The sequence below is a fragment of the Rubellimicrobium sp. CFH 75288 genome, from assembly GCF_009904055.1.
In the GTDB taxonomy this organism is placed as follows: Bacteria; Pseudomonadota; Alphaproteobacteria; order Rhodobacterales; family Rhodobacteraceae; genus Rubellimicrobium.
The window spans coordinates 1-53,733 of record NZ_WYDP01000014.1; the positions used below are offsets into that span (position 1 = coordinate 1).

The window sequence follows — 53,733 nt, forward strand, 5'->3', positions numbered from 1 at the left end:
TCCGCATGAAATAGGATCCTCCCTGCTGCCTGCGGCACGATGCCGCGCAGCGGAGCGGCTGTCCACCGGCGGCGTGGCGCCGAGGGGCTGGACCGGACCCCGCGGGGTGCTAGATCGGCGCTGTCAGCCGATGGAGGCCCCCATGCGCCTGCTCCTGCTTGTTCCCGCCCTCGGCCTTCTGGCCGCCTGCGACGAGATGATGATGCCGCCCGCCACTCCGGTCGTGGCCGCCTGCGACGAGGCGGTCCTGTCGGCCCAGTGGCTGAACCAGCCCGGCGATGTCGTGCGGGCCGCGTCCTTTGCCCAGCCCGTGCGCGTGTTCAACCGCGGCGACGCGCTGACGATGGACTTCAACCCGAGCCGCATCAACTTCGAGCTCGATCCGGCGACCGGCCGGGTGGCCCGGGTCTTCTGCGGCTGAACGGGCCTTGATTCGGATCGGGTCCGCGCCCAGTCTGGACGCATGACGCTCCAGCCCGTCCCTGCCCCCGTCGCCCCCGCCACCGTCCATTTCGACCGCCGCGAACTGTCGCTGATCCTCGCGCTTTACGGGCGCATGGTCGCGGCGGGCGAGTGGCGCGACTATGCGATCGGATCGGGGCGCGAGGCGGCGTCGTTCGCGGTGTTCCGCCGCACGGCCGAGAGGCCGCTCTTCCGCATCGAGAAGCGCCCCGCCCTGCGGCTGCGGCAAGGGGCCTATGCCGTCCTGGGCGAAGGGGGGCAGGTGCTGCGGCGCGGCCATGACCTGGGGCAGGTGCTGCGCGTGCTCGCGCCGCGGCCCCGCCTCGTGGACTAGATCCGGCGGCGCGCGATCGGGTCGTGTCCCTCCTGCGCCCGGATGCGGGCGATCGCGGCCTCGAGCGGCTCGTAGGCGACGGCCATGCGGTGGGCATTGGCGTGCAGCAGCGTACCCTCGTCCACCATGAGGCCCACATGGCCGGGCCAGAAGACGAGGTCGCCGCGCCGGAGCGGCGCGCCGTCCGCCACCGGCTCGCCCAGGCCGCGCTGGAGGTCGCTGTCGGGCGGGCAAGGCAGGCCGGTCGCCAGAAGGGCGGCCTGCACGAGGCCCGAGCAGTCGATTCCCCGCACCGAGTTGCCGCCCCAGAGATAGGGGACGCCGAACAGCAGCTGCGCCACCGCCGCCGCGTCCGCGAAGGGCCGGTCGAGCGGGCGCAGGTGGGGCTTGGGGATGAATCCCTCCGGCGTTTCCCAGAAGCGGTGCCGCTCGGCCGTGACGGTGACGAGCGAGCCCAGCGACAGGTGGTGGAGGTCGGGGGACTTGATGTCCTCAGCCGCATAGAGATGGGTCGCGGGCACGGCGACGCGGTGCGTGGGGGGGCGCGGCTCGGCCAGCGCCTCGGCGCGCACCCAGCCCACATGCCCGTCACGATGCGATTGCACGAAGGCGTGGGCCTCGCGCCGCTCGTAGAGGGTCACGCCCTCGCCCCAGAGCAGCTGGCGCGCGCGGGGGCCGCCGGGGGCGGAGCGGAGGTCGAGCACGGGGGCGGCCACGCGCCGCGCCTCGCCATCCGCGAAGCGCTCGGCCGCGACGAGGCCGCGCAGATGCGTGGCGGCCACCCGGCCCGAGAAGGGGGTCAGCCGGGGGTCCACGGCATCCCCCAGCGCGCGGCGATCCCCGCAAGCAGCGCGCGCACCCCCTGCAGCGTGCCACCCTTGGGCCGGCCGGGCTCGGCCTTGGGGCACCAGGCATAGACGTCGAAATGCAGGAAGGGGCGCGGCGCGAAGCGGCGCAGGAACAGGGCGGCCGTCAGCGCCCCCGCCATGCCGCCCCCCGGCGCGTTGTCGAGATCGGCATGGCCCGGCTCGATCAGCGCCTCGTAGGGCTCGTGGAAGGGAAGCCGCCAGACGGGGTCGAACCATTCCGCGGCCGCCCCCAGCACCGCCCCGGCCCAGGCGTCGTCCGTGGCGAAGAGGGGGGCGAGGTCGGGGCCCAGCGCGACGCGCGCGGCGCCCGTCAGCGTGGCGAAGCAGGCGCAGAGGTCCGGCCCCTCCTCGGCCGCGAGGGCCAGCGCGTCGGCGAGGATCAGCCGCCCCTCGGCGTCGGTGTTGTTGACCTCGACCGTGAGCCCCCTGCGCGAGGCGAGGATGTCGCCGGGGCGCAGCGAGGCCGGGCCCACGGCGTTCTCGGCCACCGGGATCAGCACGCGCAGCCGAACGGGCCAGCGCGCCGCGAGGATCGCCTCGGCGGCCGCGAGCACATGCGCCGCCCCGCCCATGTCCTTCTTCATCAGCGCCATGGAGGCCGAGGGCTTGAGGTCGAGCCCGCCCGTGTCGAAGGTCACGCCCTTGCCCACGAGCGTCAGGCGCGGCCCCTCCGCCGCGCCCTCCCAGCAGAGATCGAGCAGGCGCGGCGCACGGTCGGGGGCGGCCGCGCGGCCCACCGCGGCGATCAGGGGAAAGCCGTCCTCGAGCGCCCGGCCGGCGGTGACCGAGAGCGTGGCGCCGTGCCGCCTGGCCAGCGCGCGGGCCGCGGCCTCGAGCCCCTCTGGACTCAGCTCCGAGGCGGGCGCGTCGATCAGCGACCGGCCCAGAGCCTCGGCCGCGGCGAGCGATTCCAGAAGCGGCGCCTCGGCCCCCGGGGCGGCGAGGCGCGCGCGGGGCGGCGCCTCGGGCGGGGCGGCGCGCCGGTCGAAGCGGATCCCGTCCAGGAGCCAGCCCAGGCCCGCCTCGCGCGTCTCCGCCCCGGAGGCGCCCTCGAGCCGCCAGATGCCGGCGGGCAGGCGCCCGGCGGCGGCGGCGAGGGCGAAGCGCTGCCGACCCGGCCCCTCGCCGCGTCCGAGAAGCGCGCCCGCGGGCTCCCCGTCCGGGCCCGGCAGCAGCGCCACCTCGCCGCGCCCGGCGCGAAAGCCCGTCGCGCGCGCCCACGCCGCCTGCGCCGGCGGCAGGCCCGCGAGCGCCGCCTCCAGCGCGTCGGGCGCGACGAGGCGCAGGGGCAGCGCCGCCTCCTCGAGCCGGGCGAAGCGGGGCGGGGCGGGGTCGCTCACGGGGTCACTCACGGGGGACCCCAGGGCGGGCGGGGCTGCGGCATGGGTTCATGGCGGGCGCTCCCTCGTGGCGACGGGGCGGACCCTAGCCGCGCGCGCGGCGCCCGCAAGGGGAGCGGCTCGCCCCGGCCGAGGCGGTTGCACCGCGCGCGCCTTCGGGGCAGACAGCGCGGGACCGCGACACGAGGGACCATGGCCGCGCGACCCCTGCCCGAATACCTCGTCCGCCGCTATCAGGGCTGGCGCGCCACGACCTATGCCGAGAATGCGGCCTGGTACCGGCACCTGGCCGAGCAGGGCCAGCACCCCCGGGCGATGATCGTGTCGTGCTGCGACAGCCGGGTGCACGTCACCTCCATCTTCGGGGCGGATTCGGGCGAGTTCTTCATCCACCGCAACATCGCCAACCTGATCCCGCCCTTCACCCCGGACGGGGACCATCACGGCACCTCGGCCGCGATCGAATACGCGGTTCGTGCGTTGCGCGTGGCGCATCTGATCGTGCTGGGCCATTCGGGCTGCGGCGGGGTGCGCGGCTGCTACGACATGTACGAGGGGCGCGCCCCCGAACTGCTGGAACGCACGAGCTTCATCGGCCGCTGGATGGCGATCCTGCGCCCCGGCTGGGAGGCGCTGCCGCAGGGGGGCGAGGCCGAGCGGCTCCGCGCGCTCGAGAAGATGGCCGTCACCGTCTCGGTCGGCAACCTGCTGACCTTTCCCTTCGTGCGCGAGGCGGTGGAGGCGGGGCGGCTCACGCTGCATGCCTTGTGGAACGACATCGGCGAGGGCTCGCTGCAATCCTGGGACGAGGGGCGCGGCTGGCAGGCGGTCTGAGAAAGGGAGAGGACGCATGGACGCGACGGCACTGGTCAGGGCCTATTTCGACGCCTTCAACCGCGGCGACCGGGAGGGGATGGCGGCGCTCGTGACGGAGGACGTGGAGCACCACGTCAACCAGGGCGGCGTGCGCCACGGGCGCGAGGCGTTTCGCGCCTTCTGCGAGCGGATGGCCGGCCTCTACGAGGAGCGGGCGGAGGATCTGGTCGTGCTGACCAGTCCCGAAGGCGACCGCGCGGCGGCCGAATACACCATCCACGGCCGCTACCTGTCCACCGACGAGGGCCTGCCCGAGGCGCGGGGGCAGTCCTATGTCCTGCCGGTGGGCAGCTTCTTCGCCATCCGGGACGGACGCATCGCCCGCGTCTCGACCCATTACAACGTCCCCGACTGGGTGCGGCAGGTCTCGTGAGCGGGCTGCGCATTGCCGCCATGGACCCCGGCGAGGCGCGGGCATCGCTCGACGCGCTGGCGGAGCTGCGCATCCGGGTCTTTGCCGAGTGGCCCTATCTCTACGACGGGGACCGGGATTACGAGGCGCGCTATCTCGCGCGGCTGGCCGGGAGCCCGGGCGCCGTGGTCGTCGGGGCCTGGGACGGCGAGCGGCTCGTGGGGGCGGCCACGGGGGCGCCGATGGAGGACCACGCGGCCGAGTTCGCGGCCCCCCTCATGGCGCGGGGCCTGCCCCTCGACGAGGTGTTCTATCTCGCCGAGTCCGTGCTGCTGCCCGCCTACAGGGGCCAGGGCGCAGGCCATCGCTTCTTCGACCTGCGCGAGGATCACGCGCGGCGCCTGGGCCGCCGCTGGTCGGCCTTCGCCGCGATCGTCCGGCCCCCCGACCATCCGGCCCGTCCCGCCGGCGCCCGTTCGCTCGAGCCCTTCTGGCGCAAGCGGGGCTATGCGCCGCTCGAGGGGGCGGTGGCGCGCTTTTCCTGGCGCGAGCACGGCGAGGCGGAGGAGAGCGCCAAGCCGCTCCAGCTCTGGCTGCGCCAGCTCTAGAGGGATTGCGCACGCGGCCGCCGCCGGGCTTGATGCGGGCCGGGCAACCGGTGGGGAGAGCCATGGGCGTGCAGGCCGTCGTCTGGGATGTGGGCCGCGTCCTGATCGAATGGAATCCCGAGCGCGTCTATGATCGCCTGCTGGGCGAGGCGGGACGACGGGCGCTGTTCGCGGCCGTGGACCTTCACGCCATGAACGAGCGGGTGGATCGCGGCGCGCCCTGGCGCGAGGAGGTGGAGGCGCTGGCGCGGGCGCATCCCGACCACGCGGAGGCCATCGGCTGGTGGCATGGGCGATGGGCCGAGATGGCGAGCCCTGCCATCCCGGATTCGGTCGCGCTGCTGCGCGCGCTTCGCGAACGGGGCGTGCCCTGCTTCGCCCTGACCAATTTCGGGCGCGAGACTTGGGAGGTCGCGCTCGACCTGCACCCGTTCCTGCGCGATTTCGACGGGGCAGTGGTGTCCGGCCGGACCGGACTGATGAAGCCCGAGCCCGCCATCTACGAGGCGCTCGAACGTCTTTCCGGGCTGTCGGGAGAGGCGCTCCTGTTCGCCGACGACCGGCCGGAGAACGTGCAAGCCGCGGCGGCACGGGGCTGGCGGACACATCTGTTCGAGGGTCCTGCGGGCTGGGCCGCGCGTCTGGCGGCCGAAGGGCTTCTGGAGGAGGCGGCTGCATGAACGTGCCGCATCTCGGCTGGGAGGCGGAGGCCGCGCTCGACTGGCCGGGCGTGGCGCGGGGGATCGAGGCGGGGCATCGGCTCGGGCGGCCGGTCATGGAGGATGTGCTGCTGCGGCAGGGAGGCAACACGCTGCTCAACCGCTCGGCCTGGATCGCGGGCCTGGGGATCGCGGTCAAAGTATGCACGATCTTTCCCGACAACCGGGACCGGCCGACCATCCAGGGCGCGGTCAGCCTTCTGTCGGACCGCGACGGGACGCTGGAAGCCACGCTGGACTTCCGCCTGGTGACCAAGTGGAAGACGGCCGGAGACTCGCTCCTGGGCGCGCTGCGTCTGGCTCGGCCCGAGTCGCGCCGGCTGCTGGTCGTGGGGGCCGGAACGGTGGCACGCTCGCTGATCGAGGCCTACCGCGCCGGCTTTCCGGGCATCGCGATCACCCTCTGGAACCGGACATGGGACCGGGCGGCCGATCTGGCGCAAGAGATGGGAACGCAGGTCGCGGAAGATCTGGAGGAGGCGGTCGGGCAGGCCGATATCGTCGCCTGCGCGACCATGGCGACGGAGCCTGTCCTGCGTGGTCGATGGCTGCGGCCGGGCCAGCACGTGGACCTGATCGGAGCCTACCGGCCCGACATGCGCGAAGCAGACGACGAGGTACTGCGCCGCGCCTCGATCTTCTGCGATTCCCGCGAGACCACCATGCGACATATCGGGGAATTCCTGGACCCCCTGCGCCGCGGGGTCATCGCCGAGGCCGACATCCTGGCCGACCTCTACGACGGGGAGGCGGTCCGCCGGCGCGATCCGGCCGAGATCACGCTGTGGAAGAACGGCGGGGGTGCGCATCTCGACCTGATGGTGGCGCGTCACATCCTCGAGCGGGCAGGGGGACGGGCTTGAGCCGCTGGTACGGGCCCGCGCGCGGGCCGGTGGCCTGCGTCCTCGGACCCGGTCCCTGGGAGGGGTTCGGCGCCGGGCTCGGGGCGCTCGGCTACCGCACGATCCGGCCCTCCACCGAGGCGGAGGCGGCCCTGAGCGAGGCGGGTGTCACCGAGGAGGCGACCCTGGTGGGGCACGGCCCCGGCGCAGTGGAGGCGGTGATCCTTGCGGCGCGGAGGCCCGAGATGGTCCGGCGGCTCGTCCTGATCGCGCCGGAGGGGTTCGGAGCGGCACCTCCGCCGTCGCCCTGGGCCCATCGGCTGGGCCGGTTGCCGCTGGTCGGGCCGCATCTGACGGCGCGTCTGTCCCCTCCCGCGGGACCTCTCTGCGACGAGGAGCACCGCCAGGTCGCAGCGGCCGGCGTGCCGGTCGTCGCGCTGTGGCTGGGCGAGGCCGCTTCGCTGCGCGGTCCCGGTCTGCTGGCGCAGTGGAACCGCACCGCCAAGCAGGAGGTGCTGCACGATCTCGGGCCTGACGCGCTCGCCGCCGAGCCGGGGCGCCTCGTCTCGGCCCTGCGGGACGTGCTGCGGGAGGACTGGCACTAGGCCGGTGCGGCCGGTCTGCGCCCCTCCGGCGCCTGCCGCGGGCACCACCCCTTGCCTTTGTGCGCCGGGGCCGAAAGGATCGCGCGCGCCAAGGGGGAGGGACGGGCATGGAGATGACGCGGTTTGCGGACCTGGAGGGTGCCTCGGTCCTGATCACGGGCGGCGGAAGCGGGATCGGGGCCGCGTTGACCGAAGGGTTTGCGTCCCAAGGGGCCCGCGTGGCCTTTGTCGGCCGGCGCGACGGGTCGGCCTTTGCCCGCGAGGTGGCCGATCGCACGGGGGCCTCCGTGCGCTACATCCGCTGCGACGTGACCGACGTCGCGGCGCTGCGCGCGGCTGCCGCCGAGGCGGCCGAGGCGCACGGCCCCGTCTCGGTTCTCGTGGCGAACGCGGCCGACGACGACCGCCACGCGACCGCGGACGTGACGCCCGAATACTGGGACCGTAACCAGGCGGTGAACCTGCGCCACTACTTCTTCGCCGCCCAGGCGGTGCTGCCCGGCATGGCCGAGGCGGGCGGGGGCGCGGTCGTGATGCTGTCCTCGATCAGCTACATGATGGGCCTGGGGGATTACCCCTCCTACATGGCGGCCAATGCGGGGATCGTGGGCCTCACGCGCGCGCTGGCGCGGGAATGGGGACCCAGGGGGGTGCGGGTGAACGCGCTCGCCCCCGGCTGGGTTCTGACGGAGAAGCAGCGCGAGATGTGGGTCACGCCCGAGGGGCTGGCCGCGCACCTCGCCCGCCAGTGCATCCCGCGCGAGCTCGAGCCCGCCGACATGGTGGGCCCCGCGCTGTTTCTGGCCTCGCGCGCCTCGCGCGCGGTCACGAGCCAGGTCCTCGTCGCCGATGGCGGCGTGGTGGTGACGGGCTGATCCGATGGGCCGGATCGCGCCGGACTGGATCGCGGCCGACTGGGGCACGTCGGCGCTGCGCGTCTGGGCGATGGGGCCGGACGGGGCGGTGCTGGCCGAGGCGCGGGCCGACACCGGTATGGGCGCGCTCGCCCCCGATGGCTTCGAGGGGGCTCTGCGGGCCCTGATCGCGCCCTGGACCGGGGGACGGGACGGGGAGCATCCCCTGCGCGTCCTCGTCTGCGGCATGGCCGGCGCGCGCGGCGGCTGGGCTGAGGCGGGCTATGCGGCCGTGCCCTGTCCCCCCGCCGGCGGGGCGGCCGTGCGCGCGCCCTCGGCCCCCGATCTCGACGTGCGTCTCCTGCCCGGCCTGTCGCAGGCCGAGCCCCCCGACGTGATCCGGGGCGAGGAGACGCAGGTGGCGGGCTTTCTCGAGGGCCGGCCTGGCTGGGACGGGGTGCTCTGCCTGCCCGGCACCCATGCCAAGTGGGTCCGCGTCAGCGCGGCCGAGGTGGTGGGCTTCCGCACCGCCATGACGGGCGAGATGTTCGCCGCCCTGTCGCGCCACACGGTGCTGCGCCACGCGCTGGCCGAGGAGGGCTGGGACGATGCGGCCTTTCTCGAGGCCGTGGCCGAGGGCATGGCACGCCCCGAGGCGCTGGGCTTGCGCCTATTCGCGATCCGGGCCGAGGGTCTGCTGCGCGGCCTGCCGGGGGGCGTGGCGCGGGCGCGGCTCTCGGGCCTGCTGATCGGGGCCGAGCTGCAGGCCCTGCGCCCGTGGTGGCTGGGCGAACGCGTGGCGCTGGTGGCCTCGGGGTCGCTGGGCGAGCGCTACGCCGCGGCGCTGGGGGCGCAGGGCGTGCGGCCCGAACGCGCGGATGCGGACGCGGCGGTGCTGGCCGGCCTGCGCGCCGCCAAGGGGAGGGTCTGGTCATGACACGACCGCTGATCGCCATCCTGCGCGGCCTCTGCCCCGAAGAGGCCGTCGCCGTGGGCGAGGCTCTGGTGGAGGCGGGGATCGCGACGATCGAGGTGCCGCTCAACTCGCCAGACCCGTTCGAGTCGATCGGCCGGCTGGTCCGCGCGCTGGGGGACCGCGCGACGATCGGCGCGGGCACCGTGCTGCGCCCGGAGGAGGTGGAGTGGCTCGCCGCCGTGGGCGGGCGGCTGGTCGTGGCGCCCAATTGCGACGCGCGCGTGATCCGCGCCGCCCGCGCGGCCGGGATGGAGGCCTGGCCCGGTGTGATGACCCCGACCGAGTGCTTTGCCGCGCTCGAGGCGGGGGCGACGGGGCTCAAGCTCTTTCCCGGATCGCTCGTGGGGCCCGAGGGGTTGCGCGCGATCCGCGCCGTGCTGCCCGCGGGCACGCGGGTCTATCCCGTGGGCGGCGCGGGGGCCGAGAACATGGCCGAATGGATCGCGGCCGGAGCGGACGGGTTCGGCATCGGCTCGGCCCTGTTCCGGCCGGGGATGGAGGCGGCCGAGGTGGGCCGGCGGGCGGCCGCGCTGGTCGCGGCCTGGGACGCGGCAAGGGGAGGGGGAAGATGAACGAGGCAAGGGTTCACGACCGGGCGATCTGCCATCTGGGCGAGGGGCCGCTCTGGCATCCCGAGCGCGGCGAGCTGTGGTGGTTCGACATCCTGGGCCGGACGCTGCACGGGCCGGGCCGGCGCTGGCCTCTGGCAGAGCTGTCCTCGGCCATGGGCTGGGTGGACGGGCGGCGCGTGCTGCTCGCGCGGCGCGGCGCGCTGGTCCTGTTCGACCTCGAGACCGGCGAGGAGGGAGAGACCGTCGCCCCCCTCTGCGCCGACGACCCCTCGGTCCGGCCCAATGACGGGCGGGCCGATCCCTGGGGCGGGTTCTGGATCGGAACCATGGGCATCCGGCTCGAGGAGGGGCGGGGGGCGATCTGGCGCTGGCACGGGGGCGAGCTGCGCCGCCTCGTGGCGGGGATCGCGATCCCCAACGCGATCTGCTTCGATGCGGCGCGCGGCTGCGCCTACTGGACCGACACGCCCACGGGCCTCGTGCAGCGCCAGCCGCTCGGCCCCGAGGGCTGGCCCGAGGGCGAGGCGGAGGTGTTCCTGGACCTGCGCGATGCGGGCTTCCATCCCGACGGGGCGGTGACGGACGAGGCGGGCAACGTCTGGATCGCCATGTGGGGCGCGGGGCGCGTCTGCGGATTCTCGCTCGAGGGGGAGGCCGTGGGCGAGTACCGCGTCCCCGCCCGCCAGAGTTCCTGCCCCGCCTGGGGGGGTGCGAACTTCTCGACCCTGTTCGTGACCTCGGCCGCGGCAGGCATCCCGCAGGAGGACATCGCCGAGGCGCCCGATCAGGGCCGGACCTTTGCCGTCGCCACCGACCGGCGCGGCGCGCCGGAACCGCGCGTCCGCCTGTGACGCCTTGGGGCGCGGGCCACGCGGCCGACCTCGCCGCGGGCGATCTGTCGGTGCGGGTGCTCACGCGCGGGGCGACGCTGCGCTCGGTCCGTCTCAGGGGCGTGGACCACGACCTGACCGTGGGCGCGGACGACCCCGCCCTCTACGCGCCCGACGGGCCGCTGCGGTTCCACGGCGCCATGGTCGGGCCGGTGGCGAACCGGTTGCGCGGGGCGCAGGCCGAGGTGGCAGGGCGCCTCTGCCGCTTCGAGGCCGACGAGGGGGCGCACCTGCTCCATTCGGGGCGGGCGGGAATGCAGTACCGCATCTGGGACGTGCTCGGGCGCGGGCCGGACACGCTCCTGCTCGGTCTCGGCCTGCCGGACGGCGAGGGGGGCTTTCCCGGCAACCGCCGCGTCACCGCGCGCTGGTCGGTCCGCGCGCCCGCCACCCTGCGGCTCGAGATCCGCGCCGCCACGGACGCGCCCACCCTGTGGAACCCCGCCAGCCACGCCTACTGGACGCTCGACGGCGGCCCCACCTGGGAGGGGCACGTCCTGCGCCTCGCCGCCGACCGCGTCCTGCCCACCGACGCCGAGAACCTGCCCACCGGAGAGGTCCGCCCCGTCGAGGGCACGCCCTTCGACCTGCGGCAGGGACGCGCGATCCGGCCGGGCGCGCCGCGGCTCGACCACAATTTCTGCCTCGGGGACGGCCCCGGCCCCCTGCGTGAGGTCGCCTGGCTGACGGGGCGAAGCGGGGTGTCCCTCGTGCTCGCCACCACGGCGCCGGGACTGCAGGTCTATGACGGCGGCCACGCCGCCCGCCCCGGCGCCGCGCTCTTCGAGGCCCTTGCACTCGAGCCGCAGATGTGGCCCGACGCGCCCGCCCATCCCCACTTCCCCGCGATCCTGCTCCGCCCCGGCGAGGGGTGGTCCCAGATCACCGAGTGGCGCTTCGCGCGCTGACCATGGCGGCCAGGGGGGCGAGGAAGGCGGCCACCGCCTCCCATTCCGCGGGCGCGACCTCGTGGCCGCCCTCGTGCCAGAGGGCCTCGACCGCCGCTCCGCGGTCGCGCAGCGCGGCCACGAGACGCTCGGTCAGGGGGGCGGGGCAGATCGGGTCGCGCCGCCCCGCGGTGACAAGGACCCGCGTCCCCGCCAGGTCCGCCGCGGGCGGCTCGAACGGGATCAGCGGGTGCAGCAGCACCGCGTCCCCCACCAGCCCCGGCCGCGCGAACAGCACCGAGGCCAGGATGTTGGCGCCGTTGGAATAGCCGAGCGCGGCGACGCGGGGGGCGCCCGTGCGCCGGGCCTCGGCCGCGATCAGGTCGGCCACCTCCGCGGTGCGGTGCCGCAGGTCCTCCATGTCGTAGACCCCCTCGGCCGTGCGGCGGAAGAACCGCAGCGCGCCGTTCTCGCTCACCGCGCCGCGGGGCGAGACGACATGGGCGCCGGGCAGCAGGCGGATGCCCGGGGCGTGGAACTGCCGCTCCGTCCCGCCGGTGCCGTGAAAGGTCAGCAGCAGCGGCGCCCCGGGGCCGCCCTCGTGGCGCAGGGCGATCATGCCGCCTCCTCCATCCGCACGCCGTCGAGCGGCTCCAGCGCGCGCGCCAGCATGGGACGCAGATGCGCGTGCTGGCGGGGCAGGCGCAGCGCGGTGCCCAGCGCATCGGGCGTCTCGTCGCGGGCGAAGCCGGGAGGATCGGTCGCCACCTCGAACAGCACGCCGCCGGGGCTGCGGAAGTAGATCGCCTCGAAATAGTCGCGGTCGATCGGGGGCGTCGGGCGGAACCCCGCCCCGGCGAGGGCCCGGCGCAGCGCGTCCTGCGCCGTCCGGTCGGGTACGGAAAAGGCCACGTGATGGACCGACCCCGCGCTCTGGCGCGCGGGCGGGCCCTCGGGATCCCCGATCAGGTCCACCACGTCCGCGCCGTTGCCCGCGATCCGCATCCGGGTGAGGGTCCCCTCGCGCCCCTCCTCGCGATAGCCCATCAGGCCCAGCAGATCGGCGGTGGGCCGGATGTCGCGCAGCCGCAGCGTGACGGAGTGGAAGCCCCGGATCGCCGCCCCGGGCGGCACGGGGCCGGCCACCGGCTCGCGCGGGTCGGCGGTCTCGACCAGGGCCAGGCTCTCGCCGTCGGGTCCCTCGAAGGCGAGGCGGCGCTCGCCCATCCGCTCCTCCTCGCGGCCGCCCAGCCGGTCCTTCCAGAAGGGGAGCGCGCCCGGCGGCACGGCAAAGGCGGTCTCGGACGCCTCGCCCACCCCACGGGCACCGCGGGCCGCGCGCGGAAAGGGGAACGCGGTCCAGACCGATCCCGGCTGCCCGTCGCCCGTGCCGTAATAGAGGTGATAGACGTCCGGGGCGTCGAAGTTCACCGTGACCTTGACACGGCGCAGCCCCAGCCGGTCGCGGAAGAACGCGTCATGCCCCCGCGCCCCGGAGGCGAGGGCCGTGACATGGTGCAGGCCGTTGACGGGGTGCATGGGCGGGTCCTCCGGCTGGGGTCCCGTCCGAGATGGGGTGGCCGCCCCCTCGCGCCCAGAGGTCGGGGCGCGCGCCTCCTGTGCGCCCGCGCACGCCTCACCAGCCGGAAATCGACTTCAGCTCCAGGAACTCCTCGATGCCCCAGATGCCTCCCTCGCGCGCGCGGCCCGAGGCCTTGGTGCCGCCGAAGGGGGCGCCCTCGCCACGGCTCTGGCCGTTCATCTCGATCATGCCGGCGCGCAGGCGGCGGGCCAGGCGGCGGCGGCGCTCCTCGTCGGCGGTCTGGACGTAGTTGGTCAGGCCGTAATCGGTGTCGTTGGCGATGCGCAGCGCCTCGTCCTCGGTGTCGAAGGGGATCATCGACAGGACGGGGCCGAAGATCTCGATCCGCTCGATGCTCTGGCCGGGTTCGACATCGGCAAAGACGGTGGGGCGCACGAAGAAGCCGCGGTTGAGATGCTCGGGTCGGCCCGGTCCGCCGGCCACCAGCCGCGCCCCCTCCTCGATGCCCTTCTGGATCAGGCCCTGCACGTGCTCCCACTGGCGGGCATTGACCACGGGGCCGATATGGTCGCCCGGCTCGCTGGCGGGGCCCACGCGCGTCTCCTCGGCCAGCGCGCGGGCCTGCTCGACGGCGCGCTCGTAGACGGGGCGCTCGACCAGCATCCGCGAGGGGGCGTTGCAGCTCTGGCCCGCATTCTCCATCATGTGGCGCACGCCGCGCTCGACCGCCTCCTCGTCGGCATCGGCGAAGACGAGGTTGGCCCCCTTGCCGCCCAGCTCCAGCGTGACGCGCTTGAACGTGTCGGCGGCGGCCACCGTGATGGCGCGCCCCGCGCGGGTCGATCCCGTGAAGCTCACCATCTGGATGTCGGGATGCGAGGACAGCCGCGCCCCCGCGCCCGCGCCGTCGCCCTGGATCATGTTGAACACGCCGGGGGGACAGCCGGCCGCGTCGATCATCTCGGCCACCACGCAGGCCGAGAGCGGGGCCTGCTCCGAGGGCTTGAGCACCATCGTGCAGCCCGCGAGCAGCGCCGGGATCACCTTGAGCGCGATCTGGTTGGCGGGCCAGTTCCAGGGCGTGATCAGCGCCACGACCCCGATCGGCTCCCAGGCGAGCATGGCGCCCTTCGTGCGGCCGCCGTCGGCCGGGCGCATCCATTCCAGCGTGTCGAAGGCGCGCAGGAACGCCTTGGTGTGGTAGGGAAAGGCCGCGGCCTGCTCGGCCAGGGCAAAGTCGATGGGTGCGCCCATCTCCCGGCTGATCGCCTCGGCCAGGTCGCGCTCGCGCCGCTTGTACTGATCGAGGATGCGCTCCACGAGGGCGCGGCGCTCGGCGGGGTCCGTGTCGGACCAGGCGGGCAGGGCTTCGCGCGCGGCGGCCACCGCCGCTTCCACGTCCTGCGGCCCGGCCAGGGTGATGCGCACCGCCTCCTCCTCGGTCGAGGGGTCGATCACGACATGCTCCTGCCCGTCGCGCGACTCGACCCAGGCCCCGCCGATGTAATGGCCCCGCTTGTCGATCATGGCATCGCCCTCCCGGTTCGGCGTGGCGCCCGCACGCCCCCGCCCCTATATGCGCCCGGTGCGCGTCCGGGCCAAGCCCGCGCCGCGACAGGACAGAAGGGAGCACCGACATGGGCCTGCGCATCAACGACACCGTCCCCGACCTCGAGATCCAGACCGACCAGGGCCCGATCCGCCTGCACGACTGGATCGGGGATCACTGGGCCATCCTGTTCAGCCATCCCAAGGACTTCACCCCCGTCTGCACCACCGAGTTCGGGGCCGTGGCCCGGCTTGCGGACGAGTGGGAGAAGCGCGGGGTGAAGGTTCTGGGGGTCTCGGTGGACGGGGTCGAGGATCACGTCCGCTGGAAGGCCGACATCGAGGCGGCCGGCGGCGCCAGGGCAGGCTTTCCCATCGCCGCCGACACGGACCTCGCCATCTCCAAGGCCTTCGACATGCTGCCGGCCGAGGCCTATCTGCCCGACAACGCCACGCCCAACGACACGGCCACGGTGCGGTCGGTCTTCATCATCGGGCCGGACAAGAAGCTGAAGCTCTCGATGACCTATCCGATGAACGTGGGCCGCAACTTCGCCGAGGTGCTGCGCGCGGTGGACGCGCTGCAGACGGCCGCCGCCAAGGGGGTTGCCACCCCGGCCGACTGGACGGTGGGCGAGGACGTCATCATCCCGCTCTCGGTCTCCGACGAGGAGGCGCGCCAGAAGTTCGGCTCCTTCGAGGCGGTGCTGCCCTATCTGCGCAAGACGCGCCTGCCGGCCTGAGCGCAGGGGTGCCCCTCGCCCCAGATGCGGGGGGCATCGCGCGCGAGCAGGCGCGCCTCGGCCCGGTCGAGACGGTCGAGCCAGGCCGTCTCGTCGCCCCCCTCGGCCTGCACGCGCGCCCAGAGCCGGGCGACCGAGCGGGGGCACCACGGGATGGCGGCCCCGGCGATCCAGGCGCGCAGGACCGGAGGCAGGCGGTCGAAGGAGGCCCAGGCATCGCCCGGCCGCCCGCGTCGCAGACGGGTACGGAGATTGCGGCGCATCGTCAATCTTATGTTATATCATAACTGCAACGGATAGACCGCCGGTGCGGCCGTTGCAACGGGGCGTCAGCGCACGAAGACGGGCGTGCCGACCGGCACGCGGTCGTAGAGGTCGATCGCGTGGTCGTTGTGCATGCGGATGCAACCCGAGGAGAAGCTCTGGCCGATCGTCCAGGGCTGGGGCGTGCCGTGGATGCGATACATGGTGTCGCGGCTGCCCTGATAGAGATAGAGCGCCCGTGCCCCCAGGGGATTGTAGGGATGGCCGCCGGGCAGACCGCCGCGGAAGGGACCGTACACCTCGGGCTCCATCCGGATCATGCTGGCCGTCGGTGTCCAGGAGGGCCATTCGGCCTTGCGCCCGACCCGGGCGGTGCCCTGGAAGTTGCGCCCCGCCGCGCCGACGGCGATCTTGTAGCGCCGGGCCACGCCGTCGGCGAGCGTCAGGTACAGCCAGGTTCCCGCGATATCGACATGGATCGCACCCGCCGGCAAGCCGGGCGCGATGGCGACATCGGTGGGCAGCCATTCGGCCGGAAAGCGAAACACCTCCTGGGCCAAGGCCGGCGCCGCGAGCGTCGTGGCGGCGGCAGCGAGGGCGAATCGGCGACGGGACAGCAGGGTCATGACACGACGAGCTCCGACAGGAAGGGTCCTCCTCCGGAGCCGGAGACTAGCACGACACCCGGCCGTCCGTCGCCTGCCCGGTGCCGGTCCGGCGAGCCGGGCGGTCCGACCGTGGCCCTCCGGTCAGTAGGCGTAGGCCGAGGCCCCCAGGGGGACACGCCGATAGAGGTCGATGACGTGGCTGTTGTACATGCGGAAGCAGCCGTTCGACGCCCGGTGCCCGATCGAGGCGGGTTCGGTGGTGCCGTGCACGCGGATCGCCGTGTCGCGCTCGCCCTGGAAGAAGTAGAGGGCGCGGGCTCCGAGCGGATTGTCCGGCCCCCCCGGCATCCCGTTGCGATAGCGCTCATAGCGGGCGGGGTTGCGGGCGATCATCTCGTCGGTGGGCCGCCAGGAAGGCCACTCGACCTTGCGTGCGATCGTCGCCTGCCCGCGCCAGCCCAGGCCTTCCTGACCGACGGCGACGCCGTAGCGGATCGCTGCGTCGCCGGGCAGGATGAAATAGAGGTGGAAGCTGTCGGCGACGATGTGGATGTCGTTGGGCCGCAATCCCGGTGCCACCTGCACCACGCGCGCGCGGAACCGCTCGGGGATCTGGAAGCTTCCGTCCGTGTCCGGCGGCAGCGTGAGCGAGGCGTCGATCGCCTCCGGCGAGATGTCGAGCCGCAGCGGACCGGGGTCCTCGATCATCCCCTGGGCGCGGGCGCGCGCGCCCATCAGCAGAAGCGCCGGCGCGGCCAGAAGGCCCGCGGCGACGCGGCGGCGTGTCGGCATGGTGGTCATCGCTCCCTTCCCCGGTGCGGACAGGGGGTCCGCACCGCCCTTGTCGTGGCGCCCCGCCCCTTCATGGCCGATCCGGTTCGCCCTCGTCCAGAGCCGCCCGCAGCCAGGGCGCGGGACCGATGCGCCGATACCATCGGCCCCCCCGGCCGGCGAGCACCTCGGGCAGCTTCGGTCGACCCGCGAACAGCACGATCCGCGCCCCGGGCGGCAGGACCGGATCGGTCCAGAACGAGCGGGGAAACCGCGGCACGCAATCGTTCTTGAAGCTCACGCACCAGCCGCGCGGCCAGAAGTCCAGCAGCCCCTGCCGGTCCAGCACGGCGCTGAGCAGCCCCTGCTCGATCCCGTGGATCCGTTCCGCCCCCGCAGGGTCGGCAAGGTAGGCCTCCAGCACATCGGGATGCGCGCCGATGCGGAAGCGGAACACCGAGGAATTGCCCATCCGTCGCAGCCGCGCGTCCCGCAGGGGCCGCAGGCGGCGCAGCGGCTTGGGCCGGAACAGGTCGTCGTCGCGCTGGATCAGCACGCCGGGCGCGGGATGGTCGAAGAACGCATCGAGCGATCCCGTCACCACGAGGTCGAGGTCCAGAAACAGCGCCGTGCCCTGCAGGCCGTGGAGATCGCGCGCAAACAGCGCGAGCTTGCGCCAGCGCGTGTCGCCGCTGCCCGCAGGCAGGTCCAGCGCGGGCAGCGGCAGCGCCTCCACCCCAGGCACCAGGTCCCGGGCATCGTCCGTCAGGCAGACGAACCGGTGGGGGCGCGAGAGGTGCCGGCGCACCGCCCGGGCCAGGCGGTTCACGTCCCCGGCCCCGTAGAGGGTGCCCCATTTCATGCAGAGCACGAGGACCGGCAGGGCGGAATCGGCAGAGGGGGGCACAGGGGTCTCCCGCGCAGGCGGACGGCCCCGGACATCCGTCCGGGGCCGTCGGGGCGATGACACGGCGTGAGGGCGGCGGTCCTATTCGGCCGCCGGCGCCTCCTCCTTGGTGATCTCCTGTCCGGTCGTCTGGTCCACGGCCTTCATGGACAGCCGCACCTTGCCCCGGTCGTCGAAGCCCAGGAGCTTGACCCAGACCTCCTGGCCCTCCTTGAGGACCTCGGAGGGGTGGTTGAGGCGCCGCCCCTCGATCTGGCTCACATGCACGAGGCCGTCGCGCTTGCCGAAGAAGTTCACGAAGGCCCCGAAATCCACCAGCTTGACCACCGTGCCGCGGTAGATCTTGCCCTCCTCGGGCTCCGCCACGATGGCGTGGATCATGTCGTGGGCCTTGCGGATCGCCTCGGCGCTCGCGGATGCGATCTTGATCGTGCCGTCGTCGTTGATGTCCACCTTGGCGCCCGAGGTCTCCACGATCTCGCGGATGACCTTGCCGCCCGATCCGATCACCTCGCGGATCTTGTCGGTCGGGATGGTCATGGTCTCGATGCGGGGCGCATGGACGGAGAAGGCGTTGGCCTGCGTCAGAGCCTTGGCCATCTCGCCCAGGATGTGCAGCCGGCCGCGGCGCGCCTGCTCGAGCGCCTTCTCCATGATGGCGGGGGTGATGCCGGCCACCTTGATGTCCATCTGCAGCGAGGTGATGCCCTTCTCGGTGCCGGCCACCTTGAAGTCCATGTCGCCCAGATGGTCCTCGTCACCCAGGATGTCGGTCAGCACCGCCCAGGAGCCGTCGCGCTCGAGGATCAGGCCCATGGCCACGCCTGCGACCGGCGCCTTCAGCGGCACGCCCGCATCCATCATCGCCAGCGACGAGCCGCAGACGGTGGCCATGGACGAGGACCCGTTCGACTCGGTGATCTCCGAGACCACGCGGATCGTGTAGGGAAACTCCGTCGGCGGGGGCAGGACCGCCTGCAGCGCCCGCCAGGCGAGCTTGCCGTGGCCGATCTCGCGCCGGCCCGGAGAGCCCACGCGCCCGACCTCGCCCACCGAATAGGGCGGAAAGTTGTAGTGGAGCAGGAAGTTGGCCTTGAAGTTGCCGTGCAGCGCATCGACGAACTGCTCGTCGTCGCCGGTCCCCAGCGTCGTCACGCAGAGCGCCTGCGTCTCGCCCCGGGTGAACAGCGCCGAGCCGTGGGTGCGCGGCAGAAGCCCCGTCTCGCAGGCGATGGGGCGCACCTCGTCGAGCGCGCGGCCGTCGATCCGCACCCCCCCGCGCACGATGTCGCCCCGCAGCACGTCCGATTCCAGCGCCTTGAAGGCGGGCCACAGGTTCGGATCGGCGAGTTCCTCCTCCGACAGCTCGGCCTTGACCGCCTCGATGGCGGCCTCGATGGCGGCGCGCCGGGCGGCCTTCTCGCGGATCGCGTAGGCCTCGCGCATCCGCGCCTCGCCCAGTTCGCGCACCCGCGCGGCGAGCGCCGAATAGTCGGGGGGCTCGAACTCGAAGGGCTCGCGCGCGGCCTCCTCGGCCAGCTCGATGATCAGGTCGATCACCGGCTGCATCTGCTCGTGCGCAAAGGTCACGGCGCCCAGCATCTCGGCCTCGGAGAGTTCGTAGGCCTCCGATTCCACCATCATCACCGCATCGCGCGTGCCCGCCACCACGAGGTCGAGCCGCTGCTCGGGCTTGAGGCGGATGTCCTGGATCGCGTCGAGCGGGGGGTTGAGGACATAGCGCCCGTCGGTGAAGCCCACGCGCGCCGCGCCGATCGGCCCGCGGAAGGGCACCCCCGACAGCGTCAGCGCGGCCGAGGCGGCGATCATCGCCACCACGTCGGGCTCGTTGACGAGGTCGTGGCTCAGGACGGTGCACATCACGAGCACCTCGTTCTTGAAGCCCGGCACGAAGAGCGGCCGGATCGGCCGGTCGATCAGCCGCGCGGTCAGCGTCTCCTTCTCCGAGGGGCGTCCCTCGCGCTTGAAGTAGCCGCCGGGGATCTTGCCGGCCGCATAAAACTTTTCCTGGTAGTGGACGGTGAGGGGAAAGAAGTCCTGGCCCGGCCGCGGCTCGCGGGCAAAGGTGACGTTGGCCATCACGGAGGTCTCGCCCAGGGTGGCGATCACGCTGCCGTCGGCCTGCCGCGCGACCTTGCCGGTCGAGAGGGTGAGGGTTTCCTCGCCCCAGCGGATGGATTTGGTGACTTCGTTGAACATCGGATGTCCTTCCGGCCCGCCTTCGGGCCTGTGGCCCCCGACTGGTCCATGCGCAGGGGGCGGGTTTGCGGAGGGTCGCGCGCGTCCCGCGCGGCCCTGGCCCTCGGACGTCCGGCGCGCGGGTCGGGCCCGGCCCGCGCACCGTCCTGGCGGGACGCCCCGCAGGGCGGCCCGCGGCGCCGTCAGCGGCGCAGGCCGAGACGCTCGATCAGCGCCTGGTAGCGCGATTCGTCCTTGGCCTTCAGATAGTCGAGCAGACGACGGCGCTGGGCCACGAGCTTGAGCAGCCCGCGGCGGCCGTGATTGTCCTTGGCATGCACCTTGAAGTGCTCCGTCAGCGTCGCGATGCGCGAGCTCAGGATCGCGACCTGCACCTCCGGCGAGCCGGTATCGCCCGGCTTGGTGGCAAAGTCCTTGAGGATGCGGGCCTTGTCCTCGACGGTGATCGACATCGGCATCTCCTTTCGGGTTCGGGGTGACGGCGCAAGCCGGGATGTCGTCCAGCAAGGCCCGGGGATCCCGCGCCGAGTCCCGGCAGGACGCGACGGACGGGGATGGATGCCCATAGGGGAAACGGACGCAAAAGGAAAGGGCCGCGAACGCCGCGCCCGCCCGCCGCTCAGGCCGCGCGCGTCCCCTTGGGCTGGAGCAGGCGCCACTCGGCGGCCAGACGGCCCAGAAGCGCCCGCCGCGGGTCGTCGGCCGGCAGGTCGGCGGCGGTGACCCCCGCCATCTGCGCCTGCAGCTCCTCGATGCGCCGCGCGAGCGCGAGCCGCCGCAGCCCGCCCGCCGCTTCCGAGGGGGGCGGCACCAGAAAGCCCGGACGGATGGACCCCGCCGCGGGGCCGTCCGCGGGCGGCTCGGCGGCCGCCTCGCCCGGCCCGCCCCAGAGATGGGAGAAGGCCGCGAGCGAGGGCAGCAGCAGGTGCACCGACAGGTTGCGCCCGGCATTCTCGAGCTCCACCACCGCGAGGTCCGTGTGCAGCAGGATCGTGTAGGCCCCCTTGCCTTCGCAGGCGGCAAAGGCGTCGCGCGGCAGCCTCGCCCCCGGCATTCCCGTCACGCGCGCCATGGCGCGCATGACCTCGGGAAAGCCCTTGGCGCCGACCGCGCTCAGAAAGCGCTCGGCCATCCTGGCGCTCGGCCCGTCCGCCTTGGCGGGTGTCTCTCCGGCCGGGCCGGCCTTGGGCACCCAGGCGATCAGGCCCGCAGGCAGCGGCAGCGCGGCCTCGGCCGGTCCCTCCGCCAGGCGCCGTTCGCCGCCGTCGGCCTGCCGCACCCAGACGGGCCGGACGATGCCGGGCCGCACCACCGGATCGGCCAGGATTGCGCGGCGGCGCGCGTCGTCCACCGGGCGCACGTCGAACGGGATGCGGTTGAGCGTGATCTGCATGAAGCCCTCCCTGTCGGGGGTCCCTCTAGCAGCAGGGGGGGACGCTGACCAGACGCGCCAGTCTCAGGGGGCCGCCCCGACCCCGGAGCGGATGCGGCGCGCGCGCTCGGTCGCGCTCCTGAGCTGGCCGCAGGCCGCCATGATGTCCTCGCCGCGGGGCGTGCGGATGGGGCTTGCATAGCCGGCCTTGTGCACGATGTCGGCGAACCGGCGGATGCGCGCCTCGGGGCTGCGCCGGTAGGGCGCGCCGGGCCATTCGTTGAAGGGGATCAGGTTGATCTTGGCCGGGATCCCCGCGATCAGCCGCACGAGCCGCCGCGCGTCCTCGTCCGAATCGTTCACCCCGTCCAGCATTACGTACTCGAACGTGATCCGCTCCGAGTTGGACAGCCGCGGATAGTCGCGCAGCGCCGCCAGAAGCGCTGCGATGTTCCACTTGCGGTTGATGGGCACCAGCACGTCGCGCACCGCATCCGTGGTCGCGTGGAACGACACCGCGAGCAGGCAGCCGATCTCCTCGGCGCAGCGCGCGATCTCGGGCACCACGCCCGAGGTGGACAGCGTGATGCGCCGGCGCGACAGCGCGATCCCCTCGCCGTCCATGACCACGCGCATCGCGTCGCGCACCGCCTCGAAATTGTAGAGCGGCTCGCCCATGCCCATCAGCACGATGTTGGACAGAAGGCGCGTCTCGTCCTTGGGCGCGCCGCGCACCGGCCATTCGCCCAGGTCGTCGCGCGCCAGCAGCACCTGCCCCACGATCTCCGCGGCGGTCAGGTTGCGCACCAGCCGCTGCGTTCCCGTATGGCAGAACGAGCAGGTCAGCGTGCAGCCCACCTGCGAGGAGACGCAGAGCGTGCCGCGCCCCTCCTCGGGGATATAGACGGTCTCCACCTCATGCCCGCCCTCCAGCCGCACCAGGTACTTGCGCGTCCCGTCGGCCGAGACCTCGCGGCGCGCGACCTCCGGCACCCGGATGGCGAAGCGCTCCGCGAGCAGGGCACGCACCGCCTTGGAGAGGTTGGTCATGGCGGCGAAGTCGCGCACGCCCCAATGGTAGATCCATTGCCAGACCTGCGCCGCGCGCATCCGCACCTGTCCCGCCGGCAGGCCGGCCTCGGCCAGCGCCGCCTCGAGCGCAGGGCGCGTCAGTCCGACGAGGTTCGTCCGCCCGTCGCCGGCCTCCGGCTTGCGGGGCAGGGCGATGACGTCCGGCTGGAGCGGCGAGGCGGGCAGGGCATCCATGGCGAGGGTCCGGCGGGGCAGGGAGGCACCTCACATAGCAAGGGCGCGGCCCCCTTCCAAGGGCCGCGCCCGCACGAGGGTCAACCCGGAGGCGGTCTCAGCTCGCGCAGCGCGAGCGCGCTTCCTCCACGGCGGCCGTGAATCCCAGAAGCGAGAAGGTGTCGCGCGTGGTCGTGCCGCGCCCCGAACGGCCCGTGACGATCGCCTGCGATCCCGCCTTCATGGCCTCGACGATGCGCGCATCCTCCTCGGGATTGGCAGGCCAGGCCCATTCGCCCTCGGTGAAGAGCTGGAAGGTGGACGATCCGACCTCGAGATTGACGGTCGAGCCCGAGGCGAACGGATAGCCACCCGTGAACGTCACCTGCCCGTTGACGCCTTCGGCCGGGCGGAAGAACACGAACAGCAGCGTCTCGCCCCGGCTCACCTGGACGGGCTGGCCGTCGCGGGTGTTGTTCTGCTCCTTGGGGGCAGAGGTCGCAAAGCATTCGGTGGGGTTCGTTTCCTGGAACACCGACCAGTCCGTATTGGCCGCCACCCGGTTGGTGGTGGTCGCCTGGGCGAGGGCGTCGCCTGCGACGAGCGCGCCCACCGACAGCGCCCCGGCCAGAACGCCCAGCCGCGACAGGGTCTTCGAGATCACGTGAACAGCCTCCTTGATGTGCCCCCTCCGGTCCCCGGCCCGCGCGGCGCGTCTGCCCGGCGCCTGTCGCGGCTGGAAAGGGCGCGTCCAACCCGATAGGGCGGACCCTACCATCGCGGCGCGGCAGGGGCAAACCCCCGGCCGGTCACGAGGATGAGCGGAGCAGGCCGGCCGGCGGAGGGATGCCATGACACAGGGGCCGATCGCGGTCGAGATCTGGCGGGGCGGCGTCCTCGAATCGCGTCACAGGGTGCGGGCGGTCGTCTGCGGCCCCGACGGAGAGCCGGTGGCCGCCTGGGGCGACGACCACGGCACCATCCTGCCGCGCTCGGCCTGCAAGATGGTCCAGGCGCTGCCGCTCCTCACCAGCGGGGCGGGCGAGGGTCTCGGGGACGAACGGCTCGCGCTCGCCTGCGCCTCCCACGGGGGGGCGGTCGCCCATGTGGAGCGGGTGGAGGCGTGGCTGGCCGATCTGGGCCTCGGCGATGACGACCTGCGCTGCGGAGCCCACCGGCCGATGGACCGCCAGGCCGCGGATGCCCTAATCCGCGAGGGTCGCGCGCCCCGGCAGGTGCACAACAACTGCTCGGGCAAGCATGCCGGCTTTCTGCATCTCGCGCGGCACCTGCGTGCGGGCGGCGACTATCTCGACCCCGAGGGACCCGTCCAGCGCGCCGTCCGCGACGCCTTCGAGGAGGCCATCGGCGCGCCGAGCCCCGGCTGGGCCATCGACGGCTGCTCGGCCCCGAACTTCGCCTGCACGCTGCAGGGCCTCGCGCGCGCGGCGGCCGGGTTCGCCGCGCCGGAAGGACAGGAGATCGCCCCCCGCGCGGCCGAGGCGCGCCGCCGCCTCGTCGCCGCGATGATGGCCCATCCCCATCTCGTGGCCGGCGAGGGCCGTGCCTGCACCGATCTGATGCGCGCCGCCCCCGGCCGCGTCGCCGCCAAGACGGGGGCCGAGGGGGTCTACCTCGCCATCCTGCCCGAACGGGGCCTCGGCCTCGCCCTCAAGGCCGAGGACGGCGCCACCCGCGCCGCCGAGGCCGCCGTCGCCGCCCTGCTCGAGCATCTGGGCGCGGTCGAGCGGGGCCACCCGGCCGTCGCGCGGCTCGCCCGCGGCGAGATCCGCAACTGGCGGGGGACCGTGACGGGGCACGTGGCCACCCTGCTCTAGCCCCCGCCCCGCCCGCCGCGGTTGCATCCGGCCGCGCGCGGCGCCATATCTCGCCTCCGCGCCCCAGCCGGAGCCCGCCATGAACTATCTCGACTTCGAAAAGCCCCTCGCCGAGATCGAGGGCAAGGCCGAGGAGCTGCGCGCGCTCGCCCGCTCCAATCCCGGCATGGACGTGGACAAGGAAGCGGCCGCGCTCGACCGCAAGGCCCAGGACATGCTGGCGCAGATCTACGGTGCGCTCTCGCCCTGGCAGAAGTGCCAGGTTGCGCGCCATCCCGACCGCCCCCATGCCCGGGACTATGTCGAGGCGCTGATCACCGACTGGATGCCGCTGGCGGGCGACCGCGCCTTTGCCGACGACCACGCGGTGCTCGGGGGCATCGGCCGGCTCGACGGCGAGCCCGTCGTGGTGATCGGCCACGAGAAGGGCCACGACACCAAGAGCCGCATCCGCCACAATTTCGGCATGGCGCGCCCCGAGGGCTACCGCAAGGCGATCCGGCTGATGACGCTCGCCGACCGCTTCGGCCTGCCGGTGGTGACGCTGGTGGACACGCCCGGCGCCTATCCCGGCAAGGGCGCCGAGGAGCGCGGCCAAGCCGAGGCCATCGCCCGCTGCACCGAGACGCAGCTCTCGCTCGGCGTGCCGATCGTCTCGCTCATCATCGGCGAGGGGGGGTCTGGCGGCGCCGTGGCGCTGGCCACCGCCAACCGGGTGCTGATGCTCGAGCACGCGATCTATTCCGTCATCTCGCCCGAGGGCTGCGCCTCCATCCTGTGGAAGGACAGCGAGCGCATGCGCGAGGCGGCCGAGGCGCTGCGCCTGACGGCCTCCGACCTGATCGGTCTCGGCGTCGTGGACCGCATCGTGCGCGAGCCCCTGGGCGGCGCCCACCGCGACCCGGCGGCCGCGATCGCCGCCGCCGGAGAGGCGCTGCGCGCCGCGCTCGCGGACCTGCGCGGCCGCGACCGGCGCGATCTGCGCGAGGCGCGCCGGCGCAAGTTCCTCGAGATGGGCAGCCGGGGTCTCGCCGCCTAGCGGGCGGCCTTGGGCGGCACCGGACCGGCCGGGCGAAAGCCCGCCTCCGCCATCAGCCGGTCGGAGGCGGGCTCGATCGCCCCCTCCAGGCGGCGCAGGAACTCCGCCGCCTCGAGGCCCGGCGGGATCGCCGGCAGGAACTCGACGACCGCGCGCCCCGGCCGGAGCGCAAGTCCCCGCCGCGGCCAGAACAGGCCCACATTGCACGCCACCGGCACGCAGGCGGTGCCCATCTCGGCATAAAGGGCCGCAGCGCCCGGCTTGTAGGGGACCGAGACACCCGGCGCCACCCGCGTGCCCTGCGGATAGATGATGAGCTGTCCCGGCTCCCGACGACCGGCAGCCACGTCCGCGACCATCTGGCGGATCGCCTGCGCCCGCCGGCCCCGGTGGACCGGCACGCAGCCCAGCCGCAGCGCGTATTGCCCGATCACCGGCGCCCAGAGCAGCTCGCGCTTCATGATGAAGCGGCCGCGCGGCAGGGCGCCGTAGATCAGGATGATGTCGAGAAAGCTCTGGTGCTTGGCCGCGATCAGCACCTCGCCCGCGGGGGGCGTGCCGCGCACCTCCGTGCGGATGCCGACAAGGGCCGGAGCCAGGCGGCGGACGAGCCGGCACCAGGCATGGGCGGCTGCAAAGGCGCCGTCGCGGGACAGGATCGCCCAGGGCAGGAAGACGAGCCCGTAGAGCCCCATCGCCCCGTAGATCAGCGCAAAGAACAGCGCTGCCCGGACGGGGCGCGGCGGGGGCAGGGAGGCGGCGCCGGGCGCCGGGTCGGGGGTCTGCGGATCGGCGGTCATCGGGGGTCCCTTCAGGGCAGGGCGCGCAGCGTGGCCAGTGCCGCCGCGCGCGTGGCCGCAAAGCCCACAAGCGCGGCGAGCGGCGGGATGGCGAGCGGAGCGAGCCAGCTCCAGCCGACGAAGCCGAGCCCGGTCAGGAACCCGCCGGCCGTGTCGGCGGCCGGCATCAGCGCCACCGCGATCATTCCCGCGGCCGTTCCGCCCAGCGCCCCCCAGGCGGCGCGCAGCGTGAACCGCCGCACGAAGGCGCGCGCGATGTAGATGTCCTGCGCCCCCACGAGCCGCAGCACCCGGATCACCTGCGCGTTGGCGGCCAGCGCGGCCTGCGCGGCCAGGGTGATCATCGCCGCGGTGGAGGCCGCAATGAGACCCAGCGCCAGAAGCCCCAGGCTGCGCAACCTGTCCGCCGCCGCCACGAGCGGCGCGCGCCAGCGCGTGTGGTCGTCGAGCACCGCACCCGGCACCTCCGCCCCCAGCCTGGCGCGCAGCCCGGCCGCGTCGAACCCGTCCTCGGCCAGGGTGATCTCCACCAGCCGCGGCACGGGCAGCGACTCGAGGGGCAGGTCGGGGCCGAACCACGGCTCGAGCAGGGCGCGACCCTCCTCGGGCGTCAGCGCGCGCGAGGAGGCCACGCCCGGCGTCTGCGACAGGATTCGCAGGGCGCGCTCGACGCTCTGGGCCATCTGCGCCTCGGGGGCCGAGAGCCGCAGCGTCGCGGTCCGCGCGAGCTCCGCCCCCCAGCGGTCGGCCAGCCGCCCCGTAGCCAGCGACAGCGCCAGGGCGAACACGGCCAGAAAGGCCATGGCGGCGGCGGTGAACACGGTCAGGCGGGCGGTGAAGCCGGTGGGGGGCACCGCGCGCTCCGCCTCGCGGTCGCCCGCCAGAAGCGCGAGCAGCCGGCCCGCCGCGGCGGCGGCGCTCCGCGCGGCCAGACCGCCGCCGCGGGCGATCTGCGCGATCCGTGCGGCCCGTCCTCCGGGCCGGGCGGGAGGCCGCGCGTTCACAGATCGGCCCCCGCAGCCTGGAGGCTGCCGTCGCGCAGGCGCAGCACGCGCGCCGACACCTGCGCCTTGGCGGCGCGGATCAGGTGGAGGTCGTGGGTGGCCACCAGCACCGCCTTGCCCATGCGGTTGAGCTCCACAAGCAGCGTCAGCAGCCGCTGGCTCATCTCCCAGTCGATGTTGCCCGTGGGCTCGTCGGCCACCACGACATCGGGCGCGGTGATGACCGCCCGGGCCAGGGCCGCGCGCTGCCGCTCGCCGCCCGACAGTTCCGGCGGCAGGCTGGCCGCGCGCGCCGACAGGCCGACCCAGGCCAGGAGGTCGGCCAGATGGGCCTCGCCCTCCGCGCGGCGGCCGGAGACGGTCAGCGGCAGCAGGACGTTCTCGGCCAGCGGCAGGTGGTCGAGGAACTGGCAATCCTGGTGGACCACGCCGATCCGCCGGCGCGCCAGGGCGACCTCGTCGCGCGACATGGCGCGCGCGTCGCGGCCCCACAGCAGGACCTCCCCCTCGGTGGCGCGCAGATCGGCGTAGCAGAGCTTGAGCAGCGTCGTCTTGCCCGCCCCGGACGGCCCGGTGAGGAAGTGGAACGCCCCCGGCGCCAGCGACAGGTCGATGCCGGCAAAGAGCCGCCGCCCCCCATAGGCCATGCCCGCGTTGCGAAGCTCGATCACGCGCCCCCGCGCCCCTTCGGGTTCCGACCGGCTCCCCGTCCGGCGCGGCCCCTTCTGCCGCAAGCCCGGCGGGGGCGCAACGGCCGCTCCCGCCGTCCCTTGCGGCGATCCGTGGCAAGCAGGACGCGCGCGCGCCCCCCGGCGGCGCCCGACCGGTCCGCATCCTTGGCGCGCCGGGGGCGGAGGGCTAAGGTCGCGCGGCGCCGGGCGGACGGCGCGGACCAGCCAGGGACCAGGCCGAGGAGATTCCCCCGATGCGGCTCATCTGCCCCCAATGCGGCGCGCAATACGAGGTGGCCGCGGAGGCAATCCCGCCGGAGGGGCGCGACGTGCAATGCTCCGCCTGCGGCCGGCTGTGGTTCGAGCGGCCCGAGCCCCTTGCCGAACCGTCGCCTCCCGAGCCGGAGCCCGGCCCCGGCCCGACGACCCCGCGGCCGCGCCGCAGCGTCAGCCCCGAAGTGGCCGAGATCCTGCGCGAGGAGGCCCGGCGCGAGGCCGAGGCGCGGCGGGCCGAAGCCGCGGGCCTTCCGTCCGCGGAGCCGCCCGCGGATGCGCCGCCCCCCGTCTCCGCCCCGGAGGGGCCGCCACCCCCGCCCGGAGAGCCGTCGGAAGCCTCGCCCTCGGGTCCCGTCCCGGCTCCCCCTCCCGGAGGGGCCGGCGGCGGAGCCGGGAGCCCGGGCGTGGAAGGGGCGGAGGAGCCCGCCAGGCCGGACCGGGACCCGCCGGAGGCGCCGGACGATCCGGCGCGGGTCGCGCTCGAGCGCCAGCGCCAGCGGGCCGAGGAGGCGCGCCGCCGCATGGCACGGCTCAAGGGCGAACCCGCTCCCCATCCGGGCGCGGCCATCCCCGCGTCCCCCGTCTCGCGTCGCGACCGTCTGCCCGACATCGAGACGATCAACGAATCCCTCGATCTGCCCGCCGCCGGCGCCCCCCGTCCCGCCCCGCCGCCGCGGGCGGGGTTCCGGCTCGGCTTCGGCAGCGCGCTGGCCGTCGCGGCGCTGCTCGCGCTCCTCTATGTCTGGGGACCGCGGATCGCGGCCTCGGTGCCGGGAACCGGCCTCGTCCTCGAACCCTACGTGACGGCCGTCGATCGGGGGCGGCTCTGGCTCGACCGGCGGATGCGCGACTGGCTGGGCGCCCTCGACCCGGAGGCGGGGGCGGCAGCCCGGTCCGCCGCCGGTCCCGCGGCGCCGGCCGAGCCGGCCCCCGACCCCGCCGGGCCGGAGCCCTCCGCTCCGGCCGGCGGGGGGTGAGCGACGGGCTCAGCGATAGGGATAGCCCGCCGCCTCCATGGTCGCGGCATAATCCTTGAACGCCTGGACCACGCGCCCCGCCCGCGGCGAGGAGCCGGCCACCTCGTCCCAGAAGCCTTCGGCGTCGCGGACCACCTGCGCCCATTCCTCCGGCGGGATGGAGGTCAGCTCCATCTTCTCGCCCTCGACTCGCAGCTTGGCCTCGCCGCCCCAGTACCAGACCGCGCGGTAGTAGTGCGACTGGTCGATGGTCGAAAGCCACAGCTGCTGCAGATGCGGCGGCACGCGGTTCCACGATTCGGTGTTGGCGAAATACGAGCCGAACCAGGCCCCGGTGACGGAGTTGGTCAGGGCATAGCGGCACACGTCCGCCCAGCCGACCTCGTAGGCTTCGGTGAAGCCGCACCAGGCCACGCCGTCGAGTTCGCCCGTCCGCATGGCCACCTCCACGTCGTCCCAGGGCACGGTCACGGGGATGAGGCCGTAGCGCGACAGGAAGCGCCCGGCGGTCGGCACGCCGAACACGCGCAGCCCGTTCATGTCCGCAAGCGACCGGATCGGGCGGTTGACGGTGAAGATGTGCAGGGGGTCCCACGCCCCGGTGGACAGCCAGGTGACGCCCTCGACCTCGTCGTAGGCCTCGCGCCAGATCTCGTCGAGCCCGTAATAGGTGAACAGGGCCGGCACATCGAGCGAGTAGCGGGTGGCGAAGGGGAAGTAGCCGCCGAACACGGAGATGTCGACGGGGCTCGCCATGGTCGCCTCGTCGGACTGGACGGCATCGAGCGTGCCGTTCTGCAACGCGCGGAACAGCTCGCCCGTGGGCACGAGCTGGTCGGCATAATAGAGTTCGATCTCCATCTCGCCGTTGGCGGCGATGTTGAAGGCATCGACCTGCGGCTTGATCACATGGGCGCCGAGCGGTGCGCCCGAATAGGTCTGGAGGCGCCAGCGGATGGGTGCCTGCGCGCGCACGATGGCGGGCGCGGCCAGCGCGGCCGGCGCGGCCAGACCCGCGGCGGCCAGGAAGCGCCGCCGCGAGGCCAGGATGCGGGCCGAAGGTGCGGGGTCGGTCATCGGTGGTCTCCCTTCCTGTTGGATCGTGTTGGGCCTCAGCGGCCGGTAAGGGTCTGCGGCAGCCACATGGCGATGGCGGGAAACAGCATCACCAGCGCGATGGTCAGCGCCATCATCACCACGAAGGGCCAGATCGAGCGGTAGATGTCCACGAGCGTGATCGACCGCGGCGCAAGTCCCCGCATCAGGAACAGGTTGTAGCCGAAGGGCGGCGTGATGTAGGCGATCTGGCAGGTCATGGTGTAGAGCACCCCGAACCAGATCATCTGCCCCTCGATCCCGAGGTCCAGCATCTTCACGAGCGGGATGTAGAGCGGCGCGACGATCACGAGCATCGCCGTGTCGTCGAGGAACATCCCCATGACGATGAAGCTCAGCTGCATCAGGATGACCGTCTGCCAGGGCGTGAGTTCCCAATTGGTGATGAACAGCCGCTCGACCGCGCGCACGGCGCCGATCCCGTCGAACACGGCCGAGAAGGCCAGCGCGGCAAGGATCAGCCACAGGAACATGCAGGAGATGGCCAGCGTGCGCCGCGCCGTGTCGCGGATCATCCGCCAGCTCAGCCGCCGCTTCAGCGCCGCCGCGAGCGTGGCGGCCGTGGCGCCGACCGCGGCGCTCTCGACCAGGCTCGTGTAGCCCATCAGGAACAGGCCGGTCATGGCGAAGAAGATCAGGAACGGGATGATCCCCGCCCGCAGCAGCGCGAGCTTCTCGCGCAGCGGCATGGCGAGTTCCTCCTCCGTCAGCGCCGGGGCGAGCGAGGGGTTCAGGCGCACCCGCGCCCACACATAGATGCCGAACATCGTCGCCATCAGCAGCCCCGGGCCCACCCCCGCCAGCCAGAGCTGGGAGACGGGCTCGCGCGCGATGACGCCGTAGAGGACCATCACCACCGAGGGCGGGATCAGGATGCCGAGCGAGGAGCCGCCCTGCACCACCCCCGTGATCAGCACCTTGTCGTAGCCGCGCCGGAGCATCTCGGGCAGGGCGATGGCCGATCCGATCGCCATGCCCGCCACCGACAGCCCGTTCATCGCCGAGATCACCACCATGAGCAGGATCGTCCCGATGGCGAGCCCGCCGGCAAAGCGGCCCAGCCAGACATGGAGCATCCGGTAGAGGTCCTCGGCGATGCCCGATTCGGACAGGACGTAGCCCATGTAGATGAACAGGGGCAGCGTCAGCATCGGGAACCAGTTGAACAGCTTGAACGTGGCGTTGAAGGGCATCTCCACGCCCCCCGTGCCGTAGAGCAGCAGCGCCGCCCCCGCGGCCACGAAGCCCACGGCGGCGAACACCCTCTGCCCGGTGAGCAGGAGGGCCATCATCGAGGCGAACATCAGGAGGGCGGTCGCCTCGTAGCTCATGCGCCCCTCCCGGCGGGCGGAAGGGGATCGGAGCCGTCGAGCGGCACCCCGCGCAGGGCCGACCAGTGCTTGATCGCCAGCGAGACGGCCTGCATCAGCATCAGCACCAGGCAGGCGACCATCAGCGCCTTGATGGGGATCATCGAGGGATTCCAGATCGAGAAGCGCCGCTCGTCCGTGGCGATCGCATAGCGCAGGCTCGAGATCGAGCCGATGAGCATGACGACCAGATAGAACCCGAGGCAGAGCACGGTCACGAGGTCCATCCGCTGGCGCCCCCGCGGCCCGAGCCGGCCATAGAGGAGGTCCATCCGCACGTGGTCGTCGTCCTTGAGCGTGATCGCCCCGCCCATGAAGAAGTAGGCGGCCAGCGTGAACTGCGCGAGCTCGACGCCCCAGTGGATGGGACTGCGCACGACGTTGCGCATCACCGCATCGAGCAGCAGCACCCCCACCATCATGAAGATGAGCCACATGGCGGCCCAGCCCGTCCAGTCCGCCAGCCGGTCGGCCCATCTGACATATGCGCGCAGCACCCGCGCCATGATCCTCCCCCTCCGTGACGCCCCCAGAGGGGCTCAGGCCAGTTCCACGCGCGCGCCTGCCAGCGACGCGCCGATCGGCTCGGGCGGCGCCCGGTCGCAGATCAGCAGGTCGATCTCGCCGGCCGGGCAGACCCGGAAGGCCGCCCGCCGCCCGAGCTTGGCCGCATGGGCGACCACCGTGACCGAGGCCGCATGCGCGATCATCGCCCGCGCGATCTGCGCCTCGTCGAAGCTCGCATCCGTCGCCCCGGCCTCCGCATCGAGCCCCGCCACCGTCAGCACGGCCCGGTCCGCCTGAAAGCGGCCGATCTGCTCGATGACGAGCGGGCCGACCGTCTCGGAATCGTCCGGATTGAAGCGGCCCCCCAGCAGGAAGACGGCGGCCGAGCGGCCCAGCCGCTGCGCGATGTCGAGCGAGTTCGTCACGACCGTGAGCCCGTCCGTCCCCCCCAGAGCCTCGGCACAGGCCAGCGTGGTCGTGCCGGCATCCATGAACAGCGTCTCGCCGGGTTCGACAAGGGCGGCCAGACGGCGCGCGATGCGCCCCTTGGCTTCCGCGCCCTCGGCGGCACGCTCGGCGCGGCTGCCTTCCGCAAACAGCCGCATCGGCCGGGCGCCCCCATGCACCTTGCGCAGAAGACCGTCCCGGGCCAGCCGGGCCAGATCGCGCCGGATCGTCTCGGCCGACACGCCGAAGACCTGCGCGAGCGTCTCCACCCGCGCCTGTCCCTCGCTGGTCACCATCTCCCGGATCCGGGCCTGGCGCTCTTGCGGCGTCATGGCGGTCCCCCCTTCGCGGAGAGGAAAGCGGCCGCTCCGCCGCCCTGTCAACCGGGTTTGTGGATACGGGCACGCATTCCGGGGTCCGAATGCTATCGGTTGACCATTCGGGCATCATCGGTCATGGTTCGGGCAAGGTCTGGGGGACCTCCGATGGCCGAGGACAGGTTCGACGCGGCGGTGATCGGCGCCGGGGTGGTCGGTGCGGCCGCCGCGCGAGCCCTCGCGCTGGCGGGTGCCCGGGTCGTGGTGCTGGAAAAGGCCGCCGACATCCTCGACGGCGCCTCCAAGGCCAACAGCGCCATCCTGCACACGGGCTTCGACGCCCCCCCCGGCAGCATCGAATCCGCCTGCCTGGCCGAGGGTTATGCCGAATACCGCCGCATCCACGCCCGGCTCGGCCTGCCCCTGCTCGAGTCCGGTGCACTCGTCCTCGCCTGGACCGAGGAGGAGGAGGCGCGGCTGCCTGCGCTGATCGAGCAGGCGCAGCTCAACGGCGTGTCCGACGTGGAGCCGCTCGGCGCCGCGGCCCTGCGCGCGTGCGAGCCCGGTCTCGGTCCCGGCCTGCGGGCGGGATTCCGCGTGCCGGGCGAACATCTGGTGGACCCGTGGTCGGCGCCGCTCGCCTATCTGCATCAGGCCGCCGCCCACGGCGCGGTGATCCGCCGCGCCTGCGAGGTGCAGGGCGGCACCTGGGACGGCGCGCTCTGGCGGCTCGAGACGGGGGGGGACCCCGTGCAGGCCCGCGTTGTGGTCAATGCAGCCGGGCTGTGGGGCGACGTGGTGGACGAGCGCCTGCTCGGGCGGCGCCGGTTCGCCATCCGGCCCCGCAAGGGGCAGTTCGTCGTCTATGACAAGACCGCCTTCGGGCTGACGCGCCACATCCTGCTGCCGGTGCCTTCGGCCACCACCAAGGGCGTGGTGGTCTGCCGCACCGTCTGGGGCAACCTGCTGGTCGGCCCCACCGCCGAGGACCAGGACGACCGCACGACGGCGGTGCTCGATCCTGCCGTTCTCGAGGCGCTGCGGCGGCGTGGCGAGGCCATCCTGCCCGCCCTGTCGGGCCACGAGCCCACCGCCGCCTATGCCGGCCTGCGCCCGGCCACGGAGGACAAGGACTACCGCATCGGCCACGATCCTGATCGCGCCTATGTCACGCTGGGGGGAATCCGCTCCACCGGCCTGTCGGCCGCCCTCGGGCTGGCCGCGCGGCTCGTGCGGATGCTGGAGGGGCAGGGGGCCACGCAGGGCTGGATACCGCCGGCCGATCCGGTCTGGCCTGTCCTGCCCAACCTGGCCGAGACGGCGCCGCGCGACTGGCAGAGGCCGGGGCATGGCGGCATCGTCTGCCATTGCGAGATGGTCACGCGGCGCGAGATCCTCGCCGCGCTCGAGGGGTCGCTCGGGGCGCGGACGCTCGGGGGGCTCAAGCGCCGGACCCGCGTCACGATGGGCCGCTGCCAGGGGTTCTACTGCACCCCGGCGCTCGCGCGGCTGACGGCCGGACGGCTCGATCCGCCGCTGGCCGAGCCGCTGGAGGCGGACGGTGCGCGCTGACGGGCCGCCCGCCGGCTGCGCCGCGGCCGCGGCGGAGAGGGCGGACGTGGTGGTGGTGGGCGCCGGTCCCGCCGGTCTCGCCGCGGCGGCCGTCCTCGCCGGGGCGGGCCTCTCGGTCCTCGTGCTCGAGCGCGAGGGCGAGCCCGGGGGTGTCCCGCGCCATTGCGGCCATTCGCCCTACGGGATGCGCGAGTTCGGCCGCGTCATGGGGGGGCGCGCCTATGCGGCGCGTCTGGCGGAGCGGGCCCGGCGCGCGGGCGCGCAGATCCGGCCCGGCGTGGCGGTGGTGGCCCTCCGGCCCGGCCCGCGCCTCCTCGTGACTGCCGCCGGGGGGCCGGCCGAGATCGCCGCCGACCAGGTCCTTCTGGCCACCGGTGCGCGAGAGGGCAGCCGCGCCGCGCGGGGACTGGGCGGCACGCGCCCCGGCGGGGTGCTCAATACCGGCGCGCTCCAGGGTCTCGTCTATCTCGAACGGCTCCGCCCCTTCCGCCGCCCCGTCGTGCTGGGCACGGAACTCGTGTCCTTCTCGGCCCTGCTCACCTGCCGCCATGCCGGCATCCGTCCCGTGCTGATGGTCGGCGAGGGTCCCGCGGTGGAGGCGCGCTGGCCCGCCGCGCTGCTGCCGCGCCTTCTGGGGGTGCCGCTCCGGCTGTCCACCCGGATCGAGGCGATCGAGGGGCGCGACCGGGTCGAGGCCGTGATCCTGCGCGGTCCCGGCGGTCTCTGGCGCGAGGCGGCGGACGGGGTGGTGGTGACGGGCCGCTTCCGCCCCGAATCGGCCCTCGTGACCGCGAGCCACCTCCGCCTCGATCCGCGCACCCGCGGCCCCGAGGTGGACGAGTTCGGCCGCTGCTCGGACGGCGCCTTCTTCGCTGCGGGCAACCTCCTGCGCGGGGTGGAGACGGCCGGCACCTGCTGGAGCGAGGGACGCGCCGTCGCCCGGGCGATGCTCGCCGCGCGCGCGGGCCGCCTGCCAGAGGGCGTCGCCCGTCCGCTCGCGATCGAGGGCGGGGCCCTGGCCTGGGCGCTGCCGCAGCGGCTGGCCGGGGACGGCACCGTTCCCCCCGCCTTTCCCGCCATCCAGGCCGGGGCGGCACGGTGCGCGCGCGGCCGGCTCGTGCTGCGGGCCGGAGGGGCCGAGACCGCCTCGGCCGAGCGGGCCGTCCGCCCGCACCGCAGCCTGCGCCTGCCGCTGCCGCCCCCCGGCGCCGAGCCCGTTCTCGCCTTCGAGGAGGAGCCATGACTCCACCGGCTGTCCTCGCCATCGACCAGGGCACGACCAGCACGCGGGCCTTCCTGCTCGACGCCGGCGGGGATCTGCGCCCGCTCCATGCGCGCCGGCACCGCCAGCACCGCCCCGCGCCCGGTCGGGTGGAGCACGATCCGGGCGAGCTTCTGGCCGACCTGTCCGCCTGCCTCGAGGCGGCGCAGGCGGCGGGTCCGGTCGCGGCCGTGGGGCTCGACAACCAGGGCGAAAGCTGCCTCGGCTGGGACGCGCGCACCGGAGAGCCCGTCTGCCCCGTCCTCGTCTGGCAGGACGCACGCACCGAAGCCGATTGCGCCCGCCTGCGCGCCGCGGGGGCCGAGCCGCTCAGCCTCGCGCGCGCCGGGGTGCCGCTCGATCCCTATTTCTCGGCCTCCAAGCTGGGCTGGATCCTGCGCGAAATCCCCGAGGCCGCCGCGCTCCATCGCGGGGGACGGCTGCGGCTCGGGACCACGGACGCCTTCTTCCGCGACCGTCTGGGCGGCCGGTTCGAGACCGATCCCACCACGGCCTCCCGGACCGGACTCATGGACCTGGCCCGGCTCGACTGGGACGCGGAGCTCTGCGCCCTCCACGGCGTGCCGCCCGAATGCCTGCCCGCGATCCGGCCCTCGACCGGCGATCTGGGCCCGCTCGGCCCGCTGCCCCTGACCGCGAGCCTCGTGGACCAGCAGGCGGCGACCTGGGGCCATGGCTGCCGCCGCCCGGGAGAGACCAAGATCACCTTCGGCACCGGCGCCTTCGCGCTGGCGCTGCTGGGCGATTCCCTGCCCGCCGACCGTCGGGGCTGTCTGCTCACCGTCGCCTGGGCACGCGCGGGCGAGCCGCCCGTCTATGCGCTCGAGGGCGGCGTCTATGCCGCCGGGGCCGCGCTCGACTGGGCGCAGGGGCTGGGCCTGTGGCGCGACACGGCCGATCTGGCGCTGCCCGCGGGTCCGCCGGCCATCGCCCGCGGCGTCGCCTTCGTGCCGGCGCTGTCGGGGCTCGCCTGCCCGCACTGGAACCGGCAGGCGCGCGGCGCCTGGCTCGGGCTCGATCTCGCGACGGGGCGGGCCGATCTCGTCGCGGCGCTGCTCGAGGGGATCGCCTTCCGCGCGGCCGAGGTGCTCGAGGCGATGGAGGGCGCCGCCCCGCTGCGGGAGCCCGTCTCCGTCGATGGGGGGCTCAGCGCCAACCCCGCCTTCCTGCGCCTGCTCGCCGGGGCGCTCGGCCGCCCCGTCCGCGTCTCGCCCGAGCCCGAACTGACCGCCCGGGGCATTGCCGCTCTGGCCGCCGAGGCGGTGGGGCTCGCCCCCCCGGACCCGCCCCTTGGCCAGCCGGTCGATCCGCCCGCGACGGAACCCTTGCACGCCTTCCGCGATCGCTTCGCGGCCGCGCGGGCCGCCGTCGAGGGCTACGGGCGGGCGCTGGCCGCGGCCGGGGGTCGCAGCGCCCCGACGTGAAGGAAGCGCACCCCCGCCCGCGCCGCGGCCTCGCGGTCGGACGGCGCGTCGCCCACGAACAGCGTCTCCGCTGGCGCCGCCCCCCACAGCCGCATCGCGCGCAGCAGAAGGCCCGGCTCGGGCTTGCGGCAGCCGCAGCCCCCCTCCATCCGGTGCGGGCAGAACAGCGCGGCCCAGGGCGGCGGCCGGTGCCCCGTTGCCGCCTCGGCCGCGTCCAGCAGCAGCCGCCGCGCGGTGGCCGCCGACAGGTGCCCGTAGAAGACGTGGTCCTGGTTGGAGGCCAGCGCCATCCGCAAGTCCCGCCCCCAGGGCAGCCCCCCCAGCGCCTCGCGCAGCCCCCCGATCGGCTCCCATTCCCCGTCGCGATGGGGGCAGGGCTGGCCGGGCACCAGCGTCCGGCGCAGCGTGTCGTCGGCATCGAAGATCACCAGCCGCACGTCCGGCGGAAACGGGCTCATCCCCATCCGGCCGCCCCCCGCGCCAGCGCACGCCGCAGGCCCCCCCGGTGGCGCGCAGCCTCGGCCCTCCAGGCGCCCGGCTCGGGCAGCGTGCGCGCAGCCAAGTCGGCATAGCCCAGCCGCCAGGCCCGCCAGGCCGCCTCGTGAAAGGCCAGCTCCTCCCGGTCGGGCCGCCCGCCGGACTGCGCCTGCCAATGCTCGACCAGCCGGCCCCGCGCCGCGGGGCCCATCTCCCATTCGGCCGCCGCCCCGGCCAGGTCCCACAGGGGCGCCTGCGGCCCCGGCGCGAAATGGTCGTCGGCATGGTCCAGCGCGTCGCACTTGACGAACCCGCCGTCCGGCCGGCGCAGCCATTCGGGCGGCCCCATCCGCCCGTCGCACCGGACCGCCTCGCCCGCGCGCCCGGCCGCCTGTCCCACCCAGGCCGGCAGCACGAGCCCCTCCGCCGCCGCCGTCGCCTCCAGGATCGCGAGCAGCCGCTCTGCCCCGCCCGTCCCCGTCCCCTCGCCGCGCAGGCCCGCCGCATGGCCCGCCATTGCGGCGAGCAGCCCGTCCGAGAGCCGCTCGCAGGCCCGTCCCTCCACCCATTCGAGCGCGAGGAACCCGCGCCCCAGCCAGAGCGGCCGCGCGCCCCCCCGCTCGGCCAGACGCCCCGCCCGCGCCGCCGTCCGCTCTCCCCGCGCGCCCAGCCCCGCCCAGCGCAGCAGGACCGCCCCGCCGTCCGGCGCGCGCGCCCACAGCTTGCGCCGCTCGTGCCAGGGATGGACCGGTCCCCCCCGCCGCGCCGGGGCGATGGCGCGCCACAGCCCGCCGCCGAGATCGCGCAGCGGCCCCCATCGCGCCTCCAGGTCAGGCCGCACGGCCGCGTCCCACGCCTCCGCCCAGACCGGCAGCCGCGCCCAGAGCGCCCGCGCCCGCTCCGAGCGCAGCGCGCCCGGGTCCGGCGCATGGGCCGGCAGCAGGTGCACAAGCCGCGCGCCGGCCGCCTCGGCCGCCTCCGCCGCCGCGGCGAGCGACGAGCCGCTGATCCCCGGCCCCTCGTCCACGCAGAGCACCTGCTCCGCCCCCCGCAGCGCCGCCCCCTGCGCGGGCGAGAGCCGCACCCGCCGGTCCCAGGGCTCGCCCTCGGGGCGCACGGACAGGCGGCGGGCACGCGCGCCTGCGGCCTCCGCCTCGGCCGCCACCACCGCCCCCAGCGTCGTGCCGATCGAGCGCAGCCCCAGCACCGCCACGTCGCGGGGGCGGTGCGCGCGCAGCATCCGCGCCGCCGCCGCCGCGTGCAGCGCCGGGTCCAGCGCGTAGAAGGCGAAGCCCTCCGGCTCCTTGATCGCGGCGCGGGGGGGCAGCGGCCCCGCCAGCGCCCGGCGCAGCGCCTCCCCCGCCTCCCCGCGCGCCCGGCCCCGCCCCCCTTCGCGGCGCAGCCGCGCCAGCGCGTCGGTCGCCGCCATCAGCGCGCGCAAGGATGGGGCCCCGTCCCCGGCCTCGGGGGCCAGCGCGTCCGCCACGCCCGCCTCCAGCGCGCCCGCCTCCAGGAGCAGCGCCTCGGCCTCGCCTTCGTCCAGGCGCGCCAGCAGCGCGCGCGCCTCGGCCCGGGGGCAGACCTCGCGCAGCCGGTCGCCGAACACGATCACTCAGCCGTCCCGCAGAAAGGCCTCCGTGGCGGCATGGGCCTCCTCGTCGGTCATCTGGCGCGGCGGATGCTTGCACAGGAAGGCGGCCGGCCCCTCGACCGGCCCGGCGAGGCCGCGGTCCCGCGCCAGCCGCGCGAGGCGGATCATGTCGATCGCCACCCCGGCCGAGTTGGGGCTGTCCTCCACCGACAGGCGCAGCTCCAGATGCATGGGCACGCCGCCGAACAGGGTCCCCTCCAGCCGGATGAAGGCCACCTTGTTGTCCTTCTGCCAGGCCACGTAGTCCGAGGGCCCCACATGGATGTCCCCCTCGGCCAGCCGCTCGCCCACGACCGCCTGCACGGCCTCCGTCTTGGACCGCTTCTTGGAGGCCAGCCGGTCCCGCGCCCACATGTTGAGAAAGTCGGTGTTGCCCCCGGTATTGAGCTGATAGGTCCGCTCCAGCCGCACGCCGCGGCGGCGAAACAGGTCCGCCAGCGTCCGGTGCACGATGGTCGCGCCCAGCTGCGCCTTGATGTCGTCGCCGATGATCGGCACGCCCGCCGCGCGGAACCGCTCCGCCCAGCCGGGGTCCGAGGCGATGAAGACGGGGATCGCGTTCACAAAGGCCACGCCCGCCTCCAGCGCGCAGGCGGCATAGAACTCGGTCGCCTTCTGGCTGCCCACGGGCAGGTAGTTGACCATCACCTCCGCGCCGGCCTCGCGCAGCGCCTCCACCACGGCGGCGCGGTCGGGCTCGGGCGCGTCGGCGGGCAGAAAGGTCTGCTCCTCCGGGTGCTCGGCCATGTGGGGGGCCACCCCGTCCAGGACCGGGCCCATCCGCACGACCGTCCCCGTCGCGGGCACGTCGGGGCAGAAGCGCGCGGTGCAGTTCGGGGGGGCGAAGATCGCCTCGGCCACGTCGCGGCCCACCTTGCGCCGGTCGATGTCCCAGGCCGCGACCACGCGGATGTCGCCAGCCCCCCAGGGCCCGATCCGCGGATGCATCAGCCCCGTGGCGTCGTTGCGCCCGGTGTGCCGCGCGATCCCCTGCACCAGCGAGGAGGCGCAGTTGCCCACCCCCACCAGCGCCAGCCGGATCGGCCCCGTCCCCGCGCCGCCATCCGCCATCAGCCCCTCCCTCCCGCGGCGGCGCGCGCGGGCCGCGCGGGCGCATAGCGCTCGACCACGGCGCCGCAGAACTCGGCAAAGGCAGACGGATCGCGCGGCGGGCTCGTGTGGTGGTCCTCCACGCCCAGATGCCCCGGCGTGAAGCACAGGGTGGCCATCACCTCGAAGCCCTCCAGCGCCGCCATCTGCCGGTCGAACCACTCCCACGCCCCGGGCCGGAAGCTGTCCGCCCAGGAGAGCCCCGTGCGCACCCGCCGCACGCCCAGCCGGCGCATCCACGCCACCGCATCCTCCAGGCGCGGGTCCTCGAAATGGAACCACTGCATGATCCCCATCCGCCCCGCCAGCGCGGCATAGGTCTCGAGGCCGGGCTTGGGGGTGCCGTCCTCGCGGATCAGCCCCATGTAGAAGTGCCGGTAATAGCTCGAGCCCTCGGCCTCCTTGTGGCGGGTCGTGGCCTCCCAGGTCCGCGGCAGGTCCAGAAGCGAGTACCAGTACACCCGCTCCACCCGGTCGAGCAGCAGCTCGGCCGTGCGCCGCAGGCCCCATTCCTGCACTTCCTCGGCGCCGAAGGAGCCCACCCCGACCTCGCTCACCCAGACGGGCAGGGCGGTCGCCCGCTCGATCTCGGCGATGCGGTCGGGCCATTCGCCGATCGGCCACAGGTTCCAGTCGAGCGGGAATCCGTGCACCGCGACCACGTCCACCGCCTCCAGCGCGCCCAGCCGCTCCAGTCGCTCCACGAAGCCCGGATCGATCGGCGACATCCCCCCCATCACGCGCGTGAGGCCGGGGTTGCAATGGGCCACGACCCGCCCCGCCTCGGCGACCATGGCGCTGAAGACCGACCAGTCGGGATCGAGCGCCGGGTTCCAATGAGACTTGTTGTTGGGCTCGTTCCAGAACATGACGGACTCGATCATCGGCCCTCCTCGGCGTTGCGGCGGATCGGTGCGAGGGGCCTCAGCCCCCACTCGGCAAAGGGCACGGGCGCGGTCCGGCACAGCCAGACATCCTCCGTCCGCGCCTCGATGGCAAAGCCGGCCGCGCGCAGCATCGCCTCCGCGCCGGCCGGGTTCGGCAGCCACCAGTTGGTCCAGTCGCCCCCGTAGGCGCGCTCGACGAAGAACAGCGCCGGATGGTCCGGGTCGGGCAGCGGCCCGTCGAAGGCGAAGGGGATGTCCTCCGCCACGGGCGGGACGCGCGCCCCCCCGCGCGTGTGGGTCTGGAACAGCAGCCGCTCGGCGCAGACCGCGTCGCGGATCAGGTCCAGCGCCAGAAGCGGATGGCGCAGATGGTAGAGGACCCCGAGAAACAGCACGAGGTCGAACCGCTCGCCCAGATCGGCGATGTCCCAGACCTCCATCTGCCGGAACTCCGCCCCCGATCCCAGCACCCCGGCCGCCAGCCGCGCCTGCGCGAGATAGCGCGGATCGTGGTCGATCCCCAGCACCCGCGCCGCGCCGCGCCGCTCCATCTCGAAGCTCCAGAAGCCCGCGTTGCAGCCGATGTCGAGGACCGAGCAGCCCCGCAGGTCCTCGGGCAGGATCGGGGCGATCCGGCGCAGCTTGTCGGCCGGATGATCGCCCAGGGCGTGATCCGGCGCGGTCTGGAGATCGCCCAGCCGCAGGTTGTGGAACCACGGGCCCAGGGCCCGCACCCGGTCGGCCAGATCGGCCGGGCCGGAGGGGCCGTGCCCGCCCTGCGGCGGGGCGAGGGCCGTCCTCCACGCGCCCTCCCTCATGCGGCGCGGTCCCGCCGCTCGCCCGCGCGCTCGCGCGGCAGGTCGTTGAGGCCGGTCAGACGCGCCCAGCCCGGCCCCGCCTCGATCCGCGTGACGGAGGCCGGTCCCACCTCCAGCCGCAGCAGGTTGTCGAGCGGCAGGCCCAGCACATGCGCCACCAGGCCCCGGATCATGTCGGCATGGGTGACGAGGACGATCCGCCGCGCGCCCCCGCCAGCCTCCTCCTCGGCCAGGTCCGCCGCCAGCGCGGCGATCCGCGCCACCGCTTCGGCCATGGATTCGCCGCCCGGCGGGCGGGCGCTGCCGCGGCGGGCGTTCCAGGCCTCCCAGTCGGGATCGCCCGCGAGCGACTCGAAGCTCCGGCCCGTCCAGGCGCCGAACTCGATCTCGTCGAGGCGGGGGTCCACGGTCGGGGTCAGCCCTGCCGCCTGCGCGATCGCCTGTGCCGTCTCGCGCGCGCGCTCGCGCGGGCTGGTGCGGACCGCGTCGGGGCCCTCCGCCGCGAGGCGCCGCGCCAGCAGCGCGGCCTGGAACCGTCCGAGCGGGCGCAGCGGCACGCCCTCGGCCCGCCCCGTCAGGCGCAGGCCCAGATCGGCATGGGCGGCGTGACGCACGAGGATCAGCGTGACGGCGATGGCGCAGACCTCCCCGAAGCCGGGCCCCCGGCGCGGGGGAGACGCCCGCCAACGCCGGAGCCCGAGGAAAGTTCCTCCGGGCCCTGGCCGCCCGCCTCCCGGCCTCGCCCGTCGGGCGCCGAGGGCCGGCGCAGAAGCCACGTCGCCACGGCGGCAAGCAGCCCGGCCTGCAGGACGACGGCCCAGACCGGCGCGCCCGCGGCCCAGGCCAGGGCCACCGACAGCGCCATGGCCGCGCAGGCCAGCGCCTTGTGGCGGGGCCGGACGGCCCCATGCGCCTGCCAGTCGCGCAGGGCGGGACCGAAGCGGCTCCGCATCAGACGGGCATGGAGCGCCGGCGAGCCGCGCGCCAGGCAGGCGGCGGCCAGGATCATGAAGATCGTGGTGGGCATGAGCGGCAGCACCGCCCCGACCAGGCCCAGTCCCGCCAGGACGAGCCCCAGTCCGGTCCACATGCCCCGTCGCCATGCCACCCCTGCCGCCTCCGGTCCGTCCCTTCCATCTGGACCGGAGGGGCCAAGCTTCAATGCGCGGACCTCAGCGCTCCTCGCCCGGCGCGGCGGCGGCGAGCACCTCCGCCAGAAGCGGGTTGGGGAAGCGCCGCTCGGCCGTCAGCGCCCAGAATGCCTCCACGAGGCCGGGCAGGGCGCCGTAATCGCGCAGCACCCCGGCATCGAGCTCGTCGGCCGCCGCGATCGGCGGCAGGGGTGCGAGCCCCGCCCCCTCCCGCGCCAGAAGGCGGATCATCGCCACGTCGTCCACCTCCGCCGCCACGGCCGGCCGGATGCCCCACCGCGCCAGCAGCGCGTCCAGCCCCTCGCGCAGCGCCGTCTCCGGCGTGGGCAGCACCAGCGGCCCCTCCGCGAGCAGCGCGCGCAGGTCCCCCGCCCGCCCCGGCCGCCCGACCAGCGCCACGGGCTCCTCGGCGATGCGCCGGCTCAGAAGGGGCAGGGGCCCGTCGCGCGGCGCCGGCCGGTTGGCCAGCACCACGTCGAGCCCGTGCGCCTCGAGCCCGCGCATGAGCTCCCCCCACCCGCCCGAGCGCAGCACCACCTCCACGTCCGCCCGCCCCAGCACGGGCCGCAGGAAGGCCAGAAGGAAGTTGCGCGACAAGGTGGCCAGCGCGCCCACGCGCAGCGCCCGCCGCGCCTGTCCCGTCTGGCGCAGGGTGGCGACCAGCTCCTCGCCCGCGGCAAAGATCGCCTCCGCGTGGTCGAGCGCGATCCGCCCCGCCTCCGTCAGACGCAGCCCCCGCCCCACCCGGTCGAACAGCCGGTGCCCCAGCCGGTCCTCCAGCGCGCGCAGCTGCACCGACAGCGCCGAGGGCGCGAGGTTGAGCCGCCGCGCCGCCCCCGTCAGAGTTCCGTCCCGCGCCACGGCCCGGAAATAGCGCAGGTGGTTGTAGTTCAGCTCCGTCACCGTTCGTCCTGTCAGAACGTTTCCTTGCAAACGATGTATTAGTCAGAACACGGCAGCAATGCTACCTCCCCCGCACCACCAGCCCGGAGGCCCCATGTCCCCGCTCCTGCTCCTGCTCGGACCCCTCGCGCTGCTCCTTGCGGCCGGTCTCGCCTTCGCCGGGCCCGGCCTGCGACCGCGCGGGGCGCTGCGCGCGGCCGAGGGGGCGGCGCTTCTCGCCCTCGCCGGGTCCGGGGCTGCGGCCGTCCTGCTCGCGCAGGGGGGGGCCGCGACGGCCGCGCTCCTGCCCGGTCTCGCGGCGCGGCTCGACGTGGTCTCGGCCACGATGGCGCTCCTCGTCTCGGGCCTGGGCTGGATCGTCCTGCGCTACGCCGCGCGCCTGCTCGACGGCGACGCGCGGCAGGGCACCTTCACGGGCTGGCTCGCCCTCACCCTCGCCGCGGTGCTCCTGATGGTCTCGGCCGGCCATGTCGCCCTTCTCGCGCTGGGCTGGATCGCCACCGCGGCCGGCCTGCACCGGCTCCTGCTCTTCTACGCCGCGCGCCCCGAGGCGCGCCGCGCCGCCCGCAAGAAGGCCTTTACCGCGCGCCTGGCCGATCTCGCCCTCGTCGCGGCCGCGGCGCTCCTGTGGTGGGGCGCGGGCACGGGCGACATCGCCGCCATCAACGCCGCCGCCGCGGCCGGCACGCTGGGCCCCGCCGCCCCCGCCGCGGGCCTGCTCGCGCTCGCCGCGGTCCTCAAGAGCGCGCTCTTTCCCCTCCACGGCTGGCTTGTCGAGTCGATGGAAACGCCCACCCCCGTCTCCGCGCTCCTCCATGCGGGCATCGTCAATGGCGGGGGTTTCCTGCTGATCCGCTTCGCCGACGTGCTGCTGGCCTCGCCCGCCGCCATGGCCGCGCTCGCCGCGATCGGGGGCCTCTCGGCGCTCGTGGGCAGCCTCGTGATGCTGACCCAGCCCGCGGCCAAGACCGCGCTCGCCTGGTCCACCGTGGCGCAGATGGGCTTCATGATCCTGCAATGCGGCTTCGGCCTCTGGGCGCTGGCGCTGCTGCACATCGTCGCCCACTCGCTCTACAAGGCCCATGCCTTCCTGTCCGCCGGCACCGCCGTGGCGGCCGTCGAGGCCGCGCGCCGCCCCGGCCCCGTCGCGGTGCCCTCGGCCGGCGCGGTGGCCCGCGCCTTTGCCCTCGCGCTCGTGATCTACGCCGCCGTGGGCCTGCTCTTCGGCCTGCCCGCCAAGTCGCCCCAGGCCGTCGCGCTCGGCGCCATCCTCGTGCTCGGCACCGCCTACCTGATCGCCCAGGGGCTTGCCGACGCGGCCCCCCGCGCGCTCGCGCGCCGCACGGCGGTCGCCTCGGCCGCCACCGCGCTCGCCTATTTCTCCTTCCAGTGGGCGGCCGAGGCCGCCACTGCCGGCACCCTGCCGCTGCCGCCCGCGCCGGGCCCGCTCGAATGGGCGCTGATCGGCCTTGCGGTCCTGTCCTTCGCCGCCGCCGCCTGGGCCCAGGCCACCTTCCCGCTCTGGGCCGGCCATCCCGCGGCCAGAGGCCTGCGCGTCCACCTCCAGAACGGGCTCTACGCCAACGCCCTCTTCGACCGGCTCACCCGCGGCTGGGCCGCCCCCGCGGCGCGCCAGCCCGCCGGTTCCCCTCTGCCTGCGCGCCAGCCCTGACCCCCCCACGCTCCCGATGGACGCCGCCATGCTCATCAAGTCCCGCGACCACTATACCGGCCCCTTTCTTGAGATCGTGGCCGCCGCGCGCGCCGCGGCCGAGGCGGTCCCCCCCGCCTTCCCCCTCCACGCCACCGTCGCCGTGAACCCTTATCTCGGTCAGGCCGACCGCCCCTTCGCCGAGACGGTCGCGCGCCTCTCCGCGCTCGCGGGCGTCCGCCCCGTCCCCCCGCGCGCGCACCTTCTCGCCGAATGGGAGGCAGGCCGCCTCGCCGCCCCCGACCTCGAGGAGGCGCTGGCGCGCGAAGGCCTTGCCCTCCCGCTCGCCGACGCGCTCGCGGCCCTCGCCCGGCCCACCCCCGCGCCCGCGCCGATCCCGCTCGTGGCCGACCTCGCGGCCCGGGCCACGGGCACGGACTGGCCCGCGATCGTCCTCGACCGCATCGGCGCCTGCCTCGCCGCCCGGCTCGACCGCGGCCAGGCCGCCTGGCCCCCTCTGCCCGGCCGCACCCTGTGGGAGGCGTGGCGCAACTGGGCCTCGCAGGACCTGACCCCCGAGATCCTCGGGCTCCGGGGCTTCGCCGCCCGCGCCGCCGCCCTCCCGGACGAGCCCTGGGCCGCTCTCGCCCTCTCGCTCGAAAGCCTCGGCATCGGCCACGACGCGGCCGGCCCCTGTTTCGAGGCGCTGCTGCTGCGCCTCGGCGGCTGGTCCCAGACCCTGCGCGGGCTCGCCTGGGACGCCGAGCGCGAGGGGACCCGCGCCGATTCCCTCACCGACCTTCTCGCCATCCGCCTCGCCTGGGAGGAGGCGCTCGTGGACCTCGCCCCGCCCGACGCCTGGGCCGCCTCGCGCGCCGCGCTCGCCCGCCCCCTCGTCCCCTCGGCCGAGGACCGGCTCGACGCGGCCTTCCAGCTCGCCGCCGACCTCGCCCAGGCGCGGCGGCTGGCCGCGACGCTCGCCGCCCCCGCCCCCCCCGCCCCCCCCGCCCCCGAGCGGCCCGTCCTCCAGGCCGCCTTCTGCATCGACGTGCGCTCCGAGCCCTTCCGCCGCCATCTCGAATCGCTCGACCCCGGAATCGAGACGCTGGGCTTTGCGGGCTTCTTCGGCCTGCCGCTCGCGCACCGCACCTTCGGCGGGGACGAGGTGGCCCCCCATCTGCCCGTGCTCCTGAACCCCGCGCTGCGCTCGGCCCCCGACATCGCCCCCGAGGCCGAGGGCGCCGCCCGCATCCGGGCCCGCGCCGCGCGCGCCTGGAAGCGCTTCGCGCGCGCCGCCGTCTCCTCCTTCGCCTATGTCGAGGCCGCGGGCCCGCTCCATCTCTGGCCGCTCCTGCGCGACAGCCTCCGCCTCGGGGCCCCCGCCGCTCCGGCCGGGCCGCCGCCGCGCATCGAGGGGCTCGACCCCGAGGCCGGCGCGGCCACCGCCCAGGCCGTGCTCGCCGCGATGGGTCTCCGGCGCTTCGCCCCCGTCGTGCTGCTCGCCGGCCACGGCGCCGCCGTGACCGCCAACCCGCAGGAAAGCGCGCTCCATTGCGGCGCCTGCGGCGGCCGCACGGGCGAGACCTCGGCCCGCGCGCTCGCGCGCCTGCTCAACGACCCGGCCGTGCGCGCGGCCCTCTCCGCCCGGGGCGTCGCGATCCCCGAGGACACGGTCTTTGTCGCCGCCCTACACGAGACGACGACCGACGCGGTCCACCTGCTCGACGCGCCGCCTCCGGGCGACCCGCGCCTGCGGCCCGTCCGCGCCTGGCTCGAGGCGGCCTCGCGCCTCGCCCGCGCCGCCCGCGCGCCCACTCTGCCCGGCGCGGGGGACGCCCGCGCGCTCCTCGCCCGCGCCCGGGACTGGGCCGAGACGCGGCCCGAATGGGGCCTCGCGGGCTGCGCGGCCTTTGTCGCCGCCCCCCGCGCGCGCACCCGCGGCCGCGACCTCGAAGGCCGGGCCTTCCTGCATTCCTACGACTGGCGATCCGACGCCGACTTCGCCACGCTCGAGCTGATCCTGACCGCGCCGGTCGTGGTCGCCTCCTGGATCGCGCTCCAGTATCACGGCTCGGTCACCGCGCCCGCCCTCTTCGGCGCGGGCGACAAGGCGCTCCACAACGTCGTCGGCGGCTTCGGCGTCCACGAGGGCAATGGCGGCCCCCCCCGTACGGGCCTCGCCTGGCAATCCGTCCACGACGGCGAGCGGCTGCGCCACGACCCCCTGCGCCTGACCGTCCTCGTCGAGGCGCCCGAGGCCGCCATCACCGCCATCCTGTCGCGCCACGCCTCGGTGCGCGCGCTCTTCGACGCGGGCTGGCTGCACCTCCTGCGCCTGGACGAGGCGGGCCGCGTCGCCTCCCGCTATGCGGGCGGCCTCGCCTGGCAGCCCTGGGAGGGCGCCGCCCCGGCCGCCGCCGCCTGACCCCCCTCCGCCCGGCGCCCCCACGGCCGGGCGGACCGCGCCGCCGGCCCGCACTCCCTCGCGGGGAACCGGCGGCGCACCCCGCCAACTGGACATCGCCCCGCGCCCCGGATTAGGGATCGCCGTCCCTTTCCCCAGACGGCGCGCCTGATGAAGTTCACCCTCTCTTGGCTCCGCGACCACCTCGAGACCGCGGCCACGCCGGCCGAGATCGCCGACGCGCTCACCGATCTCGGGCTCGAGGTCGAATCCGTCGCCGACCCCGCTGCCGCGCTCGCTCCCTTCGAGGTCGTCCGCATCCGCGAGGCCGCCCCCCACCCGGACGCCGACCGCCTCCGCGTCGCCCGGGTCGAGACCGCCACCGGAGAGGTCCAGGTCGTCTGCGGCGCGCCCAACGCCCGCGCGGGCCTCATCGGCGTCCTCGCCCGCCCCGGCGCGCGCATCCCGGCCACCGGCGCCACCCTGTCCGTGGGCCGCATCCGCGGTGTCGAGAGCCACGGCATGCTCCTGTCCGAGCGCGAGGCGGGCCTCTCGGACGAGCACGAGGGGATCATCGAACTGCCCGAGGGCGAGGTGGGCGAGAGCTTCGCCCGCTGGCTCGCCCGCCACCGCCCCGAGGCCGTGGACCCCGTCATCGCCATCAAGATCACCCCCAACCGCCCCGACGCGCTGGGCGTGCGCGGCATCGCCCGCGACCTCGCCGCGCGCGGACTCGGCCGGCTGCGCCCGCTGCCGCCCGTCGCCGTCCGGGGGGGCTTCCCCCAGCCCGTCCCCGTCGCGATCGACCCCGCGCTCGGGGAGGGCTGCCCCCTCTTCGCCGCCCGCCTCGTGCGCGGGGTGCGCAACGGCCCCTCGCCCGCCTGGCTCCAGGCGCGGCTGCGCGCGATCGGCCTGCGCCCCATCTCGCTCCTCGTGGACGTCACCAACCTCCTCGCCTTCGACCTCGCCCGCCCGCTCCACGTCTTCGACGCCGCCCGCCTGCGCGGCGGCCTCGTCGTCCGCCCCGCGCGCGAGGGCGAGACGCTCGCCGCCCTCGACGGCAGGACCCACGCGCTCGGCCCCGCCCACATGGTCATCGCCGACGAATCGGGCCCCGTCAGCCTCGCGGGCCTCGTCGGCGGCGAGGCGACGGGCGTGACCGAGTCCACCACCGACGTGCTGGTGGAATCCGCCCTCTGGGACCCGTTGCGCATCGCCGCCTCGGGCCGCGCGCTGCGCATCCAGTCCGATGCCCGCTACCGCTTCGAGCGCGGCGTGGACCCCCTCATGGCGCTCGAGGGGCTCGACCGCGCCGTGGCCCTCATCCTCGAGCATGCGGGCGGCGAGGCCTCGGACCTCTCGCTCGCCGGCGCCGTCCCCGACCCCGCCCGCACCGCCCGCTTCGATCCCGGCCGCCTGCGCGCCCTCGTCGGTCTCGACCTGCCCGAGGCCGAGCAGCGCCGCATCCTCGAGGATCTGGGCTTCCGGCTCGAGGGCGAGACCGCCCGCATCCCCTCCTGGCGGCCCGACATCGACGGCACCGCCGACCTCGTGGAGGAGATCGCGCGCGTGGCCTCGCTCTCGCGGCTCCCGGTCGCACCGCTGCCGTGTCGCGGTCCGGCCGTGCCCCGCCCCGTCCTCACGCCCGCCCAGACGCGGCTCTCCCGCGCGCGCCGCACCCTCGCCGCGCTCGGCTACAACGAATGCGTCACCTACGCCTTCATCGACCGGGAAGCCGCCGCCCTCTTCGGCGGCGGGGACGAGGCGACGCGCATCGACAACCCCATCGCCGCGGACCTGTCGCACCTGCGCCCCTCTCTCCTGCCGGGCCTCCTGCGCGCCGCCGCCCGCAACGCGGCCCGCGGCCTCTCCGACCTCGCCCTGTTCGAGGCCTCCGAGGTCTTCACCGGCGGAGAGCCGGGCGAGCAGCGCGCCGAGGTGGCGGCCCTTCTCGTGGGCCGCGCCGTCCCCCGCGGCGTCCACGGCCCCGCCCGCCCCGCCGATCCCTTCGACGCCAAGGCCGATCTCGAGGCGCTGCTCGCAGCCCTCGGTGCGCCCGCCCGCCTCGCCCTGAACCGCGAGACACCGCCCTGGTGGCATCCCGGCCGCTCGGGCCTGCTGACCCTCGGGCCCAAGACACAGGTCGCCGCCTTCGGCGAGATCCACCCCCGCGTGCTCGCGGCGATGGACGTGCGCGGCCCCGCCGTGGCGCTGGTGCTCTGGCCCGACGCGCTGCCGCTTCCGCGCACGGCCTCCCGCGCGCGCCCGCGCCTCGGACTCTCCGACCTCCAGGCCGTCGAGCGCGACTTCGCCTTCGTGGTCGATGCCCGCACCGAGGCATCGGCGCTCGTCCAGGCCGCCCAGGCCGCCGACAAGTCCCTGATCGAGGAGGTGCGGGTCTTCGACGCCTTCGAGGGGGGCACGCTGCCCCCGGGCCGCAAGAGCGTCGCCCTCACGGTCCGCCTCCAGCCGCGCGAGGCCACCCTGACCGAGGCCGAGATCGCCCGCGTCTCGCAGGCCGTGGTCGATCGCGTCGCCCGCGCCACGGGGGCCGTCCTGCGCGGCTGACCGCCGGAACCGCAAGGGGGCCGCCGGGGCCCCCTTGCGCCTGTCCGCTCAGTCGGGACGGACGCTGATGATGACAAAGTTGGTGTCGAGGCGCAGGTCGTAGCGCGCGCCGTCGGCGCCCACCGCGTCGTCCACCTCCCACACGCCGTCGTCGAACTCGATCTCTTCCCACGACGTGTAGCCCTCGGCCTGCAGCACGGATTCGATCTGCGCGCGCTCCTCGTCGGTCGGCGGGCGGTCGTCGGCCCAGGCGGCCGGAGCGGCGAGCAGGGCCAGCACGGCCAGGGTCGGCAGCGAACGGGTCATGGTCGTCTCCATGGTTGTTGCAGCAGACGGCGCCGGGCGCCGCTGACCCGACAAGGCCGAACCTTGGCCGGAGGTTTCCCCGCTCCGGCCCGGCGCCTGCGCTGGGCGCGGTCTTGCCGATCGGGGCGGAGCGGTTCGGAACAAGTCCGCCGCCCCCCTCGCCGCAGCGCGGCGCAACACCACCGCGCGGTGGTGTAACGCTTCGTTAACCTCTCCGTGGCAGGGTGCCCCCACGCGCCCGATCCTTCCGTCCCGGCGGACCGGAGGGGCGGCGCGGACGACCGGGGCGGGACCTGCAACGATCAGGCGGCCGCCCGTGCTCTTTGCAGGGGTGGGGCGCCACGGACGCGCCCGAGGTTCCGCCGCATCCCACCGGGCCGCTTGGCTGCGCAGGTGCTCGTCCACGGCGCGGAGGCGGAGAACCCCGGCCGCCGCGCGTCGCAACGCGCCCGCCCCCACGGGGGTGGCACCCTCGGGCCCCTCAGGGGGAGGACGGACCGCGCGCTCAGATCTCGGTGCAGATGTACTTCATCTCGGTGTAATCCTCGATCCCGTGGCGGCTGCCCTCGCGGCCGAAGCCCGATTGCTTCACGCCTCCGAACGGCGCCACCTCGGTCGAGATGATCCCGGTATTGACGCCCACGATCCCGTATTCCAGCGCCTCCTGCACCCGCACCACGCGCGAGATGTCGCGGGCATAGAAATAGGCCGCCAGCCCGAAGATCGTGTCGTTGGCCTGCGCGATCACCTCCGCCTCGTCGCCGAAGCGGAACAGCGGCGCAAAGGGCCCGAACGTCTCCTCCCGGGCCACCCGCATCTCGGGCGTGGCGCCGATCAGCACGGTGGGCGCGATGAAGCGCCCGCCCAGCGGGTGGTCCGGCCCCCCGGTCAGCAGCCGTCCGCCCTTGTCCTGCGCATCGGCCACGAAGTCGCGCACCTTCTCCACCGCGCGGTCCTCGATCAGCGGGCCCAGCTCGGTTCCCTCCACCAGGCCGTCGCCCACCCGCATCCGCTCCACCGCCGCGGCCAGCCGCCGGGCGAACTCGTCGTACACCTTGTCCTGCACGTAGATGCGGTTGGCGCAGACGCAGGTCTGGCCGTTGTTGCGGAACTTCGACATCACCGCGCCCTTGACCGCCGCATCGAGGTCGGCGTCGTCGAACACGATGAAGGGCGCGTTGCCCCCCAGCTCCATCGAGCACTTGACCACCCGCTCGGCCGCCTGCCGCAGCAGCACCCGCCCCGTCTCGGTCGAGCCCGTGAAGGTCAGCTTGCGCACCCGGTTGTTCTCGCAGAATTCCTGCCCCGCGCCCTTGGCATCCGTGGTGGTGACGACCGACAGGACCCCCTTGGGCACGCCCGCCTCCTCCGCCAGCACCGCCATCGCCAGCGCCGAGAGCGGGGTCTGCGCGGCCGGGCGGCTGACGAAGGCGCAGCCCACGGCCAGAGCGGGGGCGACCTTGCGGGCGATCATGGCATTGGGAAAGTTCCAGGGCGTGATCCCGGCGGCGACGCCGATGGGCTGGCGGATCACCGTCAGGCGCTTGTCGGGCAGGTGGCCGGGGATCGTCTCGCCATAGACGCGCTTGGCCTCCTCGCCGAACCATTCCACGAAGGAGGCACCATAGGCGACCTCGCCCCTGGCCTCGGCGAGCGGCTTGCCCTGCTCGGCGGTCATGATGGTGGCCAGGTCATCGGCATGGGCCATCATCAGCTCGTACCATCGGCGCAGCACGCGCGCGCGTTCCTTGCCGGTCCGTGCGGCCCAGTCCTTCTGCGCGGCATGGGCGGCCGCGATCGCCTCGGCCACCTCGGCGCGGCTCAGGTCGGCCACGCGGGCGATGACGTCGCCGCGGGCGGGATTGCGGACCTCGAAGGTCGCGCCCGACGCCGCCCCCACCCATTCGCCGCCGACAAAGGCCTGCTCGCGCAGAAGATCGGGGCGCTTGAGAAGCGATGGCAGATCGGTGACGGTGTCGAGCATCGGAGCCTCCCTCTGGCGGGCCCGACAGGACCACAGAGCCCGGCCGCCGTCCAGAGGCGGAGCCGGACGGGAGACGCCCATGACCGTGCCTCGCCGCGAACCCGGCTCCGACGCCGTGCCGACCGCCGCTCCCTCGGCCCTGCCGGACCTGTCGGACGCCTATGCCAATGCCGTCCACATTCCCGGCGGAGAGGATTATCCCGCCCGCTGGGCCGCCGCCGCTGCCGCCTTCCGGGCCGCCCATCCGCCCCGGACGCTCGCCCACGGCCCCGGCCCCCGCGACCGGCTCGACCTCTTCCGCCCGGACGGGACGCCGCAGGGGCTTCTGGTGTTCTTCCATGGCGGCTACTGGATGGCCTTCGGACGCGAGGACTTCTCCCACCTCGCCGCCGGCGCGCTCGGGCGCGGCTGGGCCGTGGCGATCCCCTCGCTGCCGCTCGCGCCGGGGGCGCGCATCGGCGCGATCGTCCGGGCTGCCGCGCGGGCGGCCGAGGCGGCCGCGGCCCAGATGCCCGACGCGCCCCTCGCGCTTGCGGGGCATTCCGCGGGCGGCCACCTCGCCGCCCGGCTGGCCTGCCCGGACGTCCCGCTCGCCTGCCGCTCCCGCCTCGCCTGCGTCCTCGCCATCTCGCCGCTGGCCAACCTCGCCCCCCTGATGCGCACCGCGATGAACGCGACCCTCCGGCTCGACCCCGCCGAATGCGCCGCCGAGAGCCCCCTCCTGCGGCCCCGCCCGCCCGTCCGCGTCACCGTCTGGGTGGGCGAGGGGGAGCGGC

Annotated in this window: 55 protein-coding genes (1 of these 55 only partly in view); 24 read left to right on the forward strand and 31 right to left on the reverse strand. The window is 74.6% G+C overall.

Going from position 1 to position 53,733, the window contains the following annotated elements; translation table 11 throughout:
- Positions 1-142: 142 nt before the first annotated feature.
- Both GT358_RS11825 and GT358_RS11830 read left to right on the forward strand, forming a co-directional pair.
- Positions 143-421, forward strand: a complete 279-nt coding sequence (locus GT358_RS11825) for an I78 family peptidase inhibitor (RefSeq protein WP_208103493.1) — start codon at positions 143-145, stop codon at positions 419-421.
- A 42-nt stretch (positions 422-463) separates the two neighbouring features.
- On the forward strand, positions 464-796 hold the full coding sequence (locus GT358_RS11830) for a DUF2794 domain-containing protein (protein WP_166582836.1): 333 nt from the start codon (positions 464-466) through the stop codon (positions 794-796).
- Here GT358_RS11830 and GT358_RS11835 read toward each other — a convergent pair.
- Positions 793-1,611 (reverse strand): NlpC/P60 family protein, encoded by an 819-nt coding sequence (locus tag GT358_RS11835; RefSeq protein ID WP_166582837.1) that lies wholly within the window; start codon positions 1,609-1,611, stop codon positions 793-795. The genes GT358_RS11830 and GT358_RS11835 overlap by 4 nt on opposite strands.
- Positions 1,596-3,005 (reverse strand): leucyl aminopeptidase family protein, encoded by a 1,410-nt coding sequence (locus GT358_RS11840; protein ID WP_166582838.1) that lies wholly within the window; start codon positions 3,003-3,005, stop codon positions 1,596-1,598. The genes GT358_RS11835 and GT358_RS11840 overlap by 16 nt, the downstream gene beginning before the upstream one ends.
- A 192-nt stretch (positions 3,006-3,197) precedes the next feature.
- Here GT358_RS11840 and GT358_RS11845 point away from each other — a divergent pair, with 192 nt between their 5' ends.
- The 11 genes from GT358_RS11845 to GT358_RS11895 all read left to right on the forward strand — a co-directional run bounded on the left by GT358_RS11845 (position 3,198) and on the right by GT358_RS11895 (position 11,207).
- Positions 3,198-3,839: a carbonic anhydrase gene (locus GT358_RS11845; RefSeq protein ID WP_166582839.1), complete on the forward strand. Its 642-nt coding sequence runs from the start codon at positions 3,198-3,200 to the stop codon at positions 3,837-3,839.
- A 16-nt stretch (positions 3,840-3,855) separates the two neighbouring features.
- A complete protein-coding gene (locus GT358_RS11850) occupies positions 3,856-4,254 on the forward strand; it encodes a ketosteroid isomerase-related protein (RefSeq protein WP_166582840.1) in 399 nt (132 codons plus the stop codon).
- 20 nt (positions 4,255-4,274) lie between these two features.
- Positions 4,275-4,841 carry a GNAT family N-acetyltransferase gene (locus tag GT358_RS11855; protein ID WP_166582933.1) on the forward strand — a complete coding sequence of 189 codons (567 nt, stop codon included), beginning with the start codon at positions 4,275-4,277 and terminating at the stop codon, positions 4,839-4,841.
- A gap of 62 nt (positions 4,842-4,903) precedes the next feature.
- Complete coding sequence (locus GT358_RS11860) at positions 4,904-5,521, forward strand: HAD family phosphatase (RefSeq protein ID WP_166582841.1); 618 nt, start codon at positions 4,904-4,906, stop codon at positions 5,519-5,521.
- Positions 5,518-6,423, forward strand: a complete 906-nt coding sequence (locus tag GT358_RS11865; protein ID WP_166582842.1) for an ornithine cyclodeaminase family protein — start codon at positions 5,518-5,520, stop codon at positions 6,421-6,423. Before GT358_RS11860 ends, GT358_RS11865 begins: the two co-directional genes overlap by 4 nt.
- A complete protein-coding gene (locus GT358_RS11870; protein ID WP_166582843.1) occupies positions 6,420-7,007 on the forward strand; it encodes an alpha/beta hydrolase in 588 nt (195 codons plus the stop codon). The genes GT358_RS11865 and GT358_RS11870 overlap by 4 nt, the downstream gene beginning before the upstream one ends.
- A gap of 113 nt (positions 7,008-7,120) precedes the next feature.
- Entirely contained in the window at positions 7,121-7,882 is a 762-nt protein-coding gene (locus GT358_RS11875) for an SDR family NAD(P)-dependent oxidoreductase (protein ID WP_371416284.1), read from the forward strand.
- 13 nt (positions 7,883-7,895) lie between these two features.
- Positions 7,896-8,798: a 2-dehydro-3-deoxygalactonokinase gene (locus GT358_RS11880; protein ID WP_371416285.1), complete on the forward strand. Its 903-nt coding sequence runs from the start codon at positions 7,896-7,898 to the stop codon at positions 8,796-8,798.
- Positions 8,795-9,409 carry a 2-dehydro-3-deoxy-6-phosphogalactonate aldolase gene (locus tag GT358_RS11885; RefSeq protein WP_166582846.1) on the forward strand — a complete coding sequence of 205 codons (615 nt, stop codon included), beginning with the start codon at positions 8,795-8,797 and terminating at the stop codon, positions 9,407-9,409. Before GT358_RS11880 ends, GT358_RS11885 begins: the two co-directional genes overlap by 4 nt.
- Entirely contained in the window at positions 9,406-10,260 is an 855-nt protein-coding gene (locus tag GT358_RS11890) for an SMP-30/gluconolactonase/LRE family protein (RefSeq protein WP_166582847.1), read from the forward strand. The genes GT358_RS11885 and GT358_RS11890 overlap by 4 nt, the downstream gene beginning before the upstream one ends.
- Complete coding sequence (locus GT358_RS11895; protein WP_166582848.1) at positions 10,257-11,207, forward strand: aldose epimerase family protein; 951 nt, start codon at positions 10,257-10,259, stop codon at positions 11,205-11,207. The genes GT358_RS11890 and GT358_RS11895 overlap by 4 nt, the downstream gene beginning before the upstream one ends.
- Here GT358_RS11895 and GT358_RS11900 read toward each other — a convergent pair.
- The 3 genes from GT358_RS11900 to GT358_RS11910 all read right to left on the reverse strand — a co-directional run bounded on the left by GT358_RS11900 (position 11,182) and on the right by GT358_RS11910 (position 14,256).
- Positions 11,182-11,805, reverse strand: coding sequence for an alpha/beta hydrolase (locus GT358_RS11900; RefSeq protein WP_166582849.1), 624 nt, complete (start codon positions 11,803-11,805; stop codon positions 11,182-11,184). The two genes, GT358_RS11895 and GT358_RS11900, sit on opposite strands and share 26 nt — an antisense overlap.
- Complete coding sequence (locus GT358_RS11905) at positions 11,802-12,725, reverse strand: VOC family protein (RefSeq protein ID WP_166582850.1); 924 nt, start codon at positions 12,723-12,725, stop codon at positions 11,802-11,804. The genes GT358_RS11900 and GT358_RS11905 overlap by 4 nt, the downstream gene beginning before the upstream one ends.
- Positions 12,726-12,822: 97 nt before the next feature.
- A complete protein-coding gene (locus GT358_RS11910) occupies positions 12,823-14,256 on the reverse strand; it encodes an aldehyde dehydrogenase family protein (protein WP_166582851.1) in 1,434 nt (477 codons plus the stop codon).
- 110 nt (positions 14,257-14,366) lie between these two features.
- On the opposite strand from GT358_RS11910, the gene GT358_RS11915 reads away from it, so the two are divergent.
- Complete coding sequence (locus GT358_RS11915; protein WP_166582852.1) at positions 14,367-15,020, forward strand: peroxiredoxin; 654 nt, start codon at positions 14,367-14,369, stop codon at positions 15,018-15,020.
- Here the strand turns inward: GT358_RS11915 and GT358_RS11920 are convergent.
- From GT358_RS11920 to GT358_RS11960, 9 genes are all read right to left on the reverse strand, one after another.
- Positions 14,990-15,283, reverse strand: coding sequence for a DUF6525 family protein (locus GT358_RS11920; protein WP_166582853.1), 294 nt, complete (start codon positions 15,281-15,283; stop codon positions 14,990-14,992). The two genes, GT358_RS11915 and GT358_RS11920, sit on opposite strands and share 31 nt — an antisense overlap.
- 66 nt (positions 15,284-15,349) lie before the next feature.
- Positions 15,350-15,910 (reverse strand): L,D-transpeptidase, encoded by a 561-nt coding sequence (locus GT358_RS11925; RefSeq protein WP_166582854.1) that lies wholly within the window; start codon positions 15,908-15,910, stop codon positions 15,350-15,352.
- 123 nt (positions 15,911-16,033) lie between these two features.
- Entirely contained in the window at positions 16,034-16,693 is a 660-nt protein-coding gene (locus GT358_RS11930) for a L,D-transpeptidase (protein ID WP_243730854.1), read from the reverse strand.
- A 61-nt stretch (positions 16,694-16,754) separates the two neighbouring features.
- The gene (locus GT358_RS11935) at positions 16,755-17,570 is read right to left on the reverse strand and encodes a hypothetical protein (RefSeq protein WP_371416277.1); all 816 of its coding nucleotides are present in this window, start codon (positions 17,568-17,570) and stop codon (positions 16,755-16,757) included.
- 81 nt (positions 17,571-17,651) lie between these two features.
- The gene (gene pnp, locus GT358_RS11940; protein WP_166582855.1) at positions 17,652-19,790 is read right to left on the reverse strand and encodes a polyribonucleotide nucleotidyltransferase; all 2,139 of its coding nucleotides are present in this window, start codon (positions 19,788-19,790) and stop codon (positions 17,652-17,654) included.
- A gap of 182 nt (positions 19,791-19,972) precedes the next feature.
- Positions 19,973-20,242, reverse strand: a complete 270-nt coding sequence (gene rpsO / locus GT358_RS11945) for a 30S ribosomal protein S15 (RefSeq protein WP_166582856.1) — start codon at positions 20,240-20,242, stop codon at positions 19,973-19,975.
- A gap of 167 nt (positions 20,243-20,409) precedes the next feature.
- The gene (locus GT358_RS11950) at positions 20,410-21,183 is read right to left on the reverse strand and encodes a hypothetical protein (RefSeq protein ID WP_166582857.1); all 774 of its coding nucleotides are present in this window, start codon (positions 21,181-21,183) and stop codon (positions 20,410-20,412) included.
- Positions 21,184-21,246: 63 nt separating this feature from the next.
- A complete protein-coding gene (rlmN, locus tag GT358_RS11955; RefSeq protein WP_166582858.1) occupies positions 21,247-22,428 on the reverse strand; it encodes a 23S rRNA (adenine(2503)-C(2))-methyltransferase RlmN in 1,182 nt (393 codons plus the stop codon).
- A 97-nt stretch (positions 22,429-22,525) separates the two neighbouring features.
- The gene (locus GT358_RS11960; protein ID WP_371416278.1) at positions 22,526-23,071 is read right to left on the reverse strand and encodes an invasion associated locus B family protein; all 546 of its coding nucleotides are present in this window, start codon (positions 23,069-23,071) and stop codon (positions 22,526-22,528) included.
- A 187-nt stretch (positions 23,072-23,258) separates the two neighbouring features.
- Here GT358_RS11960 and GT358_RS11965 point away from each other — a divergent pair, with 187 nt between their 5' ends.
- Both GT358_RS11965 and GT358_RS11970 read left to right on the forward strand, forming a co-directional pair.
- Positions 23,259-24,245: an asparaginase gene (locus tag GT358_RS11965; protein ID WP_166582859.1), complete on the forward strand. Its 987-nt coding sequence runs from the start codon at positions 23,259-23,261 to the stop codon at positions 24,243-24,245.
- 79 nt (positions 24,246-24,324) lie between these two features.
- Positions 24,325-25,284 carry an acetyl-CoA carboxylase carboxyltransferase subunit alpha gene (locus tag GT358_RS11970; protein ID WP_166582860.1) on the forward strand — a complete coding sequence of 320 codons (960 nt, stop codon included), beginning with the start codon at positions 24,325-24,327 and terminating at the stop codon, positions 25,282-25,284.
- Here GT358_RS11970 and GT358_RS11975 read toward each other — a convergent pair.
- From GT358_RS11975 to GT358_RS11985, 3 genes are all read right to left on the reverse strand, one after another.
- On the reverse strand, positions 25,281-25,979 hold the full coding sequence (locus GT358_RS11975) for a lysophospholipid acyltransferase family protein (RefSeq protein WP_371416286.1): 699 nt from the start codon (positions 25,977-25,979) through the stop codon (positions 25,281-25,283). The genes GT358_RS11970 and GT358_RS11975 overlap by 4 nt on opposite strands.
- A 116-nt stretch (positions 25,980-26,095) precedes the next feature.
- A complete protein-coding gene (locus GT358_RS11980; RefSeq protein WP_166582937.1) occupies positions 26,096-27,016 on the reverse strand; it encodes a cell division protein FtsX in 921 nt (306 codons plus the stop codon).
- Between the two features lie 68 nt (positions 27,017-27,084).
- Positions 27,085-27,759 carry a cell division ATP-binding protein FtsE gene (locus GT358_RS11985; protein ID WP_371416279.1) on the reverse strand — a complete coding sequence of 225 codons (675 nt, stop codon included), beginning with the start codon at positions 27,757-27,759 and terminating at the stop codon, positions 27,085-27,087.
- Between the two features lie 254 nt (positions 27,760-28,013).
- Between GT358_RS11985 and GT358_RS11990 the strand changes: the two genes are divergently transcribed.
- On the forward strand, positions 28,014-29,012 hold the full coding sequence (locus GT358_RS11990) for a zinc-ribbon domain-containing protein (protein ID WP_166582862.1): 999 nt from the start codon (positions 28,014-28,016) through the stop codon (positions 29,010-29,012).
- Between the two features lie 9 nt (positions 29,013-29,021).
- Here the strand turns inward: GT358_RS11990 and GT358_RS11995 are convergent, their stop codons facing one another.
- From GT358_RS11995 to GT358_RS12010, 4 genes are all read right to left on the reverse strand, one after another.
- The gene (locus GT358_RS11995) at positions 29,022-30,059 is read right to left on the reverse strand and encodes a C4-dicarboxylate ABC transporter (RefSeq protein ID WP_208103501.1); all 1,038 of its coding nucleotides are present in this window, start codon (positions 30,057-30,059) and stop codon (positions 29,022-29,024) included.
- Positions 30,060-30,124: 65 nt separating this feature from the next.
- Positions 30,125-31,459 carry a TRAP transporter large permease subunit gene (locus tag GT358_RS12000; protein WP_166582864.1) on the reverse strand — a complete coding sequence of 445 codons (1,335 nt, stop codon included), beginning with the start codon at positions 31,457-31,459 and terminating at the stop codon, positions 30,125-30,127.
- Positions 31,456-32,004 carry a TRAP transporter small permease subunit gene (locus GT358_RS12005; RefSeq protein ID WP_166582865.1) on the reverse strand — a complete coding sequence of 183 codons (549 nt, stop codon included), beginning with the start codon at positions 32,002-32,004 and terminating at the stop codon, positions 31,456-31,458. The genes GT358_RS12000 and GT358_RS12005 overlap by 4 nt, the downstream gene beginning before the upstream one ends.
- Before the next feature lie 33 nt (positions 32,005-32,037).
- The gene (locus GT358_RS12010; RefSeq protein WP_166582866.1) at positions 32,038-32,784 is read right to left on the reverse strand and encodes a DeoR/GlpR family DNA-binding transcription regulator; all 747 of its coding nucleotides are present in this window, start codon (positions 32,782-32,784) and stop codon (positions 32,038-32,040) included.
- A gap of 153 nt (positions 32,785-32,937) precedes the next feature.
- Here GT358_RS12010 and GT358_RS12015 point away from each other — a divergent pair, with 153 nt between their 5' ends.
- From GT358_RS12015 to GT358_RS12025, 3 genes are read left to right on the forward strand one after another with little or no spacing between them, the layout of a single operon-like run.
- Positions 32,938-34,341 carry an NAD(P)/FAD-dependent oxidoreductase gene (locus GT358_RS12015; protein WP_166582867.1) on the forward strand — a complete coding sequence of 468 codons (1,404 nt, stop codon included), beginning with the start codon at positions 32,938-32,940 and terminating at the stop codon, positions 34,339-34,341.
- Positions 34,331-35,584, forward strand: a complete 1,254-nt coding sequence (locus GT358_RS12020) for an FAD-dependent oxidoreductase (protein ID WP_371416280.1) — start codon at positions 34,331-34,333, stop codon at positions 35,582-35,584. The genes GT358_RS12015 and GT358_RS12020 overlap by 11 nt, the downstream gene beginning before the upstream one ends.
- Positions 35,581-37,047, forward strand: a complete 1,467-nt coding sequence (locus GT358_RS12025; protein WP_166582868.1) for an FGGY family carbohydrate kinase — start codon at positions 35,581-35,583, stop codon at positions 37,045-37,047. Before GT358_RS12020 ends, GT358_RS12025 begins: the two co-directional genes overlap by 4 nt.
- On the opposite strand, the gene GT358_RS12030 is transcribed toward GT358_RS12025, so the two are convergent.
- The 8 genes from GT358_RS12030 to GT358_RS12065 all read right to left on the reverse strand — a co-directional run bounded on the left by GT358_RS12030 (position 36,999) and on the right by GT358_RS12065 (position 44,044).
- Positions 36,999-37,505 (reverse strand): HAD hydrolase-like protein, encoded by a 507-nt coding sequence (locus GT358_RS12030; protein WP_166582869.1) that lies wholly within the window; start codon positions 37,503-37,505, stop codon positions 36,999-37,001. The two genes, GT358_RS12025 and GT358_RS12030, sit on opposite strands and share 49 nt — an antisense overlap.
- Positions 37,502-39,136, reverse strand: coding sequence for a hypothetical protein (locus GT358_RS12035; protein ID WP_166582870.1), 1,635 nt, complete (start codon positions 39,134-39,136; stop codon positions 37,502-37,504). Before GT358_RS12035 ends, GT358_RS12030 begins: the two co-directional genes overlap by 4 nt.
- Positions 39,137-40,246, reverse strand: a complete 1,110-nt coding sequence (locus tag GT358_RS16865; protein ID WP_166582871.1) for an inositol-3-phosphate synthase — start codon at positions 40,244-40,246, stop codon at positions 39,137-39,139.
- A complete protein-coding gene (locus GT358_RS12045) occupies positions 40,246-41,169 on the reverse strand; it encodes a beta-xylosidase (RefSeq protein ID WP_166582872.1) in 924 nt (307 codons plus the stop codon). Before GT358_RS12045 ends, GT358_RS16865 begins: the two co-directional genes overlap by 1 nt.
- Positions 41,166-41,990, reverse strand: a complete 825-nt coding sequence (locus GT358_RS12050) for a TIGR04290 family methyltransferase (protein ID WP_166582873.1) — start codon at positions 41,988-41,990, stop codon at positions 41,166-41,168. Before GT358_RS12050 ends, GT358_RS12045 begins: the two co-directional genes overlap by 4 nt.
- Positions 41,987-42,604 carry a histidine phosphatase family protein gene (locus GT358_RS12055; RefSeq protein ID WP_166582874.1) on the reverse strand — a complete coding sequence of 206 codons (618 nt, stop codon included), beginning with the start codon at positions 42,602-42,604 and terminating at the stop codon, positions 41,987-41,989. Before GT358_RS12055 ends, GT358_RS12050 begins: the two co-directional genes overlap by 4 nt.
- Positions 42,605-42,609: 5 nt before the next feature.
- Positions 42,610-43,098, reverse strand: coding sequence for a YbaN family protein (locus GT358_RS12060; protein WP_208103494.1), 489 nt, complete (start codon positions 43,096-43,098; stop codon positions 42,610-42,612).
- A gap of 64 nt (positions 43,099-43,162) precedes the next feature.
- On the reverse strand, positions 43,163-44,044 hold the full coding sequence (locus GT358_RS12065) for a LysR family transcriptional regulator (RefSeq protein WP_166582875.1): 882 nt from the start codon (positions 44,042-44,044) through the stop codon (positions 43,163-43,165).
- A 94-nt stretch (positions 44,045-44,138) separates the two neighbouring features.
- On the opposite strand from GT358_RS12065, the gene GT358_RS12070 reads away from it, so the two are divergent.
- The 3 genes from GT358_RS12070 (at position 44,139) to pheT (ending at position 50,667) form a co-directional block, all read left to right on the forward strand.
- On the forward strand, positions 44,139-45,716 hold the full coding sequence (locus GT358_RS12070; protein ID WP_166582876.1) for a proton-conducting transporter membrane subunit: 1,578 nt from the start codon (positions 44,139-44,141) through the stop codon (positions 45,714-45,716).
- A gap of 28 nt (positions 45,717-45,744) precedes the next feature.
- Complete coding sequence (locus tag GT358_RS12075) at positions 45,745-48,120, forward strand: YbcC family protein (protein WP_166582877.1); 2,376 nt, start codon at positions 45,745-45,747, stop codon at positions 48,118-48,120.
- A 150-nt stretch (positions 48,121-48,270) separates the two neighbouring features.
- Positions 48,271-50,667, forward strand: a complete 2,397-nt coding sequence (pheT, locus tag GT358_RS12080; RefSeq protein WP_166582878.1) for a phenylalanine--tRNA ligase subunit beta — start codon at positions 48,271-48,273, stop codon at positions 50,665-50,667.
- Between the two features lie 48 nt (positions 50,668-50,715).
- Here pheT and GT358_RS12085 read toward each other — a convergent pair whose 3' ends face one another.
- On the reverse strand, positions 50,716-50,973 hold the full coding sequence (locus GT358_RS12085; RefSeq protein ID WP_166582879.1) for a PepSY domain-containing protein: 258 nt from the start codon (positions 50,971-50,973) through the stop codon (positions 50,716-50,718).
- 505 nt (positions 50,974-51,478) lie between these two features.
- On the reverse strand, positions 51,479-52,957 hold the full coding sequence (locus GT358_RS12090; protein WP_166582880.1) for an NAD-dependent succinate-semialdehyde dehydrogenase: 1,479 nt from the start codon (positions 52,955-52,957) through the stop codon (positions 51,479-51,481).
- Positions 52,958-53,036: 79 nt separating this feature from the next.
- Between GT358_RS12090 and GT358_RS12095 the strand changes: the two genes are divergently transcribed.
- On the forward strand, positions 53,037-53,733 hold the 5' portion of the coding sequence (locus GT358_RS12095) for an alpha/beta hydrolase (RefSeq protein ID WP_166582881.1). The gene runs 149 nt beyond the window's last position; only the first 697 of its 846 coding nucleotides appear in the window; the start codon lies at positions 53,037-53,039; its stop codon lies off the right edge, out of view.

What these genes read in the sequence shown, in the direction of transcription:
- GT358_RS11825 (WP_208103493.1), top strand. Translation starts at nt 143, where the DNA reads ATGCGCCTGCTCCTGCTTGTTCCCGCCCTCGGCCTTCTGGCCGCCTGC.
- GT358_RS11830 (WP_166582836.1), top strand. Translation starts at nt 464, where the DNA reads ATGACGCTCCAGCCCGTCCCTGCCCCCGTCGCCCCCGCCACCGTCCAT.
- GT358_RS11845 (WP_166582839.1), top strand. Translation starts at nt 3,198, where the DNA reads ATGGCCGCGCGACCCCTGCCCGAATACCTCGTCCGCCGCTATCAGGGC.
- GT358_RS11850 (WP_166582840.1), top strand. Translation starts at nt 3,856, where the DNA reads ATGGACGCGACGGCACTGGTCAGGGCCTATTTCGACGCCTTCAACCGC.
- GT358_RS11855 (WP_166582933.1), top strand. Translation starts at nt 4,275, where the DNA reads ATGGACCCCGGCGAGGCGCGGGCATCGCTCGACGCGCTGGCGGAGCTG.
- GT358_RS11860 (WP_166582841.1), top strand. Translation starts at nt 4,904, where the DNA reads ATGGGCGTGCAGGCCGTCGTCTGGGATGTGGGCCGCGTCCTGATCGAA.
- GT358_RS11865 (WP_166582842.1), top strand. Translation starts at nt 5,518, where the DNA reads ATGAACGTGCCGCATCTCGGCTGGGAGGCGGAGGCCGCGCTCGACTGG.
- GT358_RS11875 (WP_371416284.1), top strand. Translation starts at nt 7,121, where the DNA reads ATGACGCGGTTTGCGGACCTGGAGGGTGCCTCGGTCCTGATCACGGGC.
- GT358_RS11885 (WP_166582846.1), top strand. Translation starts at nt 8,795, where the DNA reads ATGACACGACCGCTGATCGCCATCCTGCGCGGCCTCTGCCCCGAAGAG.
- GT358_RS11890 (WP_166582847.1), top strand. Translation starts at nt 9,406, where the DNA reads ATGAACGAGGCAAGGGTTCACGACCGGGCGATCTGCCATCTGGGCGAG.
- GT358_RS11900 (WP_166582849.1), bottom strand. Translation starts at nt 11,805, where the DNA reads ATGATCGCCCTGCGCCACGAGGGCGGCCCCGGGGCGCCGCTGCTGCTG.
- GT358_RS11905 (WP_166582850.1), bottom strand. Translation starts at nt 12,725, where the DNA reads ATGCACCCCGTCAACGGCCTGCACCATGTCACGGCCCTCGCCTCCGGG.
- GT358_RS11910 (WP_166582851.1), bottom strand. Translation starts at nt 14,256, where the DNA reads ATGATCGACAAGCGGGGCCATTACATCGGCGGGGCCTGGGTCGAGTCG.
- GT358_RS11915 (WP_166582852.1), top strand. Translation starts at nt 14,367, where the DNA reads ATGGGCCTGCGCATCAACGACACCGTCCCCGACCTCGAGATCCAGACC.
- GT358_RS11920 (WP_166582853.1), bottom strand. Translation starts at nt 15,283, where the DNA reads ATGCGCCGCAATCTCCGTACCCGTCTGCGACGCGGGCGGCCGGGCGAT.
- GT358_RS11925 (WP_166582854.1), bottom strand. Translation starts at nt 15,910, where the DNA reads ATGACCCTGCTGTCCCGTCGCCGATTCGCCCTCGCTGCCGCCGCCACG.
- GT358_RS11930 (WP_243730854.1), bottom strand. Translation starts at nt 16,693, where the DNA reads ATGACCACCATGCCGACACGCCGCCGCGTCGCCGCGGGCCTTCTGGCC.
- pnp (WP_166582855.1), bottom strand. Translation starts at nt 19,790, where the DNA reads ATGTTCAACGAAGTCACCAAATCCATCCGCTGGGGCGAGGAAACCCTC.
- rpsO (WP_166582856.1), bottom strand. Translation starts at nt 20,242, where the DNA reads ATGTCGATCACCGTCGAGGACAAGGCCCGCATCCTCAAGGACTTTGCC.
- GT358_RS11950 (WP_166582857.1), bottom strand. Translation starts at nt 21,183, where the DNA reads ATGCAGATCACGCTCAACCGCATCCCGTTCGACGTGCGCCCGGTGGAC.
- rlmN (WP_166582858.1), bottom strand. Translation starts at nt 22,428, where the DNA reads ATGGATGCCCTGCCCGCCTCGCCGCTCCAGCCGGACGTCATCGCCCTG.
- GT358_RS11965 (WP_166582859.1), top strand. Translation starts at nt 23,259, where the DNA reads ATGACACAGGGGCCGATCGCGGTCGAGATCTGGCGGGGCGGCGTCCTC.
- GT358_RS11970 (WP_166582860.1), top strand. Translation starts at nt 24,325, where the DNA reads ATGAACTATCTCGACTTCGAAAAGCCCCTCGCCGAGATCGAGGGCAAG.
- GT358_RS11975 (WP_371416286.1), bottom strand. Translation starts at nt 25,979, where the DNA reads ATGGGGCTCTACGGGCTCGTCTTCCTGCCCTGGGCGATCCTGTCCCGC.
- GT358_RS11990 (WP_166582862.1), top strand. Translation starts at nt 28,014, where the DNA reads ATGCGGCTCATCTGCCCCCAATGCGGCGCGCAATACGAGGTGGCCGCG.
- GT358_RS12000 (WP_166582864.1), bottom strand. Translation starts at nt 31,459, where the DNA reads ATGAGCTACGAGGCGACCGCCCTCCTGATGTTCGCCTCGATGATGGCC.
- GT358_RS12005 (WP_166582865.1), bottom strand. Translation starts at nt 32,004, where the DNA reads ATGGCGCGGGTGCTGCGCGCATATGTCAGATGGGCCGACCGGCTGGCG.
- GT358_RS12010 (WP_166582866.1), bottom strand. Translation starts at nt 32,784, where the DNA reads ATGACGCCGCAAGAGCGCCAGGCCCGGATCCGGGAGATGGTGACCAGC.
- GT358_RS12015 (WP_166582867.1), top strand. Translation starts at nt 32,938, where the DNA reads ATGGCCGAGGACAGGTTCGACGCGGCGGTGATCGGCGCCGGGGTGGTC.
- GT358_RS12025 (WP_166582868.1), top strand. Translation starts at nt 35,581, where the DNA reads ATGACTCCACCGGCTGTCCTCGCCATCGACCAGGGCACGACCAGCACG.
- GT358_RS12030 (WP_166582869.1), bottom strand. Translation starts at nt 37,505, where the DNA reads ATGAGCCCGTTTCCGCCGGACGTGCGGCTGGTGATCTTCGATGCCGAC.
- GT358_RS16865 (WP_166582871.1), bottom strand. Translation starts at nt 40,246, where the DNA reads ATGGCGGATGGCGGCGCGGGGACGGGGCCGATCCGGCTGGCGCTGGTG.
- GT358_RS12045 (WP_166582872.1), bottom strand. Translation starts at nt 41,169, where the DNA reads ATGATCGAGTCCGTCATGTTCTGGAACGAGCCCAACAACAAGTCTCAT.
- GT358_RS12050 (WP_166582873.1), bottom strand. Translation starts at nt 41,990, where the DNA reads ATGAGGGAGGGCGCGTGGAGGACGGCCCTCGCCCCGCCGCAGGGCGGG.
- GT358_RS12070 (WP_166582876.1), top strand. Translation starts at nt 44,139, where the DNA reads ATGTCCCCGCTCCTGCTCCTGCTCGGACCCCTCGCGCTGCTCCTTGCG.
- GT358_RS12075 (WP_166582877.1), top strand. Translation starts at nt 45,745, where the DNA reads ATGCTCATCAAGTCCCGCGACCACTATACCGGCCCCTTTCTTGAGATC.
- pheT (WP_166582878.1), top strand. Translation starts at nt 48,271, where the DNA reads ATGAAGTTCACCCTCTCTTGGCTCCGCGACCACCTCGAGACCGCGGCC.
- GT358_RS12085 (WP_166582879.1), bottom strand. Translation starts at nt 50,973, where the DNA reads ATGACCCGTTCGCTGCCGACCCTGGCCGTGCTGGCCCTGCTCGCCGCT.
- GT358_RS12090 (WP_166582880.1), bottom strand. Translation starts at nt 52,957, where the DNA reads ATGCTCGACACCGTCACCGATCTGCCATCGCTTCTCAAGCGCCCCGAT.